The sequence below is a fragment of the Candidatus Poribacteria bacterium genome (assembly GCA_009839745.1).
In the GTDB taxonomy this organism is placed as follows: Bacteria; Poribacteria; WGA-4E; order WGA-4E; family WGA-3G; genus WGA-3G.
The window spans coordinates 1-52,064 of the sequence record VXPE01000054.1; the positions used below are offsets into that span (position 1 = coordinate 1).

Annotated in this window: 38 protein-coding genes; 16 read left to right on the forward strand and 22 right to left on the reverse strand. The window is 47.6% G+C overall.

From position 1 onward, the window contains the following. Positions 1-30: 30 nt before the first annotated feature. Positions 31-561, reverse strand: coding sequence for a transposase (locus tag F4X88_09035; protein ID MYA56425.1), 531 nt, complete (start codon positions 559-561; stop codon positions 31-33). Next, positions 507-887, reverse strand: a complete 381-nt coding sequence (locus F4X88_09040; protein MYA56426.1) for a transposase — start codon at positions 885-887, stop codon at positions 507-509. The genes F4X88_09035 and F4X88_09040 overlap by 55 nt, the downstream gene beginning before the upstream one ends. 1,308 nt (positions 888-2,195) lie before the next feature. Between F4X88_09040 and F4X88_09045 the strand changes: the two genes are divergently transcribed. Next, the gene (locus tag F4X88_09045) at positions 2,196-2,828 is read left to right on the forward strand and encodes a hypothetical protein (GenBank protein ID MYA56427.1); all 633 of its coding nucleotides are present in this window, start codon (positions 2,196-2,198) and stop codon (positions 2,826-2,828) included. 6 nt (positions 2,829-2,834) lie between these two features. Further along, positions 2,835-3,443 (forward strand): hypothetical protein, encoded by a 609-nt coding sequence (locus F4X88_09050; GenBank protein ID MYA56428.1) that lies wholly within the window; start codon positions 2,835-2,837, stop codon positions 3,441-3,443. 190 nt (positions 3,444-3,633) lie between these two features. Here the strand turns inward: F4X88_09050 and F4X88_09055 are convergent, their stop codons facing one another. From F4X88_09055 to F4X88_09065, 3 genes are all read right to left on the reverse strand, one after another. Beyond that, positions 3,634-5,253, reverse strand: a complete 1,620-nt coding sequence (locus tag F4X88_09055) for an AAA family ATPase (GenBank protein ID MYA56429.1) — start codon at positions 5,251-5,253, stop codon at positions 3,634-3,636. A gap of 206 nt (positions 5,254-5,459) precedes the next feature. Next, on the reverse strand, positions 5,460-6,521 hold the full coding sequence (locus tag F4X88_09060; GenBank protein MYA56430.1) for a tetratricopeptide repeat protein: 1,062 nt from the start codon (positions 6,519-6,521) through the stop codon (positions 5,460-5,462). Between the two features lie 137 nt (positions 6,522-6,658). Next, positions 6,659-9,742, reverse strand: a complete 3,084-nt coding sequence (locus F4X88_09065) for an N-6 DNA methylase (protein ID MYA56431.1) — start codon at positions 9,740-9,742, stop codon at positions 6,659-6,661. A 130-nt stretch (positions 9,743-9,872) separates the two neighbouring features. On the opposite strand from F4X88_09065, the gene F4X88_09070 reads away from it, so the two are divergent. The 7 genes from F4X88_09070 to F4X88_09100 all read left to right on the forward strand — a co-directional run bounded on the left by F4X88_09070 (position 9,873) and on the right by F4X88_09100 (position 19,729). After that, positions 9,873-10,535 (forward strand): glycosyltransferase family 2 protein, encoded by a 663-nt coding sequence (locus F4X88_09070; GenBank protein MYA56432.1) that lies wholly within the window; start codon positions 9,873-9,875, stop codon positions 10,533-10,535. A gap of 101 nt (positions 10,536-10,636) precedes the next feature. Further along, positions 10,637-11,668, forward strand: a complete 1,032-nt coding sequence (locus F4X88_09075) for a DUF368 domain-containing protein (GenBank protein MYA56433.1) — start codon at positions 10,637-10,639, stop codon at positions 11,666-11,668. Then, positions 11,669-12,679, forward strand: a complete 1,011-nt coding sequence (locus tag F4X88_09080) for a hypothetical protein (GenBank protein MYA56434.1) — start codon at positions 11,669-11,671, stop codon at positions 12,677-12,679. 124 nt (positions 12,680-12,803) lie between these two features. Next, positions 12,804-14,552, forward strand: coding sequence for a DNA repair protein RecN (gene recN / locus F4X88_09085; GenBank protein MYA56435.1), 1,749 nt, complete (start codon positions 12,804-12,806; stop codon positions 14,550-14,552). A 204-nt stretch (positions 14,553-14,756) separates the two neighbouring features. Beyond that, positions 14,757-18,407, forward strand: coding sequence for an indolepyruvate ferredoxin oxidoreductase (locus F4X88_09090; GenBank protein ID MYA56436.1), 3,651 nt, complete (start codon positions 14,757-14,759; stop codon positions 18,405-18,407). Further along, positions 18,404-19,291 (forward strand): shikimate dehydrogenase, encoded by an 888-nt coding sequence (locus tag F4X88_09095; GenBank protein ID MYA56437.1) that lies wholly within the window; start codon positions 18,404-18,406, stop codon positions 19,289-19,291. Before F4X88_09090 ends, F4X88_09095 begins: the two co-directional genes overlap by 4 nt. 132 nt (positions 19,292-19,423) lie before the next feature. Further along, positions 19,424-19,729 carry a cell division protein ZapA gene (locus F4X88_09100; protein ID MYA56438.1) on the forward strand — a complete coding sequence of 102 codons (306 nt, stop codon included), beginning with the start codon at positions 19,424-19,426 and terminating at the stop codon, positions 19,727-19,729. 73 nt (positions 19,730-19,802) lie between these two features. Here the strand turns inward: F4X88_09100 and F4X88_09105 are convergent, their stop codons facing one another. Beyond that, the gene (locus F4X88_09105; GenBank protein MYA56439.1) at positions 19,803-21,167 is read right to left on the reverse strand and encodes a M48 family metalloprotease; all 1,365 of its coding nucleotides are present in this window, start codon (positions 21,165-21,167) and stop codon (positions 19,803-19,805) included. A gap of 531 nt (positions 21,168-21,698) precedes the next feature. Here F4X88_09105 and F4X88_09110 point away from each other — a divergent pair. The 4 genes from F4X88_09110 (at position 21,699) to F4X88_09125 (ending at position 26,550) form a co-directional block, all read left to right on the forward strand. Continuing rightward, positions 21,699-22,574: an OmpA family protein gene (locus F4X88_09110; GenBank protein MYA56440.1), complete on the forward strand. Its 876-nt coding sequence runs from the start codon at positions 21,699-21,701 to the stop codon at positions 22,572-22,574. A gap of 189 nt (positions 22,575-22,763) precedes the next feature. Further along, the gene (locus F4X88_09115; GenBank protein MYA56441.1) at positions 22,764-23,447 is read left to right on the forward strand and encodes a hypothetical protein; all 684 of its coding nucleotides are present in this window, start codon (positions 22,764-22,766) and stop codon (positions 23,445-23,447) included. Beyond that, complete coding sequence (locus F4X88_09120) at positions 23,448-24,848, forward strand: O-antigen ligase family protein (protein ID MYA56442.1); 1,401 nt, start codon at positions 23,448-23,450, stop codon at positions 24,846-24,848. It abuts the gene before it with no gap. A gap of 343 nt (positions 24,849-25,191) precedes the next feature. Then, positions 25,192-26,550: a sulfatase gene (locus F4X88_09125; GenBank protein ID MYA56443.1), complete on the forward strand. Its 1,359-nt coding sequence runs from the start codon at positions 25,192-25,194 to the stop codon at positions 26,548-26,550. A gap of 103 nt (positions 26,551-26,653) precedes the next feature. Here F4X88_09125 and F4X88_09130 read toward each other — a convergent pair whose 3' ends face one another. Both F4X88_09130 and F4X88_09135 read right to left on the reverse strand, forming a co-directional pair. Then, positions 26,654-28,825 carry a hypothetical protein gene (locus tag F4X88_09130; GenBank protein MYA56444.1) on the reverse strand — a complete coding sequence of 724 codons (2,172 nt, stop codon included), beginning with the start codon at positions 28,823-28,825 and terminating at the stop codon, positions 26,654-26,656. A 613-nt stretch (positions 28,826-29,438) separates the two neighbouring features. Next, complete coding sequence (locus tag F4X88_09135) at positions 29,439-30,446, reverse strand: zinc-binding alcohol dehydrogenase (protein ID MYA56445.1); 1,008 nt, start codon at positions 30,444-30,446, stop codon at positions 29,439-29,441. A gap of 214 nt (positions 30,447-30,660) precedes the next feature. Between F4X88_09135 and F4X88_09140 the strand changes: the two genes are divergently transcribed. After that, complete coding sequence (locus F4X88_09140; GenBank protein ID MYA56446.1) at positions 30,661-31,542, forward strand: phytanoyl-CoA dioxygenase family protein; 882 nt, start codon at positions 30,661-30,663, stop codon at positions 31,540-31,542. Between the two features lie 244 nt (positions 31,543-31,786). Next, complete coding sequence (locus tag F4X88_09145; GenBank protein MYA56447.1) at positions 31,787-32,467, forward strand: NTP transferase domain-containing protein; 681 nt, start codon at positions 31,787-31,789, stop codon at positions 32,465-32,467. Positions 32,468-32,621: 154 nt separating this feature from the next. Here F4X88_09145 and rsgA read toward each other — a convergent pair whose 3' ends face one another. From rsgA to uppS, 5 genes are all read right to left on the reverse strand, one after another. Beyond that, positions 32,622-33,596, reverse strand: coding sequence for a ribosome small subunit-dependent GTPase A (gene rsgA, locus F4X88_09150; protein MYA56448.1), 975 nt, complete (start codon positions 33,594-33,596; stop codon positions 32,622-32,624). A gap of 7 nt (positions 33,597-33,603) precedes the next feature. Beyond that, positions 33,604-34,371, reverse strand: coding sequence for a sugar phosphate isomerase/epimerase (locus F4X88_09155; protein ID MYA56449.1), 768 nt, complete (start codon positions 34,369-34,371; stop codon positions 33,604-33,606). A gap of 286 nt (positions 34,372-34,657) precedes the next feature. Next, positions 34,658-34,858 carry a hypothetical protein gene (locus F4X88_09160; protein ID MYA56450.1) on the reverse strand — a complete coding sequence of 67 codons (201 nt, stop codon included), beginning with the start codon at positions 34,856-34,858 and terminating at the stop codon, positions 34,658-34,660. Positions 34,859-34,892: 34 nt separating this feature from the next. Further along, the gene (locus F4X88_09165; protein ID MYA56451.1) at positions 34,893-35,501 is read right to left on the reverse strand and encodes a hypothetical protein; all 609 of its coding nucleotides are present in this window, start codon (positions 35,499-35,501) and stop codon (positions 34,893-34,895) included. A 126-nt stretch (positions 35,502-35,627) separates the two neighbouring features. Then, entirely contained in the window at positions 35,628-36,431 is an 804-nt protein-coding gene (gene uppS, locus F4X88_09170) for a di-trans,poly-cis-decaprenylcistransferase (protein ID MYA56452.1), read from the reverse strand. Between the two features lie 286 nt (positions 36,432-36,717). Here uppS and F4X88_09175 point away from each other — a divergent pair, with 286 nt between their 5' ends. Then, positions 36,718-38,727: a hypothetical protein gene (locus tag F4X88_09175; GenBank protein ID MYA56453.1), complete on the forward strand. Its 2,010-nt coding sequence runs from the start codon at positions 36,718-36,720 to the stop codon at positions 38,725-38,727. Between the two features lie 77 nt (positions 38,728-38,804). Here F4X88_09175 and F4X88_09180 read toward each other — a convergent pair whose 3' ends face one another. The 9 genes from F4X88_09180 to F4X88_09220 form a co-directional block, all read right to left on the reverse strand. Further along, positions 38,805-41,684 (reverse strand): cation-transporting P-type ATPase, encoded by a 2,880-nt coding sequence (locus tag F4X88_09180; protein MYA56454.1) that lies wholly within the window; start codon positions 41,682-41,684, stop codon positions 38,805-38,807. Positions 41,685-41,726: 42 nt separating this feature from the next. Further along, complete coding sequence (locus F4X88_09185; protein MYA56455.1) at positions 41,727-42,644, reverse strand: homoserine kinase; 918 nt, start codon at positions 42,642-42,644, stop codon at positions 41,727-41,729. A gap of 35 nt (positions 42,645-42,679) precedes the next feature. Next, positions 42,680-43,825 (reverse strand): pyridoxal phosphate-dependent aminotransferase, encoded by a 1,146-nt coding sequence (locus F4X88_09190; GenBank protein ID MYA56456.1) that lies wholly within the window; start codon positions 43,823-43,825, stop codon positions 42,680-42,682. Between the two features lie 178 nt (positions 43,826-44,003). After that, a complete protein-coding gene (locus F4X88_09195; GenBank protein MYA56457.1) occupies positions 44,004-45,047 on the reverse strand; it encodes a hypothetical protein in 1,044 nt (347 codons plus the stop codon). A 199-nt stretch (positions 45,048-45,246) separates the two neighbouring features. Continuing rightward, a complete protein-coding gene (locus tag F4X88_09200) occupies positions 45,247-46,614 on the reverse strand; it encodes a hypothetical protein (protein MYA56458.1) in 1,368 nt (455 codons plus the stop codon). Between the two features lie 22 nt (positions 46,615-46,636). Next, on the reverse strand, positions 46,637-47,548 hold the full coding sequence (locus F4X88_09205; protein ID MYA56459.1) for a PorV/PorQ family protein: 912 nt from the start codon (positions 47,546-47,548) through the stop codon (positions 46,637-46,639). A 94-nt stretch (positions 47,549-47,642) separates the two neighbouring features. Then, positions 47,643-48,305: a protein-L-isoaspartate(D-aspartate) O-methyltransferase gene (locus F4X88_09210; protein ID MYA56460.1), complete on the reverse strand. Its 663-nt coding sequence runs from the start codon at positions 48,303-48,305 to the stop codon at positions 47,643-47,645. Between the two features lie 107 nt (positions 48,306-48,412). Then, complete coding sequence (gene sppA, locus F4X88_09215; protein MYA56461.1) at positions 48,413-50,911, reverse strand: signal peptide peptidase SppA; 2,499 nt, start codon at positions 50,909-50,911, stop codon at positions 48,413-48,415. Positions 50,912-51,119: 208 nt separating this feature from the next. Continuing rightward, positions 51,120-51,935 carry a phytanoyl-CoA dioxygenase family protein gene (locus F4X88_09220; GenBank protein ID MYA56462.1) on the reverse strand — a complete coding sequence of 272 codons (816 nt, stop codon included), beginning with the start codon at positions 51,933-51,935 and terminating at the stop codon, positions 51,120-51,122. Positions 51,936-52,064: the final 129 nt, after the last annotated feature.

Sequence of the window (52,064 nt, forward strand, 5' to 3'; positions counted from 1 at the left end):
CCAAAGGGGTTCTCTTCATACAAACACTCTTCAATTATTTATCAAACTCACGTTAGAATACGCTAAAAGACGAAATCCCAGACGGGTCTCCTTGAGTGTATCGTAGCTCAGTGCGAGTTTTCGATAGGTATCCTGCCACCCGAAGGTTCGCTCAACTTTATATCGGTCTTTGTATATCTCTTTGCGAAACCAACGAAACATGCGGGCAATGACGATAGGTTCCTTAGCATTGCGTCGGTTGGGATAAATCACGGGGATCAGTCCATGTGCTGTAATCAGGTGATGATTCGCCTTAGAATCAAACCCCGAGTCAAGGGTGAGAGCCGACCCCGAAAGATCCATGCCAATGCGTTTACTAAAGGCACTCATATCGCTGAAGGCTTCGGGCAAAATCGTTGTATCATGCTTATTGACAGGTTGGGTCGTTATGGGTGCGATGATGAACCCATGATTATCGGTGATCGTCAGTTCTTTTTCACCTTTCTGGTGTTTGTGTCCTGAATATCCTATGCCATCACCCCTTTTTTGACGACCGTATTTGACCCATCTCCATGAAGGCACGTCGCGTCAAGTTGGTCAGTCTCGAGTAGGTGTAGCACCGAGGCTTCAAAGAGTTTCTCATACGAACCATCTTTGGACCAGCGATTCTGCCATTTATAGACGTTAGACCAATGGATTTCATTTCGCCGGGTTCGGAGCTGATTCCATTGAATGCCGGTATGTAGGACATAGAGGATATAGTTGAATATCTTGTAGAAAGAGAGTTTCGGCTCTGGTCCTTTGAAGCGTTTCTTGAGATGTGGCAAGATATAGCGATTGAAATCCTTGCGGGACACCTGCTTGGGAATACCGTTGTATCTCGGTTGCTTTTCGGGGGTGTTTGTCATGAGAAGACCTCAGCGAGAAAAGAATCGTTATCAACTCGAAAGAAAGGACATAAAGTCTCACATTTTCTTTCACTATTGTACTACATTTCTACTTTTTACTCAATATGACTTCACAAGAAAAGACGCGTGCCAGCCGCACGGAATCTCCAGTGACGCAATTTTTGCGTGTTGACATACAATTTTTGCGTGTTGACATACAATTTTTGCGTGTTGACATACAATTTTTGCGTGTCGTCAACAGACCGCGGATACCGAAGTCATCTGCTTTTTTCAGGAAAATAAACTTTTAAAGCGAAAGTCAGAGATAATGTGTAGAGGTGGATAACCCCTGTGGAGACGCGGGTTTTGGAACGTTCTATACCGAAAATATCTTTGGAATATCAGCGGTTTTGGTCAAGAAAATGCTATTTTTTAGCCCATTGGCACGAAACTTGCTTAAAGCGGATAAAGTGACAGAAGTTACGTACGCTTGACTGTAGATAGTTCTGTGAGATGTGAATTTTCGTAAAACGGAGGCAGGCTCTTAACACAAACTAATGAAGATTAATTTATTAATTCGGTAATTTTTAAAACAAATCCAGTGCGGTTGGAAACCGCACCTACCAGGCCGGGGGAAATACAGAATTACCGAAATATTTAGTGAAACTTCATAAGTTTGTGTTACAAAAGAGAAATCTGCGTAAGTCCTAACAGTTAAGTTGCTTAAAATCCAGCTTTCCTTCGGAGAGCAGAAAGGAAAATTTTATGAAAGGATTAACCTCCAAATCGATTTTCGCTGTCTGTGTCCTCGTGCTAGGATTTATGGCGTTCATGCTATTTAACCCGCAGGTAGCGGCAACTCCTAGCTATTATATTGTAAAGCACACTAACGTAGATTGCTATGAACGGGATGGGGCGTGGATGGCGTTTTGTAGAAGTTTTACAGTGACGACCGCTTTTCCGGTACAGCCGTGGAGTGGACATGAAGATGAGGCTGTTCACGCTAGGTAGTGTTTACATTGTGGCTCCGGATCCAGTCATGGCAAGGCTTCCATAGTTCTGCAATATCCATTTGATCTATAGACGTAAATTCTGATAGGCACTGACTTCCGGACGATTTTGATGATGGAATGTAAACACAACGTAGCCATTACTATACTACAGATGACGTAGAGTATGACTCCGCGACGAGAGTCTATTCAAGTTGTAGTTCCTGCTACTAAGTGTTACCCAAGCTGTCATCTATTGGGTGAAATGCTTATAATCTTCGCGTTGATTCGAGAACAACGGAACCTCTGCATCAACGCGAAGATTCAAAGGAGAATTTAGATGAAAAAACTGACTGTCGCTGCTATCATTTTTATTATTTTTCTAAGCGGTTTTGTGGTCTACACAGAGTGGGATAAAAGAAGATTTATCAACAACCTGCCCAAACTGCCAACTGTTAAACAAACTGTTGAAACGCATTCTCATCATCATGACGAACCTGTACAGGCGGCTCCATCAAATATCGTCGAATTTGCGCCTGAAGTCATTGTCGAAGAGCGCACAGACTCCGCGCAGCTACCCTCCAATGATGAATCTCAACCTAATGATGAATCTCAACCTAATAATGATTGGCGATTTGATGCTGTACATATAGACGAGCCCGCACATCAACACACCAGCCCCTCATTCGAGCAGAGGCTTGAGGTACATCCCGACGAAATGGACCCGGATGAACTCGCAGACATGCTGCTCCAGGGACTACTTCAACGGTTTGGAGACATTCCAGAGGTCCACACATTTATGGCATTGAAACGGAGAATGTTTAAAAATGAGCATCTCACCTTGGATGAACGCATTGATTATACGACTGCCCAATTGCATCTCTTCCCTCATCCAGAAACTCAGAAAACGCTCGATATTTTTTTAGAGAGAAGAGCCACTCAGTATCCAAGAGGGACTAAACTCGTGAGGTAAAATTAGATGAAAACATTACTTGGGATTTTTATGCTAACACTCTTGTTATCAGGTTGTGGTGCTAGTCAAAACACAACCTCGCTTGATACCCAGGATGCCAAAGAACCTTTTATCCTCGTCAATCCACTCAAGGATGATCCGGAAAATCCCAGCCCGCACAATCCTCTCATCAAGAAATTTGGGGATATTCCGCAAGTTCGAACGTATATGCGGTTACACCAAAAAATATTAAGCGGCACTCCACTTACGCGTGATGAGGCGATAGATTTCTTTAGCGCAGAGTTCCACTTATATCAGTCTCCATCCACTGCGGAAGCACTCAAACGCCAAAAAGAAAGCAAAAAAAGAGACGAGAAGTTGGGATACTCCTCTGATCTACCTGTATTCAGGTACACCGGAAAAAAAATAATAGATTTTAGTCGTGTTGACGATGGCGGCAGTATTAGCGTAACGATAATCGATCCAGATGGGACTAAAACGATAATAGATCCGCGCCTGAATAACGGCGAACCTCTGCTAATTCCCCCCGCTGACGCAGACGCAAGTTATGATGATCGACCCAGATGGTACCAAAACGATTGGGAGGAAAATGATAATGGATCCGCGCCTGAATGACGGCGAATCCCTGGTAATTCCCTTGAGTGAATTCATCAAATTTTTTAGGCTAAAGGTGGAAGGGTGAAATAGAACGAATTTTGTTCACCGCAGCGGTATTTGTAATAACCGTATGTTATCACAATACCGATTTTATTTATCCTCTTGAGGTGAAACCTTATATTCTATCAGGAGAAAGCCACATAGGTATCTAAACCGATGAGGGATGCGTCTGCAGTACCGGAATCACGTAACTCCGAATCGTTAGGCCTTCAAGGGTCTCCGTTTCGACACGGGGTTCCGGGGTAGCACGATGGTCAAACACGACATAATAACCTTCTCTCGCTCCCTCTAACTTGAGATACCTCGATAGTTGTTTTTTCCCTGCCTGATACCGCCGCTCGCCTTCCCATATCTTCGTCTCAACGATGTATTTCTGACCGTTGTGGAGAATGATAAGGTCCATTCTGCCGCGCCCGGTTTGGACTTCAAGGAACATATCCGCACCGACGCTGCGGATAAAGTGATCCAGATAGGCGTAAAGTAGGTATTGACCGACGTATTCTTGGGGTGTATTCGGCACCTGCAAAATACGGAACCCAGCACGGGCGATGAACGCCTGAAAGTTATCAAGGAGGGCCTCCAGTGCAATCGCGCCGTCAGAGGTGAGATAATCAATAAAATCGTCCCCGTTTTCTTCGGAGAAGTACTCGCCCTCTAACCCATTAAACAACGGCTTGAAGGCTTGCAGAATCCGGTGCTGATAGATCGGGTTGACGATCTCACACATCCCATCAGCACTTTTTGCGATGACCCCATACGTAGCGAGTTCCGCTATGATTTCATCATCTGGATTGAAATGTAAACCCCTCTCATAAGAAGTGATCCGCATCAGGAGACTTTCAAACTGGCGGTCCCTGCGGATATTGGTAAGCAGATGCTCAATGTTAGGATTCCGTTCCTCAAGGAGTTGCCGATGTGCTTTAGAGAAGTGTGTCATCGTAATCATTTCGGTTTTCGGGATGTGTAACACCTCAGTGAGAATTTGGGCGCACCTATTGACGAGGAAAGGTTGTCCGGCAGTTTGTCTGTGAATGGCGGTAGTAACCTCAGGCGCGAAGGCTTGTCCGACTTCATCGGTATACTGTGCCAAGAGTTCTTGTACCTGCTGGCAGGTGAAGTTGGGTAAGTGAAACTCGTCTTGTATATTGAATGGGGAGACGGATCTGTCGTAGTTGAGTTGTGTGATGCTCTTGACACCCACGATGCCGACACTGTGTGGGCATCGCGTCCTTCCAGAGAGGTAAATATGGCGAAGCGAGTGCAGAAATCCTCTGATCGCGTCTTGGGGGATACCGTCAAACTCGTCGATAATCAGAACGAACCGTTGCTCTTCCAACAGGCGCCCAAGGTCTTCAAAAAAAATTCGCATTGAAATGTGTTCGGTTATCTTCGCGTTCGCTAAGAAACGGTTGAGCCTGTCGGAGGGAGCCTCTTGGCGTTTTTGAAAGACCTTTTTAATTTGCTTGCATATCTCTTCGCAGAGGGACGTATAAAAAGTAGGGGCATTACTGTCCACGTATCCCTCAAAATTAAGGTGTATTGGGAAATAGAGACGCTCTTGGTCTTCAAGCGTGTTGAGCGCATTTTGGAAGAAGGTTGTCTTGCCTGTCTGGCGCGGCGCAAAAAGGACGATATATCTGCCTTTTTTTAATCGGTCCACAAAATCCGCAAGTTCCTCAGTGCGTGCGACGACGTAGTTATCCTCAACATAGACAGGCCCGCGGGTCTCAAACCATCTCACTTTTCTATCCTCCTTTTCCCGCCGCAAGTTTTGTAAACGGAATTATGGACTGACAATTATTAGGTGTCAGTGTCAAGGACCATGCGGATCTGCCCCGTCGGGAGTTGGAGCATCTCTATACGTTTTGACGTTGACAGCGTTGGAAAGTTCATAAGCGGCTTTACCTTGTGTGATAAGCGTTTTCTTTAGTATATCACGTATGGAAAAAGATGGGGATTTATTTTTCTGCTATTTCATTCGTCTTCCCGCCGAAAGGATTCCATAAAAGGTTCAGGGAGTTCGTCAAAGTCTTCGGCTATTTTGACTTTTCCCTTCCACTGTCCACCGCGGCGCGGTTTCTTGTTGTTTTGTTTTGAGGCTGCCTGATTGAGTTGTTGTAACTGCTCCTCAACAAAGGTTTTGAGGTTATCGTTCTCTTGTTGTTCTACCAGTTCTAAAGCAACCTGAAAATCCGATTTTGCTGCGTCAATGTTGCCCAAACCCAACTGTGCCACACCGCGATTGGCGTAAGTATTCATGAAATTAGGTTGTAGACGAATCGCCGCGTTTAGGTCAGCAAGCGCTGCAGCGTGCTTGCCGAGTCTGAATTTTGTAGATCCCCGGTTGCTGTAGGCTTCAGCGAAATTCGGATTGAGACGAATCGCCTCACCGTAATCGTCAAGGGCAGCATCACGCGAGTCCAATCTACTTTTGATATTGCCTCGGTTGTTGTAAACTTCTGCATAGTTTGGTTGCAACCGAACTGCGGTGTCGTAAGCAGAAAGTGCTTTTTCTGTCTTCCCACCTTCCCAGAGAAGACAACCGATCGAGAAGAATCCGTGCGCAGCAAGTTCGTTATCACTCAGTTCTGAGGCGTAAGGTGGCGGGTTGCTGTTTTTGTTAGGAACTTCAACAGGTGCCTCCTCTGCCAATCCTGGAAACAACTCTGTCAGTTTTGGGACGTATTTATCCTCATAGTTGGCAATGAGCCGAATAACGAATTCCATCAGTGGTGCTAAGGGGTGGTTTTCATCTTCACCAATGGAATAGATTAACTCTTCTAATACATCGTCCAACCATTGATACTCGTCTTCGGTCAGTTCAATGATACCGTAATGTCCATGCCGTCGTCCGAAATCGATTAATCCATCTAATACCCTCGCTAACCACTGATAAGCAGTTTCGGGATACGGAGCGGGTACAGTTGATTCGGATGTGCGCGTTTGTACAGGTTTAGAGTTATCCAACAATTGGGGCATACTTGGCACGATGTCCGTGAGCAAAAGGTTATTTTTCCCAAATCTGAATGTTGACATTATTTACGCCTACCTCTGTTTATCATGTTTCATCGGTTTGCGATGTTGAATTGTTAAGTTCTTGAAGATGTCTTTCAGTAAAGGCTTTAAGGTCATTATTTTCTTGCTGTTCTGCATAAACTCAATTTTCATAAGCGTTATGATTCCTCCCTGTCAATATCTAATGCCGACAACCTCTCAACAATCCCCACTGTCTCCAAACTTACACTGATCACCTTCCGAATGAGATCGACGATGTATTTCTCATCATCCGCGCGGTTCGGATTATTCTCAATGCCGCTCCGTCTATCTGTTTTTACGCGATACTGATCGACCACCCACTCCAACGCTGAGCGGTTCCCTAACCGATACTCAAATACCTCTGCGGGGATCCCTGCCAGTGTGAGAAAATCGTTGTATTTTATCTGTGTTTTGTCTTTGGAGAACCGCATTTGTTCTACATGCCAATCCAGCGGCATATCTGGTGTTTCAATCAGGTCTAAGTTATACTGCGGTTGGTCTTCGTAGTGGACATGAATTTCCGCTAACCGCCTTCCCGTCTCAACGAATTCCCAAAATTTAGGGGCAAACGGGATATTGGGTAAATCCCGTTTGAGATTCACCTGATACCGCTCGCGGTACACAGGATGATGCAAGAGTGCGTAGGTATAGTGAAAAATATCCCATTTGGTAACCTGCTCGTCTGTATAACGCTCCCGGAATTGCGTCAATGCCCAATCTGTGATGTTTTCCCGTCTGTTTGTGCCGTCTTCATCGTAGATATAAAAAGGAAAATATTGGCCAGCTGAGCCGAAACCACCTGTCATAATATGCTCAGGAATGCAATTAGTCATGAGACAGGTAAATGGTTTCTCTTGCGAAATATTGACACAAATGACTCGGTTCCCTGCTTCAGTTTCAGGTGTAGGAAAGATTGAAGGAAATACGTACACCCTCTCTACCATGAATCTATCAAAGTAAAATCGCGATTTTGTGAATGGACGATAGAGTGTCTTCCTTACTTTTTCTGGGGTGAATTCTGCAATATATCCACCCATCAGTTTTTGTTTTAAACCTGAACTCCAACTAATTTTCTCGTGATCATACACCACAAAATCATCAAGGTCTATACCTGATTTGTCCACAATCCCTTGCCACTTAAACACCTGCGTATTATAGAATTCTGTCATTCGCTGGACGTTTGTGGCGAGTGTGTCTTGATCAAAGTTGATCGCCCATGCATCACGATTTGTCTTTACCCCACTGCTAAATTGATGGAAAATCACACCTGAAACCTCACCCTTCTCTGCTTTTGCTGCCTTACTTCCGATTGGCACAAAGGTTTCAAAATCCTCACGCAGCCCCTCGGTGAGCCAAGTATGGCGTGCATCGGGTTGAATCGTTTGCCAATTGACACTGCCGACGTGTTCACATGTGTCCAGAAATTCAAACGTTGTTTCTTTGTTCATCTCAGCGGTCTCGACGTTGTAAAAAATACGGGCAGGTCCTTTACCGTCTTGATGCTTTTTCACAAACAGGTTGATGCTCACCCCTACCTGAATGTCAAAGACATTGGAATCGCCTGCGTGACCTTTACGGACATTGCCCCCCAAATCCAGCAGATAGATCGCATCACACGCCTCAGCGAGGTGTTTCCGCATCCCGTCGAATGCCTGACCGGTGATAAAGTTGTGATTCGTTATGAATGCGACAATCCCCTCCCCTTCAATCCGATCTAATGCCCAGAAAATTGCTTTGACATAGGGATCATAGAGTGAAGTTTTGTTCGTCGCGCTGGAGGCTTGAGCATACGTCTCCTGAATCTGTTTATCCAACACAGGATATTTCCGATTCCGGTTGGCATCGTTTTCATCCATCTGGCGCGCATTATAGGGTGGATTGCCAATTACCACAAACATCTCGGTTTGCTTCTGTTTTTCAACCCGACGGGTGTTCTCTGGTGCGAACATGGATAACTGACGTTCTGTTGTCAAATCAAAGGTGTCCACAAGACAGAGATTATCAAAAGGCTGATACTGTTTTGTGGCAACATAGAACTCATGCTCAATGTTCATACTCGCAATGTAATACGGCATCAACAAGACTTCATTGCAGTGGAGTTCATTGCTATATTTCGCTTTGAGTGCGGTTTTGTTGATTTCTTGTATGAGCCGCACGATGAAGTTGCCGGTGCCGACGAATGGATCGATGAGGTGAACCCCTGTATCCGAAAGTGAACGTCCAAACTCGGTTTCAAGGAGATGTGAAACGCTCTTTACCATGAAATTGACAATCGGCTGCGGTGTATAGACGATGCCGTGTGTATCCGCAACCTTGACAGAGAAGCCTTGAAAAAACTGCTCGTATACGGTATTGAGAAAGTGCTGTTTCTGCGAGAAGTCGATGAAGGTTGCGGCGGCACGTTCAATTGCCCTGTAGAATGGGTTGAGTTCTCGGAGGAGTTCGGAGCGGTTATAGGATTGCTGTATGAGGGCATCAATCACATTTTCAATTTCACGTGCGATGATATTTCGGCGTGTGAAATCGGGATTGTCAAAAACAGTGCGGAAAATTCGCTCCGTTAAGAGGTGTTGGATGAGCATCTCCTCCACAGCAGATTTTGAGAGGTTCGGATTAATCGCCTCCTGACACTGGCGGCAAAAATCCGCAAACGCCTCCTGAAATCGTGCGTTGATCTCCCCTTCGTTTTGGATGAGTGCTGCGGCGCGTTTGCCGAGTGCTGGCACTCTGTCCTTGAATTCAACAACGGCACGTTCCCAATTGGTAATATCTGTTTGTTCGTACCTGAAGAAGGTGTGAAGGGCTCGGATAAATGCTTCTGGGTCGGCGACATCTACATCCATGACCTCTCGTCCATCTTGATAGAGAACGGCGCGTTCTTGGGTCGTAAAGAGAATGTTATCTTGTGGATAGTCTACATCAAATTTCTCTCTAATCACTGTAGGGAAGGGGTCGTGGAGGTCTTTCGCTTCCCAGTAGCCGCGTGGCAAGCCGAAGTCGTTATCGGTGAGCATCCCATCGACGTAAATCGTCCTGTTTTGCGGGGTTCGGAGCGATTTCTCACAGATAAGTGTTAGATTATTCTGTCGGGCGTAGTGTTGGAGGAGCGTCGCAAAGGCGAGTCGGACTTCGGTTTCATTTGTCGCGCCGAGACTTTCGTATTGTTTGAGTTCGGCGTAAAAGTTTTTTATCGGTTTGTGCGTCGGTTTGATGTTTAGCATTGCTCCATTTTCGCCCTTAAATAATAAATGTATGTCAAGTATTATACACAAATCCACAATAGATTTCAAATGAAAACAGATATATAATCGTTTGACAGAAAATCGTTTTTAGCGTATAATATTTAGAAATATGAAAGCATGTCTGTTGCTACCGGCTTACAATGAATCTAAAACAATTGGACAGATAATTCAGGAATCCTCTGCGTTTATCAGTGAGATTGTTGTCATTGATGACGGTTCATCAGATGAAACAGCGGAGATCGCAGTTGCCTGTCGCGCGGTCTGTTTGCGGAACGCTACGAACTGTGGGAAAGGGAACGCCTTACGAAAGGGGTTTGCCTATGCCCTCAAACACGGATACGAGCTGGTTTTCACGATGGATAGCGATGGGCAACATCAGCCTGCGGATATACCCCGTTTCTTGGAACACTTTGACGATAGAGGTCCGGACATACTCATAGGGGCAAGAGAAACCAAGGATTTGCGGACATCCATGCCGCTGCACAGACGGATTAATAACTGCTTCATTTCTTATGTCGGTTCAAAGTTGTGTGGACAACGGGTGCCAGATTTTCAATCGGGATATCGGCTTATTCGTGCTGAAGTCCTGCGACAGGTTCACTTGGAAACAGAGCGTTATGAAATGGAATCTGAACTGCTGATAAAAGCAGGACGGCTCGGGTTCCGAATCGAAAGTTTACCGATTCCGACACGGTATGGTGACGAAGTCAGCCACATCAAACCGCTTCGAGAGATATGGCTCTTTACAAAGTTATTGCTTCGCAGTTTGTGAAGAAGCGTTTTTCCCTGCTTTAGGTTTGGAAAGGTTACTAACTTTACCGGAAACCGTTGCGTAATGTAATGGAGCAACGCCCAGAAGTAATAAATTAAAAAATGGATTCACTTCGGCTCTTTATTAACGGTTTTCTGATAGGTATCGCCAACATCATCCCCGGTATGAGTGGCGGGACGCTTGCCCTCGTTTTAGGTATCTATGAACGGCTCATCGGTGCTTTACGGCGTATCGGGCTTTCAACGGTAAAAAAACTGTTGAGAGGTGCGACCTTACGAAAAAACGCTCTGGAAGACGCAAAGGCAGAACTCCGTCGAATTGATTTCGGTTTTCTATCACTGTTAGGCATCGGTGCGATCGCCGCCGTGCTGCTCACATCAAAACTGATTGTTTATCTATTAAACCATCACCACGATGCGACTTACGGGTTCTTTAGCGGGTTAATTCTGATCTCTATCCTGATACCGATGCGTATGCTCAAGGCGTTCGGTTGGAAAGAACTGTTAGTCCTCGTGATCGCTGTTGCCTTGATATTCAGTCTGTCTATCGGGACAACGGAAAAACAGTTAGATCGGGTGGCGTATAAATCTGGGATAGAAACAACGACAGGGAGCGCGGTATCCGAACGCGGCACTGCGCTGCCAACGTCCTGGGAACTCGTGCTTTTTTTTGGGAGCGGCGCGCTGGCGATTTCAGCAATGATTCTGCCCGGTATCAGCGGCTCGTTTCTGATGCTTGCACTCGGGGTCTATTTCCCCCTCTTGACGGCGATAAACACAATGTTAGAGAGTATTCCAGAATTGCTCAAAGGGATTTTTGAGGCGTCATTGTTGGGAAGTTTACTCATTATCGGTTTCACAACAGTTGGATGCTTGTTCGGACTCTTAGCATTTACACGCTTGCTCAACTACCTACTGGAACACTATCGCAACCTGACGATTGCCTTTCTCATTGGACTGATGGTAGGTTCACTTTACGGGTTATGGCCCTTTCGCGAGTTCACACTGATAGATGGGGAACGGATAGACACGGCTCACATTTTACCGCACTTTGATATGAACCTACTTATCACGCTGGCGGCTTTTTTTGTCGGTTGTGGGGTTATCTACTTATTTACGCGCTTAGAGAATTAGATGAAAAAAATAAAGAACGTCGGTTTATTCGTCAATACGACCAAAGCAAACGCGGCGGGTGTCGTCGAAGGCGTGTCTATGTGGTTAGAGGAACAGGACACCGTTCCACTTTTATCAGACGAACAAGCCGTTGCCTTAGGACATCCGCAAACGGGCATCTCCAAAACAGAGGTCGTAGAGCACGCCGATGTGCTTCTCGTGCTTGGCGGAGATGGGACGCTCCTCAGCGCAGCGCATACACCGAAAATTGAAAATGTGCCTATCTTAGCGATCAACATCGGAACGCTTGGATTCCTGACAGACGCATCCCTCGATGAACTCTATCCGACACTGACCGCCCTTTTGACAGGGGCTTATCGGATAGAACATCGGATGATGTTGGAGGTCATTGTGAACGGTCTCCAAGCCGATGCCAACGAACTGCAAGGGACCCTTAACACCAAAAACGCAGCCCGTAACGCGCAGGGACGAGGTGACCTCGCCCAGACAGAGGACGGATATACAGAAAGACACGTCACACATGAAACCCAGCTGACTGAACCGCAAGGTAACATTAAAACTTTTGCCCTCAACGATGTTGTGATTCGGCACTACACGCATCTCATTGAATTAGATGCTTACGTCGACGGAGAACTCTTTATACCTTATAACGCCGATGGGCTGATCATCGCAACGCCGAGCGGATCGACCGGATACTCGCTCTCCTGTGCTGGGACTATCGTCGCCCCACAGGTGGAGGCGATTCTGCTGACCCCCATCGCACCCCATAGCTTGACAGTGCGCCCCTTTATCGCTGACGGTGCTGCGGAAATAACCGTCAAAATGCGCGCTGCATACCAGAGTGTAGATGTTTTTGTGGACGGTCAACGCGAGACCTACAGTCTCACCGCGGGTGCCGTCATCAGCGTGAAAAAAGCGGAACGAACAATTCAACTCATCCGTTCACAGAACCATAGTTACTACAGAGCTTTACGCGAAAAACTCATGTTGGGCGAGAGAATTTTTAAATAATGTACATATCCCTATCCGAGTTGGAATTAACTGAAAACCGTTGTGGAACGAAATTATGCCTTAAATGGCATAATTTGTCTTTGCTTTACATTTGGAACAATGCCCAGCGTTAAGGGTTTAAAAAATGATCGAAACACTCTCTATTCGCAACATTGCCCTCATAGATGAACTTGATTTGGAACTGGCACCGGGTCTGAATATTTTCACGGGCGAGACGGGTGCTGGTAAGTCGGTTATTCTCAGGTCGATCGGATTGGTATTGGGTGAGAGAACCTCCGCGGACATTGTCCGTGAAGATGCCGATTTCGCGGAAGTGGTAGCAAGCGTTGCTCCCGACGCTGAACATCCGATCTGGCACACAAACGCAGATGAAACGGCTGATCCGGTCTTGAAAGGTGCTTTTACGGATATATTGGATCCATCGGACGCGGTGATCCTCGCCAGGAGAATCACAGCAAACGGTAGGAGTCGTTGCCAAGTCAACGGACGCTTGGTGAATTTGAAGCAACTGCAAGCCCTCGGCACACTACTTGTCGATATACACGGTCAACACGAACATCAATCGTTATTTAGAACACAAACGCATCTTAAACTCTTGGACGATTTCGGCGGTAACAGTGAGGCACAACGACACGTCGGCAAGATACATGCCCAGTTACGAACCTTGCAACAAGAAGCAGCGTCTCTGGCGGAGACCTTGAAAGCATCAGAACGGGAAAAGGAACTCCTCGAATTTGAAATTAAAGAGCTGACTTCGGCACATCTGGAGGAAGGCGAAGACGAAAAATTGGCAGATGAAGCGCGGATCCTTAAGAACGCAGAGGCGTTGCGGAAGTCCGCAAACTATGTGTATCAACAACTGGAGGACAATGGCTCTGGGATGGGAAATCACGGCAGCCCACTTGAACGCTTGAGAGATGCCGCCAAGGAACTGATAAAATTGTCCGAAATCGATGACAGTCTCTCGGAATTGGGAGACCGGTTGGAATCATCGCTTTACGAATTGGAGGACATCACTTCACAGGTCCGGTACTATGCAGAAACGATCGAATCTAATTCAATGCGGTTGGACGAAGTGACCGATCGGTTAGCGTTGATAGCGAAACTCAAACGACGCTACGGAAACACTATTGCAGAGATATTGGCGTATCACGCCGATGCGGAAGAAAAATTAGAGACGCTCCACCTCGGCACAGAGAAACAGGATTTGCTGCAAACGGAGATCGACAACACCATTCGAGAAGCGCAACATCTATGCACCACGCTCTCTGCGAAGCGGCAGCACATTGCTCAGCATCTTTCAGAACGGATCGAAAAGGAGTTACGCACGCTCGGTATGGACAAAGCGGAATTTCATGCCTCCGTTCGGCTTATGCCGGATGCGCGGGGTCCGTTTCAGATAGACGGGCAACGCTATGCCTTCCGCGCGGACGGGATGGACGACGTGGAATTCTTAATTGCACCGAATGTAGGATCCGAAGCGCGTCCGATCGTCAGAATCGCATCAGGGGGTGAAATCTCGCGTATCATGCTCGCCCTCAAAACAGTGCTCGTTCAAGTCGACGAGATCCCAACACTCCTCTTTGACGAAATCGACAGCGGTATTGGCGGCAAGGTTGCAGACGTAGTTGGCAAAAAGTTGAAGGAACTCTCAGCATCTTCTCAGGTTATCTGCATTACACATTTGCCACAGATTGCCCGTTTTGCAGATAGACATTTTCGGGTCGAAAAGCAGGTGATCGGCGAGCGGACCCTGATTACTGCGAAATCGTTGACCGCAGCAGAACAGGTTAACGAAATCGCCCGAATGCACGGCGGTGAAGAAACCGAAATAGGACTTGCACATGCCCGAGAACTATTGTCTGAAAAATAGTTTTTAATTCTATGGGCCCCTGAGCTGCTCACCACGTCATTTCCGGCAAGCCTCCCAAAGACAGGATGTTTGCCAAAGATGCCCAACCGCGCACAAGCACTCATTAAAAAAGTGCGCAGCTTGGTGCGTAGTGGAAAGCGACTCTACGGAATAGAACGTCGATAGCCAAACCAATTGGACCGAACCGCAAGGAACATTTAAAAAATGGACGACAGGTTTACACAAGCCAGTGGAACACATGTCTATACCGGATGCGAGTTATTAGTTAAGGGTGCCTTAGAGAGCGGTGTTAGCCTCCTCACGGGTTACCCCGGCTCCCCACTCGCCGAAGTATTTGACACTATTGAACGCAATGCTGAATTGTTGAAAACCAACGGCATCGTCGCGCAGATAGCCAATAACGAGGCATTGAGTATCGCGCGCCTCAACGGTTCGCAGATGGCGGATGTCCGTGCGATTACATTTATGAAAAGTGTCGGCTTTCATGTCGCCTCTGATGCCCTAGCGATTAGTAACCTTGCTGGAACAACCGGGGGTGCCGTTGTCGTGGTTGGTGACGATACATGGTCCCACAGCACGCAGGTCCCCGCTGATTCCCGATTTCTGGCACGGCATGTCCAAACACCTCTGATTGAACCTGCGACATTTCAGGAACTTAAGGACTGGATTCACTGCGCCTTCGAGATTTCCGCGGCATCGAACCTCTACGTCTGCTACTTAACGACCGAAAATCAGGCGAGCGGCGGGGGCAATGTAGAACTCCATCCTAACATTTATCCTGAAATCAGTGATTTGAAGCAGATTAACTTGGATACCCAATACATCGATGCCGATAAACGGGTTGTTCTACCGCCACATACTGCACAGATCGAAGTGGAGGCATTGAGAGAGCGGATTCCGACCGCCCTTGAGACAGCACGGAACCTCGGACTTAACACAATCCAGTTCATGGGTGAAGGCGAGGGAACCGCGCCCCTACGGAAGAAACACCGTATCGGATTTGTCAGTGCGGGTTTAGCGTATAGTTGCCTCCTTCACGCCCTCGGGGAACTGGGGGTGGACGGTGAGATCCCGATTCTCAAACTCGGTATGACGCATCCTATTGACACGGACCTCATCAGAGAGTTCGCTGCACAGGTTGACGAAATCTACGTGTTTGAGGAAAAACGCCCGCTTTTAGAGAACGAAATAAAAGCATTCATCACGCAAGGGTATCAGAATGGTGATATGGATCGATATGTAAACGTGTGGGGAAAACAATTTCCCAACGGTCTGACAGGAATTCCGGTAACTTCTGGTTTAGATACCTCTATCCTTATCCAAAAACTTATCCCACTTCTCAAACATCTGCTCGGCACAAGCGATACATCTACTGTAGGCGGGACCTCCAGCCCACGACAGACGCCGCCAACCTATCACGATCCAAAAATCGATTTGGAACATATCTCAGGCGAAGAAACACTTCAACAACAGGTCTCCGCGCAGCAGATCGACATTCCACAACGCACGCCGACCTTTTGTCCGGGCTGTCCGCATCGTGATTCTTCGAGCGTCTTCCTTGAAATTACGGAACAATTCATGGATGTGGGCTATATGAAGAAACATCACGATTCAGGACCGGTTGATCTCGTTTTTCATGGGGATATCGGTTGCTATTCGATGCTCAAATATGAACCGTTTCCACGTTTAATGCACAATCTTTCCGCGATGGCATTGGGTGGCGGTGCGGGGGCTGGCATTGACCCATTTATCAAAAACAAGCAGATCGTTTTCATGGGGGATTCGACCTTTTTCCACGGCGGGATGGCAGCTATTTCGGATTCAATCAAAAACGACCAAGACATCGCCTACATTATTTTAGACAATCAGACAACAGCGATGACGGGACATCAACCGACGCCTGCTGGTGAGCTGGACCTCCTCGGCAATCCGACGTTCGCACAAGATATTGAGCAAGTGGCACAAGGACTCGTGGGTAATTCCGATATAGAAATCGTGCGGACCAACCCGGAAGACAGGGTGAACTACAAAAAACATCTGGAGAAAACCATTCTCAAATCGGGTGTCAAAATTATCATCGCCGATAAGGAGTGTGCGATTACCTATCAGCGTCGCATCCGCCGCGAACAACGGCAAACAGTCGCTAAAGATGGTTTTCTTAAATACGAAAAGCATATTAACATAACGCCTGAGGTCTGTGAGTTTTGTCGAGAATGTACCACTGCCACGGGATGTCCAGCTCTAAAAATAGTCGATACCGATTACGGCGAGAAAATCGCCATCGATCAGTCAAATTGTGTTTCCGATGGTGCTTGTGCCCGAATTAAATACGCATGTCCGGCGTTTGAAGAGGTTATCGTCACACGTAAACGTCCGCCGCAAGATCAAACAACAGACTCCAGAAATCGTGCCCTCTTGAGTGATGAACCTTTACCACCGCCTCCCCTACGGACGTTCGAGCAGCGGTGGAACATGTACGCCGCAGGTGTCGGGGGCATGGGGATCGGCACGATTTCAAAAGTTCTTGTGGTTGCGGGTTATCTTCAGGGCTACAACGTGACGTTTTGCGATAGGAAGGGATTGGCAATCCGCAATGGCGGTGTTTATACACACATCACATATATGCAACCGGGTGTTCACGCCTCGCCAATGATTCCTTATGGTAAGGCGGATCTGCTATTAGGGCTTGATATTTTAGAAGCCGTCCGCGGTATCACTGCGCAATCGCTCTTCCGCATTGCGTCACCACATCGAACCACTGCTGTAGTGAATACAGCGAAAACTGAAACGATCACCACGCTCATCGGCAAAGACGATTTCGATCCAGAGACCCTTGAAGCGTCCCTCCAGACCTATACGAATGCGGACACATATTTTGGGACGGATCTATTCAGAGTCTCTGAGCAATTGTTCGGGAACAAACTCTACGCGAACATGATGCTTCTGGGGACAGCCTTCCAACGGCAAATGATACCTCTCGAATTGGAACCCCTCCGATTGGCACTAAAGCAGATGGTCCCGCACGCCGATTTGGATACCAATATGAAAGCGTTCACCGTTGGACGCCGTCTTGCATTAGAAAACACCGAATCCCTTGCGGATACACGTTCAGAAAGGGATCCGCTGGGAACTTATGCTGAAATGCTTTCCGAAAAACAACGGATCCTGACAAAAAAACGTAATGGGAAACGTTTAACGCGAGAATACGTAACACTTGTTAAAAATACCATTGAAACGCTGAATCTCGATTCAGACAGCATCCACCGAATCCTCGCACTCTATATCTATGATTTGATCCAGTTCGAGGATATTAACTACGCGCGGATATACGTTGAAAAAATTAAACAGGTCTACGCCCACGACTCAGAAGTGTATCACTATCGCGCGACAAAAGCCGCGATTCGCTATCTCCACAAGGTGATGCTCATCAAGGACGAGGTCTACGTCGCACATCTGCTAACGAGCGAGGAAAAATTGCAGCGGGATAAGGAATTGTATAAGGTTGACCCAGCAAACGGTGATAGGATTAAATACGTCCATCTCAACCGTCCACATTTCACCGTGATGGGGCTTGATCTTGAAGGGGATATTGACACACGCAATTGGCAATTGCATCTGATGAAACGGATGAAGTTCTTAAGACGTTGGCTTCCAGAATGGCACGCCAAGGAAAAAGCGTTTCGAGACTGGTATATTACCCGCGTAATTGACACCTTCTCACCGATTGACACTGAGACGTATGAAAAGCATCTCCAAGCGTTAGAATGTGTGGAGGAAGTTCGTGGCTATCGCGACATTCGCTATCCGAAAATGGAAACGGCGAAACAGAAAGTTGAAGGCCTACTTGCAGAATGAAATCCCAGACTCACGTCATCGAACCGCAAGGCACAATAAAAAAATTGACCGGACATACTCGTATTGTCGGTGTTATTGGTGATCCCGTTGTGCACAGCCGTTCACCACAAATGCACAATGCGGCTTTTGCCAAAGCAGGTCTCGATTATGTATATGTCCCGTTTCATGTCCGCCCTGATGATTTGGCAGCTGCGATTGCTGGGTTTAAAGCGATTAACGTCGTCGGGATTAACGTAACACTCCCACACAAACAAGCCGTCATCCCGTTCCTTACATCAATCTCTCGGGAAGCGGAACTCATCGGTGCTGTGAACACCCTGACGTTTGTTGACGGGAACATACATGGCGATAATACAGATGCCCCCGGTGTCTTACAAGCGTTAGACGAGGACGGAAACCTGTCTGGGACGCCGGTAGGCGAGAAGGTCGTGGTTTTGGGAGCAGGCGGCGCTGCGAGGGCTGTCGTTGTTGCGTTAGCACTGAGAGGCGTAGCCGCGATTACAATCGCCAATCGCACGGTGGAAAAAGCGGTTTCTTTAGCAACAGAGATGGATCAGAAGACAGGGGTTTCCATGCAAGGAATGGGGCTCACAGATGAACGATTGCCGCTATCTGTTCGGGAGAGCAAACTCCTTGTCAACACTGCAACGATAAGCATGGATGTAACACACCCCTTACTGATTTCCGCTGACTGGCTTCAACCGAATACTATTGTTTATGACATTGTGTATACGCCGCCGGTAACACCTTTGATGCAAGCCGCGACCGAGCGCGGCTGTCAAACGCTTGGTGGTATTGGGATGTTAGTTCATCAGGGGGCTATCGCGTTTGAGAAATGGACGGGTGTTGCGCCGTGCATTGAGACAATGCGTCAAGCCCTATAGACAGGGAAACCCTCCGCTGGAGAGATTCACAGGCATTCCTTTTAAGCATCCGGGTGGGGTGCCAGGTCTATAGCGTAACCTCACAATCCTATATGGTTCACCAAGATATACGAAAGGGGCAATAAAACTACAATGCAGCAAGAACAGGATTTCGCGCCGATTCGTTTTGTTATACTCGGCACACCTTATACCATAAAACCGACAGAAGATCTAACGCCAGCAGCAATCAATGAACTGGTTGAATACGTCAAAGATTTAGTTGAATCCTATCTCAGAAAAGGTTTTGACGAACAGAGGGTTCCGTTGTTAGTCGCTTTTCATATCGCTGATGAGAACCGTCGTCTTCAGAAAAAGTATGAATTGCCCTTGTACCGAATAGTCGAGCGGTTACAATTTGCGATTGAAGAGGTGGCGGAACCGCAGCACTCAGAAGAGTAACCCGCGGCGGTCAATACTGTCCTATAAGTTTTCTATAGAGGCTTGCGCTTATTTGCGGTATCTGTCGACCACCCTAACGCAGCAACAGCACAGCGAGAATGCCCAATACGGGTAGCAAGAGGATTAAAACTTTGACTTCAACCAAATAATTTTTGTAACGTTGAACCGCAGAATTATGCTCTATCCACTGGTTGATGAATTCAACGCGTCGATAGATGGACGGGTGGGTATTGAAGATTTCAAAGAAACGCTGAATTGATTTCGGCACTGAATTCAGGACTGCGAGTTTCACCAAGGCATCTTTGAATGCTTCCGGTTTCTCTGTAAGCCGAACCGCATACAGGTCGGCTTGATGTTCGCACCGCCTTGACAAATATCGGAAGATAACTATGAAATAAATGATTAGAAAAGCCAGCGAACATAAGGTCGATACCACTGACAAAAGGGACTGTGATTCTCCAAGGTATGTTAACAGCGGTTCTTCAACAAGCACATAGAAAAAGGGATAATTCAAGAGATAGAAGAGTGAAAACAGCATATACGTTGGAATGTGCCGATAGCGGATATGTCCAAGTTCATGAGCGACAACCGTTTCAATTTCTTCATCCGTGAAGTATTCGAGAAGCGCGTCTGTGAGAAAAATGCGACGATTCCATGGAAGCGTTCCCGCCACAGCTGCGTTGGCAATTAACAGCGAACCGGTTTGCCATACGACCACCTCCCGGTATTTTATACCGCTCTGCCTCGTCAAACGATCCAATCTCTCCTTTAGCACTGAATCCACCGCGAGGGGTTCTGTTTTCCATAGAAACTGCATCAAGAATGGTGCAAAGATATACGCAGAAATAATTACCGGTAGGATCAGCCCGATTAGAATATACGGATGCTCAACAATGAAGACTTTTGCTGAATATGGAAGCCAGTGAATCGCGTCCATCATCACTAAATACAGGAACATCGGCAATAACGGGAAAAGCAGAAACTTGAATTGCAGACTGAGAATCTCTCTGTAATGACCGGGTTGTAGCTTATTCACCTGATAAAACGCAAGGCGGATACATATCAGTCCGATCAGTAGCGGCAGCAAGGCGAGGGTCTGGCGCAGATGTGCCATGGGAAAGAAGACGAAGTATTTGTCAATCAGCATTGGCAGATTCAACAGATACAGATTGCAGAGGTATGCCGCTAAACTGAGGCACTCAAAAACAATCATGAAGCGGCGCAGCCGATAGAGTGTTGGTAGGTTCTCCTCTTCGTCCGCGGGAAAGGTTCTTGCGACATAGGAGGTCACAAAACATGTGATAAGAATAGGGAATCCTGTCAAGACAATTGTCCAGAGGACGACCTGCATATCACTGATATTCATGCTTGTTTGCGGTGGCTCAAACGAAAAAAGAAAGAGGAGTCCCGCAATTAAGATGATACTTATCTGTCCCATTCTTTTAATTTTACCTTGCAGATAATTTTACCTTGCAGAGGAATAGCGTCCATTTCGACTATCAAGGACGTTCTTTAAAGTCAGCAAAGTGTTCGTAAGTGCCTAAAGTTGTCAGAGGTGGTTTGACCTTCCAAACCGCTCTTCTAACTTTACAGACTTCCTAATTTTAGTACACTTCGCAACTTCAAAACTTTCATGGAATCTCTGGCGAGTCATAGAATTTTAACGTATTTCGCATCAAAAATCAAGAGGATTTTAAAGCCCTGGTCCAATCGCCTCGGCGTTTGTGAAAAAAACTCTTGACTTTTTTTAGGAAAAAGTTGTATAATTTATATTAAAAGTGCCTGTGAGAATAAACCGCTTACAGGTCCCCCATATTGGTCGAGATGTAAAATGCCTGCGGAGTCCGTGTAAGACCTTATACAATCAGCACTACGATGCTGGCGGCGGCAGTGGACGTTGAAACAGGAACTACCTCTACAGACATAACCAGTTATCTGCAATTATCTGTAGTAAAAGGAGCAGGAATCCATGATAAGTAGAACCGCTTTCACAATTATCGCTCTTCTGGGTGTTGCACTTGTTGTGAGTAGTTGCGGCAAGTTAGATCAGGAAGAGTTCGAAATGTGGAAGAATGAACATGTCTCAAAGATAGAACAAAGTGAAGCAGACATGTCAAACAAAATTACAATGCTGGATGGCAAGGTTGATCAGCAGGGCAAAGATCTAACGGAAGCCATCTCCAAAGCAAAAGATGAGGCGATTGCCGTATCCCAACAAGGGGATGCCGATACCATTGCTGCTGCGAATCAAAGTGCCAAAGAACAGGATGCGCAACTCCGTGCAGACCTGACAGCGGTGCTTGATGCGCAAGCCCAGGAATCGATGGCATCTGTCGAAGCTGTAAAGGCAGAACATGAAGAAGAGTTCATGGCACTTAAAAAAGCCAATATGGCTCAGGACGAGACGGTAGAGAAGCTCGCGTCTCGAGTGATGGCTTTGGAAGAAGGTTTAGCGATGGTGGCAGAAGAAGTTGCCTCAGCCCCCACACTGCTGGTTACCGTCACTTTCGCCAGTGGTCGCACCAGTTTATCCGGCGACGCGGAGCAGATGCTTGACGGTATCGTTGAACAACTCATGGAAGCGTCGGACGCAAAGATCAAGGTTGTTGGACACGCGGACGGCATGCCAGTGCTGAAGGGAAATTACGGAAGTAATTGGGATCTCTCACAGGCACGTGCGAACTCCGCTGCAAAACACCTGAAATCCAAAGGAATTGAGGCTGGCAGAATTGAGGCTGTTGGCAAAGCACACACGGATCCTGTTGCGCCACAGAACACTGCCGCAGGCAGAGCCATGAATCGTCGGGTCGAAGTTATTCTGGTTCCTGCAGGCCATTCACATTAATTCTAGTGGAAGCCGCTTTAGTTCCGCTGCCCTAATGAATGCAGCCCGAGGGCTCTTGTATCAATATATAGGCGGGTCGCTAACGGAGGCACGCCATCACAACGATAGTGATCGCGTGACCTCCGAGTACTCGCCTATTGCTGTCATATCACTGCTCTCTATGCGCAGTAGATAAGGACTTTACTACTTATGCGTTTGGTATTTGCCTGCTGTTTGTTTCTGTTGCTAATTCCCTGCTTAACACTTGCAGATACCGCCGATGGACCCCCCTTGAGACCCTCCCCTGTCCGAGATTTTTTGGCAGAATATCTGCACGCGCCATCGTTTCAGTTGTCCCTATTTTCATACAAACCGGAGTTGGGCAGCTTGGCAGATATTCTCCAGAGCGTCGGCGTATCCCGGGTTCCGGGTGCGCTGTTACCAACGGTTTCGGTTGTATTTGAACATAGTGCTGAGTTCGATTCACGTTTAGAATTCGGCTATTGGCAAATGGAACTTGACATTCCACCGCCTACCTCCGCGAACCTCTCTACCACCCTCATCCCGATTTCGTACCAGTTTATCTATCGTCCAATGCTCCTCTCCGAATATCTCCCAATTTACTTGGGGGGTGGTATCGGTTATTTGGGAACACACCTGAGTGGTAGTGCGATTGACCTCATTGAACAACAGGGTATCCGCTTTGACAATAGCTCCTCAGGACCAACCGGATACGTCCTCATCGGGGCAGAACTGCTGGAGTGGGAACAGAACCTATCCCTCAACTTTGAGGTGAAACGGATACTCAAAACGGTAGAAACAACTGGCACTACCCCACTCGACCTGATTTTAGACGGCACTGCGATTGGTTTAGGCATTAAAATGCGGCTTTAAATGGAAACCATGAAAGGCAAGCGCATTCTCCCTTATGTCGTCTGTCTCGTATTCGGTTGTATCATCGGTGGTTACTCGGATACGCCGCTCCCACTTCTCAGTTTGCTGGCTGTAACGTGTGCTTTCATCTTTTTAGGCATGGAGCTTGCGGTCTATCTGCTGTTAATCGCCCTGCCATTTTCATTTCGCTATATTCTCCCAGGTCGCTTTGAGATTCAAACACCGACAGAACCCCTCTTAGGGATGCTCGTTGCCGTTTACTGCGTGCGACGCATACTGGATCGGGTAATCCGGTCGGGAACCGGAGTTCCCGCCTACGGGACTAAATCGGAAAATACCTTCCCTTTTTTTCCCCCTCTCTGCTTCTACATCCTTGTTACATTTCTTTCTGCCATCAACACGCCCGATCTTTTTGGGACACTTAAGGGAGCACTCCGTGCGACAGCCTACATGCTGTTCAGTGTGATAGTGCACACTGTCATCCAAAACAGGAATTCCCTGAAACGACTTTTTGTCGCCAGTTTTCCGTCCGCTGCGGTTGCCGTCATCTGGACAGTTATTGTCCTCATCTATCACATAGATGCCTGGCAGTGGACAAGTGCGTATCGGAGTGCGCCGTTTACAAATTATTCCGTCTACGGTGCGTTTGCTGCGCTTTTCTTCCTCGTCTGTCTGAGTCGTCTTCTCTTTGACAATAGTGGGTACGACCGTGTGCTCTGGACGGCATGGTTCTTATGCTTCGGTGTGGGACTCCTGTTCTGCTTTTCGCGTGGGGTCTGGCTATCGGTCATCGTTGCGATCGGTTTCATGCTGCTGCAACTGGGGAAAGGCGTTACGCATAAAAAGATTCTGTTTATCGGTGCGGCATGCTTTATCCTACTGGCGTGTCTGAATCTTCCCGGTATCTACAATATTCTCGTTGAACGTGTCACATCCGCGGTGGACCTCAGTTATGCTTCAAACCGAGCGCGTCTCTTACGATGGGGACAGGCTTTCGTGATGTTCGCTGAAAGCCCTATTTTGGGGAAAGGATACGGGGCGTTTGCGATGTTATACGAGGAGGATGTGGCACTTGTTGGAAGTTATACGGCGCAGTATCAACTCGGTGCCCACAGCGAATATCTCCAAGTGATGGCGGAATTGGGAATCGTTGGATTAGGGATATGGGTATGGTTGAACTTTGCCTTCCTACGCTATGGGTTTCGTGCCCTCCAAACGTTAGAAGACGGGTTTTACCGTGCCATGGTCATTGGATTAATGGCGGCAGAAATTTCATTGATGGTGCACTTCACCGTAAACAATCTGCTGAACGGGGACGCCATTGGGATTCCCTTCTGGGGTATCTACGGATTATTGCCGGCTGTTGTGCAAATGGCGAACCGCGAAAAGACTTCATCATAGGTATTTGGAACCAATCCTTACAATCCTTTAGGTTTGCGTGCTATGACACTGGTAATCGCCGAAAACACGCAAGAAAATCTTCTGTCAGATTTAAGAATATCACAAAACCCAAATCAGGACAACTGAAAAGTTATACCAAATCTGAAAGATAAATTCGCATTTTAGAGATTTTGAAACGTTATGAGGTTTCCGCTGGCTTGGACGGGCGAGGGGACCTCGCCCCTACGAACCGGTTTTCGTTAATGAGAAAAGTTCCTTTAGAAATGGTATTAGACTACACCTGATTGAAAAATATCATACAGTATGTTATTATATGCGATAATCTTTTCAATGAGGAAGTGCTATGAACATCATCCACATTATTTCAGACACATTTCGACGGGATAACCTTGCTATCTATGGCGGAAAGGGATACACACCCTCCCTGAATGCTTTCGCGGAAAAATGTGTCGTTTTTGACAAAGCGTATGTCTGTGGTTTTCCGACTGTTCCGATTCGTGGCGAACTCGTGACAGGGCAAGTCAGTATCTGTCGAAGGGGGTGGGAACCTCTCAAACGAGATGTCCCCGTCATCGCTGATGACTTAACGAACGCTGGGATTGTGAGTATGATGATTGCGGATACGCCGCATCACATCAACAACGGTTTCTTTTACAACCGTGGGTTCACGGGATGGAAGTGGATTCGCGGGCAAGAGGGTGATCATTTAGAGACGCAGCCCTACGATTATGAATCGAAAAAATCGTTGCAGTATCGTGAGTACACACGAACACATCCGAACAAATTGCCCGGTGGACTCGGCAATCACCTGAGAAACATGGCGTTCCGACAGACCGAGGCGGACACTTACGTTGCGCAGACGATGCAGACGGCTTGCGACTGGTTGGAACGTAACCATCAGCACGAAAACTTCTACCTGATGGTGGACACTTTCGATCCGCATGAACCGTGGGATGCCCCCGAATGGTATCTAAAGCGTTTCGATGCGAGCGATTACGACGGACCGGAACCGATCTATCCCCCCTACGGTCCCAATCCGATGAATGAACGAGAGACGGAACGGCTCAACGCCCTCTACCGGGCAGAAGCATCACTGGCTGACAACTGGATCGGACAACTCCTGCGGAAAATCGATTATATGGGCTTGATGGAAAACACAATGGTGATCTTCATGGCGGATCACGGTTTCCTACTGGGTGAACACGGACTCCTCGCGAAGAACCTCAGCATGTATGAAGAGGTTATCCATATCCCACTCATGGTTTATCACCCAGAGGCGACACCCCGGCACACCAATGCGCTCGCCAGCATTATTGATATTCCGCCTACCGTTATTGATGTGTTGGATGTGGAACACGAGGCGCAAGTGGAAGGTAACAGTCTTCTGCCCGTTATCATGGGAGATACTGACACAGGACGCGAGTATACTGTTACGCATGGTGCCTGGGTCGGGGGCTGGAGTCCTGATGGCGGTAGCCCGCATGGAAGCATCACGGACGGCACATGGTCTCTGCTTTTAGAGAACCAAGGCGCGCCGCAGCAGTTATTCCATTTACCCTCTGATCCGGAACAGATGAATAATCGGTTTGAATCAGATACGTCAGAGGCGCGGCGGCTCTACCAAGCATTTCTGGACTTCTTAGGGCAGCATGGCGCACCTGACGCAATGGTGACAGAATTCCAGAGTCGATGGCAAGACTGATTTCTACTCAGTACCCCCATTTCTCAAAAACGGTATGGTTCTTAGGGGTTGGGTAACCCAACCTCTACTCTCACAATTCATCGCGCATTGTGTAAGTCCCGATTTACCTTTTATGGTGTAGATACAGTGTCACGTCCCACAAGAGAACAGTGCCATCAAAACTACCGCTGGCGAGAAGCGTGCCATCTGGTGAAAAGGCAATGTCCTGAACGTCAGTGGAGTGCCCCCAGAAAGTGACGATATTCTCACCCGTTGCCACCTCCCACAACCGGATGGACACTTTCTCTGTACCATCCCACCAAGCACCAGAAGCGAGGAAGTATCCACATGGTGAAAATGCCAAGGCAAACTGCCTCCGACACGTTAAGGGCGGTAATATCGCTCTGAGCACTTCATAAGTCTTCGCATCCCATAACCGAATTTCGCCATATAGCCCACCCGCAATGATATCACCACGAGGGGAAAAAGCAAGTGCCCCGATTTCAGGACGCGCAGGTTTATCTCCTCGCTCGCGCCTTTCACGCTGCTGCTCTATGAACTCTTGTTTGTGATACAGATCACCATTATAGCGTTCTGGGTTTAACTGGGTTAAGGAGAGTGAGATCAGTTCCGCACCGGATGCGACATTCCATACCCGAACCGTTTCATCATTTGAAGCACTCACGAGGCGTTTACCATCCGGGGCAAACGCGAGTGCCTTAATAGTAGCAGTGTGTCCAATGAGAGCATTCCGCTGGTTTCCATGTCTATCCCACACATATAACTTGCCATCGTAGTCTCCACTTGCCCATTTTTCGCCTGTAGGCGAGAACACAGCCGCCTGCACATACTCTTCGTGTGCAGTGTGCCCAATGAGCGTATGGTGATTACCTTGCCTATCCCACACATATAATCTACTATCTAGATCCGCGCCTTGCTCCCCAGGCCTTGCCGCGAAGGGTACAGACTCCTGGAGTAGAGCGGACCAATCAATTGTTTGATGCGTTTCAAGATTCCACACGTAAAGCATGTTCCGAGCACTGCCCAATGCGTCTACATTTCCAGAAGGGGAAATATAGACAGAATGGACTTTCGTTTCTGTATTGACAGGGGTCTTTGTCGTCACACGGGATATCAACCGCCGGGATTGTTTTTTGGAAAGCACATCCCAACAAGTGACAGGTCCCGTGCCAGCAGTTAGGAGTGTTTCACCATCTGGCGAAAATGTGACACACGCTGGAAAGGAAATTTCTGTAGAAACAACGGCAACAGCGTGTGGCATATCCACATCCCACAAGTTAATCTCTGCTGCACGCGCGAAAGCCAAAGAAGTGCCTTTTGAAAACCGGATGCTACCGATGGAAGCAGGTAGTTTGAAGGTTTTTAATTTTTCATGGCGTTCCACATCCCACACAAAAGTTGCAGCGGTGTCAGTTTTACCCACCCCAGCAGCACGCAGCGCGCCCGAGGGTAAATAAGACGGAACCATCCAATACTTCTCAGCATATTTGGAAAATACGCGTGTCTGGTTGCCGGTGGTGACACACCACTCTCGTAAGATGCCAGACATATCACCAGCGGCAAGATACCTTCCACAAGGAGAGAAGGTAAGGAAAAGGACTTGTGCCGTATTTCCGTTGAAAGAAGCGACGTGTTCACCTGTTGTTACGTGCCACACTGAGATGCAATCAACGGTGCCCGCTGCGTCAGCCGGACTAGCGCATGCCAAAAAGCACCCATCATCGGAAAAACAGAGGGGTCGCCGCAATCCACGCCATTTAATCTTTATATCTGGAGTGGCGGAACATCGGGAGATCTGTTCACCCGTTTCCGAATGCCAGATGTAAATGACACCCATTGATGTCACCGAAGCAGCAATGTACTGACCGTCCCCAGAAAAGGCAACCCGTGAAATTCCGTCACGCCACTCGTCACTTTTCCCTTCCGAATATTTCATTCTGGAAACGCGTATTCCGCGATGAAGATCCCATACCTTGAGGATACCATCCGCATTGCCAGTGACAAGCCAACGGCTTTCATTAGGGGAAAAATCCACAGTGGTAACCATCCCGCGTTCCGTGTCCCACAACGCGATAGGCACTAGCATCGAGTAGTCATATACCCACACCCCTATATCGGTTCCAACTGCAAAATATTTCCTATCTTGCGAAATGGCCAGGTCGTTCACGCTTCCTCGCCCCAATCGGGCAATTGCTCCGTTAGGTAACCTCCATGTTGCAACATCTTTGTTTATATCTACACATTGTTTCTGAATTTGCGAGATTTGATTTTTCATCTGAAACCATTTCTCTTGGAAAACGAGAGCGTCCCATGCCTTATAGACGAATGTTAACAGCTACGTAAATACCTTCACTCGAAATTAACATCGGATGCTCTCGTTTCACATGAAACGTCTATTTCTCTGTACAACCAGCACCACCACTACATACTGAATTATTTTTGCATTCTTGACAGGTGCTAGGGTAACTACAACCATTTCCACCAGTTGGACATGTAGGTGTACTGTTGCTGAAACTGCTTGCCGGAAGGGGATTATCCTTTCCACCACAACAGTCGTCAGTAACTGTAGTATCCGCAGGGATACCACCTCCGAAATCCGAGCTGCTGTCAACGGCAGAGGAAACTGCCTTTGCCTCACCATCACAGCAATAGGTGGCTTGGGACTCTGAGACCGCTCCATTATTATACGTAAACAGGAAGAGAGCACCACTCAGGAATATCAAAGCAGCCATAAACCGCCAGATGGTGTGCCGGTTTAGGTGAGTCTATCTGAAATCGCAAAAAATGTCAAACTTTTTTCGGCAAAAAAGTAAAAATTGATTTCCCTGCCTTCTCAGAACAGACCCCAAGCGCAATGAATTGCGCGACTGTAAACTCCCGCACAAACACTACGTCCAGTCCATAATCACACCCAAGTATTCATCTTTGCGATCCGCCAATCCATCGTAGGCAGATTGTGCGGATACCTCCGGGTCAATGACATGCGTCAGCAATTCTTGCGCCTTGAACTTGCCCTCACACATCAGTGAATAGACCAAGCGCGAGTTGCGTTCAAGTGAATGTTTCGACTCGCCAGAGTGCATCGTCGGGTAGACCCACTCATGTGCACTTCTGAGCGTAATCGCGCCCAAACCGACACTGTGGCTGTAGTTTAAAATGGCGGTTGCATCTGTGACGTATTCACCGCGCGGCGAACCGAGTAAGATGACCTCTCCCTGTCTGCCGGTCAACTGATATGCTGTTTCGACGAGTCGTGGGTTTCCGATCGCTTCGACAGTGACCGCGGCTTTCTCGCCGTTTGTCAAATCTATAACCCGTTCCAGCGCATCTTCTTCATCTGGATTAATCAGGTGTTGGATACCGCACTGCCGAGCGATTTCAAGTCGACGCGGCACCCGCTCGATGCTGATAACTTTCATGCCTGCCAGATTGAAAAGTTGCGAGGCAGAGTTGCCGACCAATCCCAAACCGATAACCGCAACGGTATCCCCGAATTCGGCGGAAGATACCCGTAGAGAGGTCATTGCGACTGTCGCCATTCGGACGAACGGAACCAATTTCTCGTCTATGTCTAAAGGCGGTTTAAACGCTAAAAGGACTGACTCGGTTTTGGCGATAGAGGCGTGTGGACCATAGCAGAAGGCGAGGTCTCCGACGGCACATTTGGTCACATTTTCACCAACTTTGCGGACTTCGCCGATCGACGTATAGCCGGAGCCGTGTGGGAACTGTGTTCCACTTTCGAGTCCAGTATACCCTGCGCCTTCGGTGCCGGGACTAATCAAACTGTAGTGCGTTTTTAACAGAATTTGGTTCGGCGTGAGTGTCTCATCAAGTTCAAAATCCTCCAGCGTTGCTGAACGTTTCGCTGGCATCACAATCCGTTTTCCTTTCATGCCGTAATGCTCCTTGTTGAATTTTTTCCATTATGGTATCATATTTGCCAAACTTTTTATATTTTTATAGTAAAACCCATAATTAATGGGACATTTGACAGCGGGCGAGGGGACCTCGCCCCTACGAGGTGAGGCAGGCATGTCGGAGCGTTAAAATGTCTTTTTAATTCTAAACTTTACTATAATTATTCCTTGCGGTAGGGAGAGATTTTTTATGAGACTCACGCCAGAGCAGTGCGAAACCTTCTGGACACAAGGTGTTCTAATCGCCAAAAATGTCTTGACTGACGAAGACCTCCAGCCGGTGATTGACGAGATTTCAGATTGGATTTCGGAACGCGCCCTTGCCTTAAAGCAGGAAGGTAAAATCGAAGACTTGCATGAAGATGACCCCTTTGATAAACGGTTCGGTAAGTTGTTAGCACAATCCAACGAGATGGTGAGTGGCTTGGACATCATGCACTACCGTGGCAAAGCCATCTTTGAATTCCTGAAGAACGACAACCTTTTAGATGTCGTTGAAGGTATTGTGGGTCCCGAAATTACGTGTAATCCGATTCAGCATCTACGTGCGAAACCGCCCGTTATAGACGGGAATGCGAGTTGGGCAGGGGGTGTGCCGTGGCACCAAGATGCTGGTGTGATGATGCCAGAAGCGGAGGGATCCGCCATCATCACATGTTGGCTTCCACTGGGGGACAGCACAATAGAGATGGGATGTCTTGAAGCGTTGCCGGGTATTACTGAAGACAAAGGCTATCTGAGCCACCAAAAAGAGGGCGGGACGATGATCAAACCGGAGTTGATGCCGGATGTTGAACCGCTTATGTTGGAATGTTATCGTGGTGATGTTATCTTATTGAGCCGCTTCACCCCACATCGCTCGCAACCGAACACGTCCGATCGGTGCCGTTGGTCGCTGGATTTACGTTATCAGACCACAGGACATCATACGGGACGCACGGCGCATCCAGACTTCATCGTCCGGAGTCGTAAAAATCCCGAAACTGTCCTATCTGAACACCAAGAATGGTGCGATTTGTGGACAGATGCTTTTGAAAACCCACGCGGCTTCGCAGGACATAGGTCGGTATAACCATCAGCGGTTGGCAGTCGATTATCGGTTATCGGAAAATTGTAGCACAATCTATATGAGGATTCAGGATTTAATTCGGTCATTTCTGAACGTGCGATAAATCGCACGACCACGAACCAGCCTGTTATTTAGATTGTATAGGTTTAACAGTAATTGTAGCCTGCAACAACGGCGCAGGCGGATATACGCAAAAGCACGTGAAATCATTAACCCACTTGATCGAACCGCAAGGAAAAATTAAAGAATGGAAGCGATTATTCTGTGCGGCGGTCTCGCCACGCGGCTCGGTGAGACAGCGAAAACACTGCCGAAGATTCTGCTGGAGATCGCTGGGAAAACAGTATTGGAATGGCAAATCCAATTGCTGAGAGATGTAGGTGTCACCTCGGTCATCCTCGCGTCGGGACACCTTCACGATGTGCTTTATGGGCGGGTAGGAGACGCTTACGCTGGGATGTGTATCCGTTATGCCAAAGAGGAAAAGCGACTCGGTACTGGCGGCGCGATTCAGCATGCGATGCAGCAGATCGATACATCGCCCTTTTTTGTCCTAAACGGCGATATTCTGATCGCTAACTTTTCGCTACGGGAAATGTTGGTTCGATTTGAGCAAGGGATGGCAGGGGTGCTGTTAAGTGTGCATGTCCCGGACATCCGTCCCTACGGCGAGATTGTATCGGACGGTGAGGGAAAAATTCAGGCGTTTCGTGAGAAACAGTCTACCCGTTGTGCTGGGTATATCAACAGTGGGGTATATCTTTTCGATCGAAGCATTGCTGACACGTTTCCAAGCGACCGAGAAAACTTCTCTATGGAACGAGACGTTTTTCCATCCGTTTCCAATCTCTATACTTTAGAAACGGATGCCGACTGGATCGATATCGGTGTTCCAGAGCGGCTGGCTCACGCCCGTGAACATTTTTAATTTTCCTTGCGGTTCGATCAGGTGAGTTTAGCACTTTGACGCTTCTTTCCGTAGATCCGCTTTCTGTACGGGTTGGGCGACCCAACCGCTACGCGTTCCAAGCTACCTGATCTTTAACCTATATCCCTCTTTACTGACAATTTTTTGTCGACTGCTACCCGTCTGTTCCCTCTGTTCGCAAGACGACATAACTCCGATACCGTTCTGCATGTATTTCACCGGCTTCAACGGCATCCTGAACAGCACAATCGGGTTCCGCAACGTGGGCACAATCGTTGTATTTGCAGGTGCCGAGATACGGTTCCATTTCTGGGAAATAGTACTCTAAATTCTCTGTATCTATCCCCCACAATCCGACTTCCCGTATACCGGGCGTGTCGGCGACTTCACCCCCGAGGTCTAAGGGAAAGAGTTCGACAAGGGTCGTTGTATGCCGTCCCTTCTGGGTTCTGATACCGACTTCACCTGTCCGCAAGTCTAAACTCGGTTGAAGTGCGTTCAGTAGGCTGGATTTGCCGACACCAGATGCACCGACAATAACACTAAATTTATCACTCAGCACATTTTGGAGTGCGTCCAGGCTCTCAGGAACATTGATACTGGTATAGATGACCCGGTACCCCAATTTCTCATAAACGGCAAAGGTCGTTTCGAGTTCCGTCCGTTGTGCCGCATCCACTAAGTCCATTTTGTTGAGACATACCACGGCTTCCATGTCGCCGGCTTCCGCCAAGATAAGGAATCTATCGAGTGTCCGAAAGTTAAGGGGCGGCATCAGCGTGGAGACAACGGCTACGATTTGATGTGCATTCGCAACGATAACCTGTTCAATGTCCCCGTGTTTTCCAGCGTACTGCCGCGAGAATTTTGTCTGACGCGGCAGAATATCCTCTACCACTCCCTCCTCCATATCAAGTTGCGTGAAAAGGACCCAATCACCCACAGCAACTGGATCGGCATACAGTCTGCGTCCGGTTTCAGAACGGTGTCTCCGTTTGAGGGTGCCACGGAGTGTGCAGCGCAGGATAATATCATTGTATTGGACATCATAAAACCCTGTCCGCGCCCGGATGACTCTGCCTTGTTCGCGTGTAAGGATAGATCCCACCTCCCAAAAGTGTGGAAATATTCATTCCTCAGATATACGTTTTCATGGTCTTTAAAGCTACCTCAACATCTTCGTCAAAATTGTCAAACTTGCACTCGCATGAGACGCGACCGTCATAGCCCGCTTTTTGGAGTGCCGTGAAGAAATCTGTGAAATCGAAATCGTCGTTTCCGGGATAGGAACGTTTAACAGGTTCCGCTATGTGAACGTGCGCGAGCCACTCAGCAGCGTCGATGGTGTTTTGCATCGGTTCTTCTTCCTGGTGGATATGATAGAGGTCGGCCAACGCCTTGACACCGGGACGATTCACTCGTTTTGCCATAGCGAGTCCATCTGCGACGGTCCGAAGGATGTTTCCTTCTCGCCAACAAATTGGTTCAATAACAATCGTCATGTTATGCGTTTCGGCGTGATCCGCCGCCATATCCAGGAACTCAGCAATTTGCGCCAATGCACGTTCGCGCGAATAGCCTTCCTCTATACTACGGGAACCGCTGCTGCCGTAGACGATAACTTCACCGCCAATTTCATTGCCTCTCCGACATGCAGTCTCCACATACCGCGATAAACGCGAAAAATCGACGACATCGCCTACGACGCGCAAGTCACCCGGAATGAACCCCGAATAGGATTCCGGCTTTAAGGGTGCCTTCGCTACCTGTTGACGAATTTTCTGGAATTCAGTCTCATCTGCCTCAGGCATCAACCCCGGACGCACGCCTAATTCAATATAGTCATATCCGACTTCCGCGAGCCGATTGACATTCTCCAAACCTGTACAGACCCCAAATCTCATGTGTTCACATCCCCTTATCAGTGTACTTAAAGCATAGGAATAAATGAATGTAAAACACCTTTAACAACAATTAAGGTATTTTACTCGTCCGCTTGTCCTTCTAATTGTTTCTGAAGACTATAAATCGTCCAATTGGCAGTATTGCTCTGATAAAGTAAGAGTTAGCTTTCGGATTCCATGAAGAATACCTGGAGCTGTCGGGTTTCGCTGACGCTCTACCCGACCTACTCATCATAAACTCAATCTTGATGCAATACTAGGTGTCGGTGCGGTATCCGTTTCTTTCTCACGAGCATCCGCAGGTGTTTTCTGGCGTTGACACAGAGGGGTCGACGGTCCGCGTCTGCCGCTTGAGCGTTTCAGTGGAGTGACATTCACAAGAGGTATGATCACTTATAGAACGGATTCGCTTTTCTGCCACCATCACGCTCATACCAATAGCGAGAGAAAAAAGTGTGATGGACAGGAAGATACGAAATTTTTTCATGAAGGTTTTCCCTTTCCCTATTTTTGTGAGGTGTCTATTCTTTGGTATTCGGGTGAGCTCTACCACGGGGAGGTTCACCATTCCCTATTTTTGTGAGTGTCTTCATATCGTCATTTTCAGGATCATCCGCTCCGGGGGTTCTGAGAAGGATAATGCCTTCATCTGTTTCTCTCGTGACACCCAACAGGACACGCCCCGCACCATCCTGTTCGCCATTTACGGAAACAAAACCTCCGTATCCATAATGTGAACCGAGTTCCACACTATAATTATAATTTCTTCGGGTGTTTAACGTGCCCCCACCGCCCAAGTCTTCAGCCTCGATTCCTAAGCAGACAACATCTTTGCGCGGCAAAATACAGGGGTCCAAGATTTCTGTGAACTGCTTGAAAACTTCAAGAAACCCACCGCCTTTATCGTCTTCGCCACAAATGTAAACACCACTCATGCCGTTAACGCTTCCAACTCGGATCTCACCAGAGCCTTCTTCATTCACGGAGAGCGTAATCACAGATTCTCCTTCTGTATCAACAATATGGAGTTCAGTGCATTTTAAAACGGGCTTGGATTCGGCTTCAGCGAGCCTACGTTCCAATTCTTCAATACGACGCTGAAGTCCCTCAAAATCTTCTGTAGTGGACATCTTTGAAACTCCGGTAATTCTAAAATCTACCATAACGCTGTGGTCTAATTCACTCAAGTGAGTCCGTCTCCCCAGAATGAATTTGGAAGTTTTAGAAACTATTATAACGTCTAAGGTCCCCTACTCCTATTTCCCAAATCGTCGTTTTCGTTGGCTATACGCACGCAACGCCCGGAGAAAATCAATCTTCCGAAACGAGGGCCAGTACGTATCGCAGAAATAGAATTCCGAGTAGACGCTCTGCCACAGCAAAAACCCCGATAACCGCACCTCTCCGCTGGTGCGAATAATTAACTCAGGATCAGGAAGGTTTGAGGTGTAAAGATAGGGTGTAATCTTATCCACTGTGAGTTCGTCTGCGATCTGGTGAATAGGTTTACCACTCTCACCCTCGGCTTTGAGGTGCCCCCGAAACGCTTCAATAATTTCCTCTCGCCCGCCATAAGCGACAGCGACATTTAAGATAAATTTGTCGTAATGTTGCGTTGCCTCCTCTGCCTCCCGAATTGCTTCTTGCAGGCTACTGGGTAAGAGTTCTATCTGTCCCATCGCACGCACTTTGATCCGGTTCGTATGGAGTCCCTTAATAGTGACAAGCTCCCGCATTTTCCCTTCAATCAGCCCAAGAATTCCTTCAACTTCATGTGCGGCGCGTTTGAAATTATCAAGAGAGAAAATCCAGATAGAGAAAATTTCAACGCCGAGTTCGTCACACCAATGGAGTACCTCTTCGAGTTTGTCCGCACCTTCATGATGCCCTTCAATGACATCCTCAAGTCCACTGGCTTTCGCATAGCGACGATTTCCGTCTAAAATTACACCGATATGGCGTGGGATATTCCATGCATTGGCTTCGGATTCCAAACGCCTCTGATAAGCCCTGTAAAAAAATCTTTCAACTCTATTTTTAATATAGTGGAATGGGTTCATATACATATCCTGAGTCGTTACAGATGCAATGTAGGCACAACCTGTTTAGGTCTCCCATATTGCGACATTTATTATACCACAGAAGCGTTATTTAGAAAAGTCTATAATCAACAGAGATTTTAAAGTTGACATGTTGAAGAAAGTGTGATAAATTTATTGGGAAATATTCACAGATGGCAGTCGGGTGTCTGTAGGGATCCCTAAAACAATACGTATCCATCTACTCTCAAACTTGCAGTATATTTATGTGCAAACTCCTAATCACTGACGCGCAGCCCGTAACGAAGTGGAGGGCGGTTTTACGGAAAGGCACTTCATTCATCAAACCCGCCTCAACGAACCGCAAGGAATAATTAAAAATTCGCTAACATTATCACAAATTCCCGCCCACGGTGTCACACTCAAATCTATTCTTATTGCTGTTATTCTAATACCGATTAACTGCTACTGGGTTATTGAGATGGAGGTTATTCGGTATTCAGGTCATCCTGTGACGATTTCCCTCTTTTTTAATGTGATCTTCAGTCTATTCCTGATTATCGGCATGAACGCCCTGTTGCGCCGTTTCATCCCGAGTTTAGCATTGGCACAAAGCGAGTTAGTCATTGTTTACCTGATGCTTTCCATTGCTTCGGGAATTACTGGTCACGATATGCTTGAGATTTTGGTACCGATGTTAGGGCATGCCTTCCGTTTTGCTACCCCGGAAAACGAATGGCAACAGTTGTTTGTCCCCTTCCTGCCAAAGTGGCTCACCATTAGCGACCCGTCCCTTCTACACGGCTATTATGAGGGTGAACTCCCGCTTTACACAGTTGACACATTGCTTGGCTGGGCAACGCCGGTCCTCTGGTGGACTGCCTTTATTACTGTGTTGATTTTCGGAATGCTTTGCATCAATATAATTGTTCGTAAACAATGGATCGAACACGAGAAATTAAGTTATCCGATCATCCAACTCCCGCTCCAATTGACAGAAACACCACGGAATCGCCTCTTTCAGAATAAATTGATGTGGCTCGGTTTTGGCATTGCTGGTGCGCTTGCTTTCTGGAATGGTGTCAACTTTCTGTACCCGATCCTACCTGAGCTACGAACCCGTGTGCGAAGTTTCCAAATTTTTACGGAGAGCCCGTGGAACGCTATGGGGAGAATTCCGTTTTCATTGTATCCGTTCGCGATCGGACTCGGTTTCTTTATTCCTCTTGATCTCTCCTTCTCGTGTTGGTTCTTCTTCTGGTATTGGCGTTTCATGCGTGTCCTCGGTGCTGCCCTTGGATTACGGAGTCTGCCTCGCTTTCCGTACATGAACGAGCAGGCATCAGGTGGCTACCTCGCTTTGTGTGCTTTAGCTATCTGGGCAAGCCGCAAACACCTTTTGGACGTTGCCAAAACAGTCTTTGGATTTGGAAGGATTTCGGAGGACACCCGGCAAGAACCGATGTCATATCGCGGCGCGACGATCGGTCTTATCGCAGTAATGGCATTCCTTGTACTTTTTTGCTACTATGGGGGTGCTGAAATTTGGGTGATGTTTGCATTCTTCGTTATTTATTATATGATCTCCATTGCTATTACGCGAATGCGCGCCGAATTAGGCACGCCTGTGCATGATCTTCACTACTCCGGTCCTGATGAGATTTTGAGTCGGACTGTCGGAACAAGGCGTTTGGGGAGAGACAACCTCATTATGTTTTCGATGTTTTGGTTTATCAATCGTGCGCATCGAAGCCATCCAATGCCGCACCAGCTCGAAGGTTTCAAGATCATGGAACGGACAAACATGACGATGAACCGTATCATTTTCGCCTTAACGCTTGCGACTATTTTAGGATCGTTAGCAGGATTTTGGGCGTTAATCGACCGCGGGTATCGCCTCGGCATGGAGGTCCGCGCCTATTGGCCCTCTCTCAGTGCCTTTGGCATAGAGCCGTATCGTCGGCTTGCGGGATGGTTGCAAGCCCCAGAAGAGACACTCATCCCTGAAAGCGGATTTATGGGTCTGGGGTTCCTCTTAACAACAGTGTTAATGTTCTTTCGGATGCGATTCGTATGGTGGCCCTTTCATCCCGCAGGTTTCGCTATCTCTACGAGTTGGGGGATGAATGTTACGTGGAGCTGCCTTTTCATGAGTTGGTTAATCAAGTGGCTTATTCTTCAGTATGGCGGTGTCGTCCGGCATCGCAAGATAGCTCCCTTTTTCTTAGGGTTAATTTTGGGGGAGTTTACGGTCGGGAGTCTCTGGACAATCTTAGGGATTATCGCCGGCATTCCGACTTATGGATTTTGGGTGTAGTAAAAGGGATCTGATTTAACCAAACCTTTTTAACCGAAAACTGAAAGGGCTGCGTAGCCACCCGGACTGACAATCCTTTAAAAGTTGTCAGATCGCGAACCTACTGCCAAATTCAGCGGCAATAGCAGCAATGTTAGACTAAATAGGAGTGTCCACTGCCATTCCCATTTGAGGGGTGCCATTCCTAAAAATTGCGCTACAGGTTCAATATAGAGCGTCGCCAAATGGAGTGCTATAATAACAAGTGAAATAATGATGAGACGAAAGTTCGCGAAGACCCTTTGAACCAGCGATTCCCATGGATACCGTAAAGCTTGCCAACATGTAGCCAGCTGCGTGAAAATAAGGGTGGTACACGCTGCTGTTCGCGCGGTCGCAATACCTAAAGCATTTGGATCTGTCATATCTCCGACGGAAAGGACATCCCTCATTAATGTTGAAACACCGAATGTATCGGATGCTATAGGGGAACGCCAGAGAATAAAGAAGAAGGGGATGATTGTCATCAGACTAATAGTCACAGCACGGCAAACGATGTCTATACCTGTCGTTTTTGAAAGGAAGCGCGACCTCGAAAACCGCGTTGGCCGGTGATGCCGGTTGGTATCGTTGGCATCAGCAAATATCCGTTCTGTGCCTATAACGAATGATGGTAATAGGGTCAGGAGAAATTGGGTCCAAATTATCTGTGTTAACGTCAATGGCATCGGCATCTTATAGAGATAGTGGAGAACCGTCCCAAAAGAGAGTGTGAGAAGTAGGGAGAGTGTACAAGAAAAGTTCCATCGTAGAAAACCGGCAGCGTTATGGTAAGCCTCGCGAGCATGCAGCAGCACATCTTTTACAGCCTGAAACCCTTCCTTGTTAATGAGTCCATCGGCTGGGGCTTGGACAACATGCGATGCATCACCCTTACTCGCAAGTGTAATATCCGCAACGGTCATTGCTCGGAGGTCTTCCCTATTTTGCCCCAGAAATCCGACTGCATGGCTTTGACGTTTTAAACTGAGGACGATATTCCGACGCTGATACCACGTCGGTTGCGAATAAGCGATCCACTTTGCTGTTTCAGCATCGAGTTGTTCACGCGAGACCTTCTCAAGTTCCTCTCTTGACACGACGGCTTTTCGGTTATGGACAAGCCCAAGATCCTTCGCAAGATCGACCGTCTCTTGCTCCTCGCTTTCAGTGATGAGGATAATTTTAAGTCCAGTATCAAGGCTGGACTTCAGGATCGTCTTCGTCCGTTCATCATTGCTAGCAGAAAAACTGATAAATCCTAAAAAGATAAGATTGTACTCCATTTCCTGCGGCTTCAGCATAACATCAGAGGAATGATAGGCTACGCCATAGACATGCGATTTCGTACTCATCAGATAGTCTATAATTTCATGATACATTTCGTGCCTATCGTCCGATAGGGGTATTGCTTCGCCATTAACGAGTACATAACCGCAAGTGTCAAGCACTGTTCGGGCATCTCCAAAGATGATATTAAGATAATCCTCGGGTGCTGACTCGAAGACTTGCATTTGATAGGGATAGTTACGCGTGCCAGGATACGTATTCACCAAGGGAAGTCGAGTCCTGACATTTTTCAGTTGGTAGCCGAGTTTCTTCACATCCCTTTGGATGGCGATCTTGGGCGATATCCCCCTGCCGGAAGACATAACTTCTGAAGTTGCCTGCGTGTTAAGGAGGTTAACACTGTCTGTATCCTGTCCATCAGAAGTCCCGAGTCCTGCTGTGAACACTAAGTGCGGGGCCCCTTGCGGAATTTTTCCGCCGGGTGCCAGTGTCTCAATCGCGTTTTGTCGCTCTGCGGGGGTAAGCGCCTTGAGAGAATTTAACCAATCCTTCCATGTTTTGGCATCCACCAATTGTTCATCAACGAAAAGGCTTGAAATTGTTAGGGAGCGTGTGGTGGAAAGCCCATTTTCATTCGCCAAAAAAGTGGTAATGCGACTTAGTTTTTCAAGGCTACGTGAATTCCGTAGCACAACTCCTTTCTGCAACAATCTTTGGGCGTGTTTAGAAAAGAATAAACGGAGCAGTTGAATCACATCTTGCGGGGCAGATGCGACGGCAAATAGCATCCCTAAATGGATGAGAGATTGCCAATTGGTTGCACGATTCTGATATTCGAACCACCATGCGATTGCGACAGCCACTCCTCCCACAACCATGCCGATAACTTTTATAACTGTATATAAACCTTTTATCTCACCCTCTGCGAGGGTATGCGAGACGAGCGTTGGACGTGCATCCGGACGTTGTTTCCATATTTCCAATTGCTTCCCTGTCTGCACAACGATTGCGAGTCCATGCCCTGCTACAACATACGTCCCGCCGAACGCCATATTTTTTTGTCTTTGAGGTGGTAAAGCACTATCTTGAACATCTATCGCCACCTTTTGTACAGGTTCCTCAGTTCCAAAAAGTCCGGACTCATCAATCATAAGACCTTCTGATTCAATGATCCTGGCATCAGCAGGTACATAGTCCCCCGCGCTGAAAGGCAGTAGATCCCCAGGCACGATGTCCTCTGGGGCACACTCATCTAATTTCCCTTGTCGAATCACCTTGATACTATGCACCATAAGCCTATTATGGGTGGTATCACGGCTGCGAATGCGATATTCCATCGTGTATGCGGACACGGCATGAATAACCAGAACTGCTCCAACAACGCTGACTGCCTGAAGTGTAACACTGCTCGTCCCGTTGGTCAGGGAAACACCGAGGATGACTGTGGCGACTCCCAAAACAATCACACGCCACGTGAACAACGCTTTAAGAAATGCTGCAAAAGGAAAAGCGTCCTTCTCTGGGGCCCCCTCGTTTTTACCGTGCTGTGCTTTCGCCTTCTGAAAGGCTTCGGCACTCAGTCCCTGCTCCATGTTGGAGTTGAATTTATTCAGTATTGATGCAATGTTTTCCGCATAAAAATTTGACATATTTTAACTTTTAATTGTTCCTTGCGGTTCGGTCAGGTGGGTTTAAAAAACGCTTGCTCCGTGAGCATCCGGCTTCAAAATTTTAATATCAGACGCGATCTGGTGCTTTTCAAAGGCGGCTTGCATTTTCTCAGCAACCCGTTCTGTGTGCTCCAGACAATAGGCTGCGATCGTTGGTCCTGCCCCGCTCAATGTAACGCTAAGTGCGCCAGCAGCGGTAGCGGCTTCTGCCACATCATCAAATCCTGGAATTAGTGAAGTGCGGTAAGGTTGATGCAACCTATCCTTCATTGCCACACGCAACATTTCAAATTGTCTTGTAGCAATACTGGCGATTAGCAGTGTGCTCCGGCTTGTATTATAGATTGCATCTGCGAAATCTACTGATTTCGGTAAAACCCCGCGTGCTTGCTCCGTTGAGAGTGGAAAATCAGGAATCGCCAATACAATCGACAGGAGGGACGGACATTCTAATCGAACAGTATGCACCTGATCACCCTCCTGTGCTGAAACGACAAGCCCGCCATACAGTGAGGCAGCGACGTTATCGGGATGCCCTTCCAGTTCAGTCGCAAAGTTGAGCAGTTCCGTGTCAGAAAATGGAGTGTCGCAGAGGGCATTTGCAGTAAGCAACCCTCCAAGAATGGCTGTTCCACTGCCGCCGAGACCCCGAATTGCAGGTATCCCATTTTCTATCTGCAATCTGAAGCCTTTCGGACGTTTCGTCCCACTTCGATGGAAAACGAGTTCTACGGCTTGAAACGCGACATGCGCCGGCGTACTGGGTATTTTATCCGCATCTACGCCGCTGACAATCACTTCAGTCCCGGTTTCAGAAGGTTCTAACGTAACAGTGCTATAGAGTTGGAGGGCAAGCCCTAACACGTCGAATCCGGGTCCCAGATTCGTTGTGCTTGCCGGGATCCGTGCGGTAACTTTTCGGTTAAAAGTAGGAGGCATTTTTAATTACACCTTCGATAACTGATAACTCCTCGCTACAACCGTGAGATTGCAGTTTCCATTCTGCCTAATGCCTCTTGGATATTATCTAACGAATTGGCATACGAAAGACGCAGGTAACCATCACCATATTTGCCGAAAGAGGTCCCGGGCAACAGGGCGATATCCGCTTCCTCCATGAGATAATCAGCGAGTGCTTCACATGAAAGTGGCAGTTGCGTAACGTTAGGAAAGACATAGAAGGCACCGAGCGGTTTGATACAACTGATCCCTTCAATGGCATTCAGCCCATCTACAATTGCGTCACGTCGCTTCTGAAATTCCGAAACCATCTGTGTAACAGAGGCTTGTTGCCCTGTCAGTGCCTCTATCCCAGCGAGTTGTGTGAAGGTAGCAGTACAGGAATTGGAATTAATAGTTAGCTGGGTGATTTTATCAGCGATTGCTTGGGGAGCAATACCGTATCCCAACCGCCATCCTGTCATTGCGTAAGTTTTAGAATGCCCTTCGATCAGAATTGTCCGTTCCTTCATACCGGGCAGACTGAGAACGCTGTGGTGTTTACCTTCATAGAGAATACGTGAATAGACTTCGTCTGTCAACACATAAAAATTGTGTTTCTGTGCGAGTTCTGCGATTGCGTCCAGGTCTTCAGCGGTTAACGTGCCCCCTGTAGGATTTTGCGGTGAGTTGAGAATCAGGAGTTTCGTTCGATCAGAGATCGCAGCTTCAAGATCGTCAAGCCTGAATCGGAAATCCACCTCTTCACGAAGGGGTAACGGGACGGCTTTTCCGCCGATGAAGTCGATAACAGATTCGTAGACGGGGAACCCCGGTTCAGGATAGATAACCTCATCCCCCTCATCAATTAACGCTAAAATAGTGAAGAAAATAATAGGTTTCGCGCCCGGTGTCACTGTGACTTCGTCAGGGTGTATGTTAACACCGCGCGTTTCCGTTATATGTTGTGCGACAACCTCACGAAACTCCGGCACACCAGCAGACGGGCAGTAGCCGGTATGCCCGTCCTTCATCGCTTTGTATGCTGCCTCAATAATATTAATCGGTGTTGGAAAATCTGGCTGTCCTATTTCCAAGTGAATAATGTCTTTGCCCTGTGCCTCTAACTGTTTGGCTTTAGCTAAGACTTCAAATGCGGATTCCGTTCCTAATCGACTCATCCGCGTTGCGAATGTGGATACTTCCAAAATTATACCTCGCTAATGGTTTTCAGTTTTCAGTTTTCAGTTAGAGAGATGTGGCGCGGAAACCGTAAAGTTACTGTAATCACCACAAAACCTTAACTGAAGGCCGATGACTGAAAAGGATTTTTTGAGAAAAAATCCGTACTGACACCTATTACTTTGCTTGCATTATAGCTCCGGTGGAACTCGCTATCCACACGTTTTGTCCGTCAAGCACAAAAACTTTGACTAATTTTTCCTTGGAATTTTCCAGTTCCCAAGTATCACCACCATCACTGGTGCGTAGGATGGCACCAACGCCGAAGTCGCCACCAACAGCCCAACCGTTCTTCTCATCTGCGAACCCAACACTTCGTAGTGTTTCTTCTGTGCCACTGGTTTGATCTGTCCATGATTCGCCGCCGTCACTGGTATGAAGAATTACACCATTTTCACCAACAGCCCACCCCATTGACGCATCAAGGAAAAAGATGTCTTCAAGGATATCCTCTCTGTTGGTTTCTTGTGTGACCCACGTCTGTGCACCATCCGTTGTTTTCTGAATCAAGGCATGTTGCCCCTGTGTACTCGGACTCACGCGGACCCCGGCAACCCATCCGGTCTGCTCATCAAGAAATTGAATGGCGTTGTACATATTTGCGTCATCATCGCCAACTGCCCCGAGTTGCCCCCCTTGAAGCACTTTCCATGAGCGCCCGCCATTTTTCGTAGAAAGGATGGTGTCACTTTCTCCTACTGCGTACCCGGCCTCTTTATTCACAAAATAGATGCCTTTAAGTCCGTTACCGACCTTACTGGTTTGCAGTTCCCAGTCTCTACCATTATCGGTCCCGACTATGGTCCCGTTTGCGCCGACAGCCCAACCATATTTATCATCGAGGAAGTACACTTCTGCTAAATCGGCAGGGATTTTGATTTCCGATTTTTGCCACGATTTACCACCATCCATCGTATATCCGATGAAACCTGGATTTTCAAAGTCTTCAAAGGAGGCGGCACCGACCACCCAACCCGTACTCTTGCCCGTGAAAGTGATTGACATGTAATCCCGAACTTCTGGATCACGTTCTTGTAAAATGCTCCAATTCCCTAACGCCGGTAGAACGGTTCCTAAAATACCGAGGGTCGCGAGCAGTATTATTCCCGTCAGTAGGCGTGACTCAAGCCTGTTCATTTTTATTCTATCTCCTTTTTTCATAAAAATATATGTTAATAGCAGATTGTTTTGGGTGAAGCTTGCATATCCCCAAAAACTTGCCTCACAGAGCGTGATGCAGCTTAGCAAGTCAACGACCCGCTAATAAAATTATAATATAACCTTGAATTAGAAATTAAGTCAACAAATTTTTCCCAAGCACCCAAGGGACTGAAACGTTGAAAAAGGTAAATTAAGAAACCTACTTCGCAACGATTAAAGTTCCGGTTTTAAAACTCTCTCCCACCTGAAGTTGGTAGACGTAAATGCCGCTTTCCACGATCTCACCAGATTCGTCGTGTCCATCCCAAATCAGCTCCGTTTCACCCGGTAGTGCGTTCAAAGACTTAACGAGCATTCCGTCAATGTCAAAGATGAGAACTGTGAATTCACCTGAAGCCTCTTCCAATGTGCGCGCAGGGAAGACAACCCGATTGAAGTCTTCGTCTGGAGAAAGCGGTGTAAAAGGATTCGGATAGGGTTTGTCAAAAATACGAAGCCTTTTTTCCAAGGGGATGGATTCGTTATTTGCCTCGTCAATAGCGATGACCGCATAAGTAAAACTCCCTATAGGTAGCTGGCGGTCGTCAATAAATTTATATTCTGTTTTTAACTCATTGATTTCTGTAAGCGTGGTAAGTCCCTCGGTAATTCGGTAGGTTGTTACATCACGACTGACGCTCGGTTTCCACAACACCTCGACCCCATCGCTTGAAGGGATAATGCTAAGCATCGTTGGTGGCTCCGGTGCAGCCGTATCCGGTGATACATTTACTGTTTGTATCGGTGAGCGTTCCGACTGCAAGAAAAGCGTTTTGTAAGCGGTAATCTGATAGGTATGGTTTCCGGGAGAAACGTTTACATCGCGAAACGTCGTCGAGGATCGGTTTTCGACCTGAATCGTAGAATCGTCCTTGTCTCTGTAAATGAGATAACCGTTGACATCTGAATCCGTTGATTTCTGCCAACGGAGGGTCACATCGTTTTCTCCGGTTTTATCGGCTTCAGCGGTGAAACCTATAACTGGATCGGGCGGCACATTCGGAATAACCTGTAAGGTAAAATCGTCGTTGTTGAGTTTTCCGTCTGCCTGCCCGGGTCGGATGAATTCACCGATGGGACCGTCTTGAAGGTTGCGAAGCCGCGCTCTGAAAACAGCCTCAGGGATCAGTGTATTGGGTGTCTGACACTCAAAGGTAATTTCATAGAGTGAGTTCTGAAAATCAACGATAGCATCTGCGAGTTCAACGCGTAGCACACTTCCGCCTGAGACGACAGCCCTTGCTACAATTTGGTTACCATCCCGCGAGATACCTCTGAAAAAGGAGGATTCGGTCAGAAAACCTCGTGGCATTGTGATTTCAATCGTTTTAATTTCTTCACCTGGCTCCGCCAACGACCGGTCAATTACAAGCGTCACGAGCAAGGGCACGGTTGAACTTGCAGGCACAATGCCTTCCTTTTGCCCTACGACGTTAATTTCTCCAACGGAGGTCACTGCTCCATAACCGTTAGCAGAAACCAAGAGCAGGCTACCGATAAATATCAAAGCAATAAATGTGTTTTTCATTTTTGTTAAGAGTTGTCAGTCCTTAGAGTAACAGATTCAGAGAGAACCGCTGTGTTGTATTGTTTTGAAAATTTCCACTGAGCAGTTGAAACCCATAATCGATCTGGAGGGCAGTCCCACTGATTGGAAGTTTAGCACTTCCACCGAAACTTAGGGTCGTTGCTGAACTGCTCCCGCTTTTCACACCATAACCGCCACGAACAGCAACGGATCTGTTCAACCAGACTTCTATGCCTGTGCGTATATAAATTTCGCCATTGCGAGACGCTACCTGAAAACTCCCAAGACTGCCTCTTAACAAGTTGCTGACTGCGGCACCTTGTGCACTCATCTCCGCGATGGACGCAAGTTTGTACGCCAAACCCGCCCGAATGTTTAACGGCACTGGATCTGTTTGGGTGTCGGATATGCTCATATCCGCAGGGAGCAAGTTCTCTATGGATGCCCCAAGACTCAGACTCTGAAAAGGTTTTGCGATTACGCCGAGATCAAAAGAAACGGCTGAACTGGAGGTATTGACGAAATATGGATTCTCTGCGACGAATTCGTTTGCCTCGTCAAAAGCAGTGCCGAAGAGTTTTAGATTCGCACCGATTGCGAATTGTTTGAAAAGCGCATTTCCATAAGAGAGGCGCAACGTCTGCTCACGATACACTTCGGAGTCCTCTGCTAAAACACCGAGACTGGCGCCAATTGCCCCCAACCTCCCGAATGGGAGAATGCCACTGGCAGTGTTGTAAGTGATAAGTCCATTAAAGCGTTGTGCGTGTGTCACACTGAAGTGTATATCATTAATATAACCCAATCCTGCGGCGTTGTAATCCGCAGCGTTACTATCATCGGCAAGTGCGACAAACGCTCCGCCTAAACCTAACGGTCTCGCGCCGACACCAATATTATTGAATGTAGCAGCGGCGACCGCAGGAAAAAGCAATACAATAAGCAACATTAGACAGAATATATGCTTCAATTTTCTAATTTTCCTCGTATCAATTCAATGGAATTCGGGGTTACAAACCCCTCCCACTTTAATTCAGTCCACCTATCATCGGGACAAAACGGACAGGAATAATCTCAGTGGTTTCGAGAGATAATCCTGAATTCTCATCGGTTTGGCGTCCTTTTTGAATTAAAAGGAGATTTTGCTCGGAACCGCCGACAGGGATTACCATCCTACCGCCGGGTTTGAGTTGCTGAATGAGTCGCTTCGGCACGTTCGGAGGTGCTGCCGCGACAAGCACAGCATCATAAGGGGCGTGTTCTTGCCAACCGTAATACCCATCTCCTTTTTTGAGATGAACGTTCCGATAGTCGAGTGCCTCTAATCGCGCTTTCGCACTTTTGACCAGTCCGGGTATAATCTCAACGGAATAAACCTCTCTCGCCAATTCTGCCAGCACCGCTGTTTGATAGCCACACCCCGTTCCGATCTCAAGAACTTTTGAAGTTAGGGTGAGCTGAAGCAAATCCGTCATCAATGCCACGATATAGGGTTGCGAGATCGTTTGATCACAATCGATCGGTAACGCCCCATCCTGATATGCCACATTCAGATACTGCGGTTTTACAAACAGATGCCGCTCCACCTTCCGCATAACAGCGAGGACTCGCGGATTGTGGATGCCACGCGCTTCAATCTGATTTCGAACCATTTTGCGACGTAGTGTCGTGTAGTTCTTGGCGAAGAGCATCTTTTTAGTAGTGGTCAGTCGTCAGTACAGATTTTTTTCAAAAATCCTTTCAGTTTTCAGTCAAGAGATGTTCGTTTAACTGATAACCGATAACTGACAGCTGACGCCTATTCCACACTTATATGATAAGGCATGAGCAGAAATAATCGATGTTTCCTGATTATATTTAGGAGTCTCGCGGTGGTGCTCAAGCCACCGTACTGTGTAATAAACTGCAGCCGAGACTCAGTCTCCACATCTTTATCCTCCGTGCGCAAGTTTCCTACAGAGGAGACCTGTGGAACACTGTTCTTAAAGGAATTCGGGGTTACAAACCCCTCCCGCAATAACGAGATTAACGGAAGTCCGAGGTTGTTGAGTAGTTGTGACATCCATGTCTTTTTCGGAAATTCGACGACCTCAACTGATTTTCCACCCAATTCTGCGTGCTCTCGCGCGATTGCGATAGCGAGGCTTAAACCACCCAACTCGTCCACAAGTCCATTCTCCTTTGCTTGTCTACCTGACCAGATGCGTCCTCGCCCCAGTCTATCTACATCCTCGACTGTGAGTTCGGTCCGCCCGAGCGCCACCTTTTTAACGAAATCGCCATAAATCTCTTTAATCTGTTTCTGGACGATCGCTTTTTCAGCAAGTGGATAGTCCCCGTAATCTGTGTAAAAATCAGCGTGCTCTCCCCGTTTGAGGATCTCTTTACGGATGCCGAGTTTTTCATAAAGCCCTTTGAAACTATACTTACCGCCAACAACGCCGATAGACCCCGTAATTGTTCCAGGTTCAGCAACGATCACGTTCGCGGGCGCAGCGATGTAATACCCACCTGATGCCGCCACATTCCCCATTGACACCACGAATGGTTTCACCTCTTTGAGTTTTATCAACTCACGCCATATAATATCAGCGGCAACAACAAGCCCACCGCCACTGTCAATTCGCAACACAACTGCTTTTATGGAATCGTCGTCTTTTACCCACTTGATAATATCTGTAATTGTGTCCGCTCCCATCACCTGAGTGCCCATTAAGGGATCGACGAAACTATCACCCGTCAACATCAATCCTTCAGCCTTAATGATTGCGATCTTCGGTTTTGGCACCTGCCACTCTTGTGGGGACAGTCCACTTCTTAGGTATCCACTCAGCGGCACTAAATCGGTTTTGGCATCAGTGAGTTCAGTCACAACATCATGCAATTCATCTTCATAGACGAGTCTATCCACCAGTTCAATCGCAAAGGCTTGACGTGCTGTGTAAGGTCCAGCGTCGATACGTTCTTTGACGTTTTCACGCGTCCATCCACGTCCGGTTCCGATTGCCGTTACGAGTTGTTCATAGAGGTCATCCAAAATGATGTTTTGGATCTCGCGGTGTGCTTCGGACATTTCGCGCCGAGTGAACGCCTCGGATGCGGATTTATATTCACCGAAATGCTCAAGATCCGCCCGAATACCGAGCATGTCTAACGCGCCTTTGTAGAAGGAACGCTCCGTGCGTATACCAATTAACCGGACCTCAGCAGATGGATGGATCAGAATACCGTCACACACAGACGCGACAATATAGTCGCCAGTGGAACAATTAGAGAGATAGCAGAGCACAATACGGCCAGACTCCCTAAAATCCAAGATGGCATCTGACATCTCTTGCAGCTGCGCAATACCGTAACCACTTCCGTTGATGCGGACAAGAACCCCAGCGACATCGTCATCCCATTTTGCGATAGGTAGGACCCGTTGGATGGAGCGCATTGGTAAGTCAAGGAACGTCCTGCGGCGGGGCAGCGGTTTGGCTATCGGTGCATTGGAAAAATGAAAATAGCCAACACCCGACCATGCTTCTCGATTGTTGTCAAAGGCGTTCCCGGTTCCAAATCCCCAATTTCCGATATTTACACCGAAACGCACATCAAAGCTCAGGTCGTTATTTACGGTGCCACGGAGCATGAATTCGCGAATAGGACGGACCTCCAAAGCGTACTGGAGTTCTACACCCTCAATACCTTGCGTTTTCTGCATGTCAATTGAGAGCGTTGCGCGCCAGGTTCCCGGACGGAGTGCTACCCCTAAATCGTAAGTACGTCCGAGTTTTTCTCCAAGCAATTTAGGACGATTGAGATCGCGTGCCGTTGCGCCAATCGAGAAATAACGTCGTCGATACATTAAACCCATGGAGAGCGAACGGAATCTGTCATATCCCGTATTGTCCGAATTCATCCAACTATAACTCGTTCCCCAATAGAGTGTACTTCCGAGGTGATACCCCCCCGAAAATGTATAGCGCGTGAAATCGGTATCGGCATCGGCGGTGCCGAATTCTATACCGAAACCTGCGCCTGGGACAGCAAGAAAGAACGCATCGTCGCCAGCCCAATCGCTTTGATATGTTCGGAGGTAGTATAAATTCAGGCCGCGTCCCGCGGCAAGTCCGGCTGGATTAAAGAAGGTAGCGAGGGCATCATCGCTCATAGCAATGGAGCTTGAAGGCAAGTGGGTACGCGCCTTTGGCGGCGCAGCGACACACAATGTGCTTATCCCACAAATGAACACTGCGGAGATAACATTTCTACCGATATGCCCTAAATGCTTGCGAAATAAAACTGGAACCATTTTTTTATGGCACTGATAACTGATAATTGATAACTTTTATAGTAGCATCCGTAATTACTGTTACACCAGATTCGTGCGGTTAGAAACTGCCCCTACCGGGGGTGTGCAGATATTTTCTTCGGGCTTTACTATAATAAAACTGATAACCGAAAACTGACACCTATAAAATACCACAAAATCGTAAGGATTGCAATGGAAACACCAAAACCTATGCGCGTCGGGCATATTGCGGAAACAATTCGTCATGAATGTCGCTACATTGCTGGAGATGGGTCTGTCGTTCGGTGTCTGCAGTGTCAACCATTGTCGGGAAATACATTCCCGCGCCCGTTTCAATGTTATATCCGCCTGCCGAATGGACGCTTAAGTACTGATGCAGCGTTTCTAAATCCGGTTCGGTCGTGCAATGTTGCGTGCAATTCATCGTGAACATCCGCCGTCGGGTTCCGCCTCCAAACGCTGCATGATAGGTGTCATGGTTGAAAATCACGACATCACCGGGTGTGCTTTCCAAAGCGATGCTGGTCGGAAAATCACGCGGATGGATACCGTATAACGCCTCTGATTGATTTGGGTCAATCTTTTCCGCTCTGACAAAGTGTGCGGGGTTTTGGCTGCCGGGAATGATACGTAAACATCCGGTGTCTTTCGTCAAGGGATCGAGGTAAAACGCCACCTTACACGCGAAGAGGCATCCCCAACTGCCATCCGGATGCCAACCGGTGTCGCCGGTGTAATAGTTCCCGTCGCCGCCAGCGTAGTTGAAGTCTTTACCGATCACACCCCCAATGAGTCCTTTAACCCGTTCATCGTCGAGCAACGTGCAGAGGCGAGGCCGATGTTCAATCGGGCCCCCGAACATTGTGCGGCGTGTTCCATCATGATCTTTGCCGCCCCCACATTCTTGGATTGATATTTCAAATTCTTCGATAATCCATTCCATCTCGCTTGGGGCAAACATGCCGGGTATTGCAAGATAGCCGAAGGTATTGAAAAAATTCACCTGATATTCTGTCAATTCCATATTTTTAACTATTGCTCCTGGGCTGTGCTCCATTACATTACGCACAGGTTTTTGGCTAATTTCATGCTGCATTCAAGGCGGTAACGATTTTTAATAGAAGAGTATGTCCGACTATTCCCAGCGCGCCCA

What these genes read in the sequence shown, in the direction of transcription:
- F4X88_09040 (MYA56426.1), bottom strand. Translation starts at nt 887, where the DNA reads ATGACAAACACCCCCGAAAAGCAACCGAGATACAACGGTATTCCCAAG.
- F4X88_09045 (MYA56427.1), top strand. Translation starts at nt 2,196, where the DNA reads ATGAAAAAACTGACTGTCGCTGCTATCATTTTTATTATTTTTCTAAGC.
- F4X88_09050 (MYA56428.1), top strand. Translation starts at nt 2,835, where the DNA reads ATGAAAACATTACTTGGGATTTTTATGCTAACACTCTTGTTATCAGGT.
- F4X88_09060 (MYA56430.1), bottom strand. Translation starts at nt 6,521, where the DNA reads ATGTCAACATTCAGATTTGGGAAAAATAACCTTTTGCTCACGGACATC.
- F4X88_09065 (MYA56431.1), bottom strand. Translation starts at nt 9,742, where the DNA reads ATGCTAAACATCAAACCGACGCACAAACCGATAAAAAACTTTTACGCC.
- F4X88_09070 (MYA56432.1), top strand. Translation starts at nt 9,873, where the DNA reads ATGAAAGCATGTCTGTTGCTACCGGCTTACAATGAATCTAAAACAATT.
- F4X88_09075 (MYA56433.1), top strand. Translation starts at nt 10,637, where the DNA reads ATGGATTCACTTCGGCTCTTTATTAACGGTTTTCTGATAGGTATCGCC.
- F4X88_09080 (MYA56434.1), top strand. Translation starts at nt 11,669, where the DNA reads ATGAAAAAAATAAAGAACGTCGGTTTATTCGTCAATACGACCAAAGCA.
- recN (MYA56435.1), top strand. Translation starts at nt 12,804, where the DNA reads ATGATCGAAACACTCTCTATTCGCAACATTGCCCTCATAGATGAACTT.
- F4X88_09090 (MYA56436.1), top strand. Translation starts at nt 14,757, where the DNA reads ATGGACGACAGGTTTACACAAGCCAGTGGAACACATGTCTATACCGGA.
- F4X88_09095 (MYA56437.1), top strand. Translation starts at nt 18,404, where the DNA reads ATGAAATCCCAGACTCACGTCATCGAACCGCAAGGCACAATAAAAAAA.
- F4X88_09100 (MYA56438.1), top strand. Translation starts at nt 19,424, where the DNA reads ATGCAGCAAGAACAGGATTTCGCGCCGATTCGTTTTGTTATACTCGGC.
- F4X88_09105 (MYA56439.1), bottom strand. Translation starts at nt 21,167, where the DNA reads ATGGGACAGATAAGTATCATCTTAATTGCGGGACTCCTCTTTCTTTTT.
- F4X88_09110 (MYA56440.1), top strand. Translation starts at nt 21,699, where the DNA reads ATGATAAGTAGAACCGCTTTCACAATTATCGCTCTTCTGGGTGTTGCA.
- F4X88_09115 (MYA56441.1), top strand. Translation starts at nt 22,764, where the DNA reads ATGCGTTTGGTATTTGCCTGCTGTTTGTTTCTGTTGCTAATTCCCTGC.
- F4X88_09120 (MYA56442.1), top strand. Translation starts at nt 23,448, where the DNA reads ATGGAAACCATGAAAGGCAAGCGCATTCTCCCTTATGTCGTCTGTCTC.
- F4X88_09125 (MYA56443.1), top strand. Translation starts at nt 25,192, where the DNA reads ATGAACATCATCCACATTATTTCAGACACATTTCGACGGGATAACCTT.
- F4X88_09130 (MYA56444.1), bottom strand. Translation starts at nt 28,825, where the DNA reads ATGAAAAATCAAATCTCGCAAATTCAGAAACAATGTGTAGATATAAAC.
- F4X88_09135 (MYA56445.1), bottom strand. Translation starts at nt 30,446, where the DNA reads ATGAAAGGAAAACGGATTGTGATGCCAGCGAAACGTTCAGCAACGCTG.
- F4X88_09140 (MYA56446.1), top strand. Translation starts at nt 30,661, where the DNA reads ATGAGACTCACGCCAGAGCAGTGCGAAACCTTCTGGACACAAGGTGTT.
- F4X88_09145 (MYA56447.1), top strand. Translation starts at nt 31,787, where the DNA reads ATGGAAGCGATTATTCTGTGCGGCGGTCTCGCCACGCGGCTCGGTGAG.
- F4X88_09155 (MYA56449.1), bottom strand. Translation starts at nt 34,371, where the DNA reads ATGAGATTTGGGGTCTGTACAGGTTTGGAGAATGTCAATCGGCTCGCG.
- F4X88_09160 (MYA56450.1), bottom strand. Translation starts at nt 34,858, where the DNA reads ATGAAAAAATTTCGTATCTTCCTGTCCATCACACTTTTTTCTCTCGCT.
- F4X88_09165 (MYA56451.1), bottom strand. Translation starts at nt 35,501, where the DNA reads ATGTCCACTACAGAAGATTTTGAGGGACTTCAGCGTCGTATTGAAGAA.
- uppS (MYA56452.1), bottom strand. Translation starts at nt 36,431, where the DNA reads ATGAACCCATTCCACTATATTAAAAATAGAGTTGAAAGATTTTTTTAC.
- F4X88_09180 (MYA56454.1), bottom strand. Translation starts at nt 41,684, where the DNA reads ATGTCAAATTTTTATGCGGAAAACATTGCATCAATACTGAATAAATTC.
- F4X88_09185 (MYA56455.1), bottom strand. Translation starts at nt 42,644, where the DNA reads ATGCCTCCTACTTTTAACCGAAAAGTTACCGCACGGATCCCGGCAAGC.
- F4X88_09190 (MYA56456.1), bottom strand. Translation starts at nt 43,825, where the DNA reads ATGAGTCGATTAGGAACGGAATCCGCATTTGAAGTCTTAGCTAAAGCC.
- F4X88_09195 (MYA56457.1), bottom strand. Translation starts at nt 45,047, where the DNA reads ATGAAAAAAGGAGATAGAATAAAAATGAACAGGCTTGAGTCACGCCTA.
- F4X88_09200 (MYA56458.1), bottom strand. Translation starts at nt 46,614, where the DNA reads ATGAAAAACACATTTATTGCTTTGATATTTATCGGTAGCCTGCTCTTG.
- F4X88_09210 (MYA56460.1), bottom strand. Translation starts at nt 48,305, where the DNA reads ATGCTCTTCGCCAAGAACTACACGACACTACGTCGCAAAATGGTTCGA.
- sppA (MYA56461.1), bottom strand. Translation starts at nt 50,911, where the DNA reads ATGGTTCCAGTTTTATTTCGCAAGCATTTAGGGCATATCGGTAGAAAT.
- F4X88_09220 (MYA56462.1), bottom strand. Translation starts at nt 51,935, where the DNA reads ATGGAATTGACAGAATATCAGGTGAATTTTTTCAATACCTTCGGCTAT.